Source organism: Duganella sp. S19_KUP01_CR8, assembly GCF_036688705.1.
Classification (GTDB): domain Bacteria; phylum Pseudomonadota; class Gammaproteobacteria; order Burkholderiales; family Burkholderiaceae_D; genus Rugamonas.
This window is the reverse complement of record NZ_JAQQPR010000019.1, coordinates 57,207-112,780: the sequence shown is the minus strand read 5'-3', so window position 1 is coordinate 112,780 and position 55,574 is coordinate 57,207. Positions and strand designations below refer to the sequence as shown.

Sequence of the window (55,574 nt, the reverse complement as noted above, 5' to 3'; positions counted from 1 at the left end):
ATGCGCGCGGCGTCCGGCTTGCTGGCGTCGATCAGGTACAGGTTGCCGGCGATCGGCACCAGCAGCTGCTTGCCGTCCGGCGACCAGCTGTAGCTGAGGATGCCCTTCAGGCTGGCGGTGCGCTCGCGCTCGCGGCGGGCCTTCTCGGCGTCCGACAGGTTCTCTTCCGGCACCAGGATCTTGGAGTCGACCAGGCGGTGCGTGGTCTTGTCCTTCAGGTTGTATTCCCACAGGTCGAGCTGGAACTGGTTGTCGTCGCGGCCGCGCAGGAAGGTCACGCGGGCGCCGTCCGGCGACACCTTCAGGCTGCGCACGCCGGGGCCGCTCAGCGACGGGTCGGAATGCAGGCGGTCCAGGGTCAGTTTTTCGGCCGAGGCTTGGGAGCCGGCCAGCAGGGCGAGGAAGCAGAGGATGAAGCGCATGGAGTGAGTGTCTCTTGGTTATCAGAACCCAAGACGATACCAGACCGGCCGGTTTGTGGCGAGACGGCAATGTTCTGAATCCGCGCAGGAAAACCGTTTTTCCTTCGGCGTCGGTAACAGAGTGTATGGCCTCAGCCGGCCCGCGTCTCGGCCACCTGCCCCTCGGCCACCCGCGCCAGCGACAGCCGCTGCAGCGCCCAGCTCAGCAGCACGGCCGCCACCGTCAGCCCCAGCACCAGCCCGATCCAGAAGCCGGCCGCCGCCATCGGCTGCGCCGGCGCCCACGGCAGCCACTGCGGCGCCAGCCCCAGCCAGCAGCCCAGCGGCAGCGCGAAGCCCCAGAACGCCAGCAGCTGGATCTGCATCGGCTGGCGCGTGACCTTGTAGCCGCGGATCGCGCACGAGGTCGCCACTTGGGTGGCGTCCGACAGCTGGAACAGCGCGGCAAACAGCAGCAGCTGCACGCACAGCGCCTGCACCGCCGGGTCGGAGGTGTAGGCCTCGGCGATCTGCTGGCGGAACACCACGATGAACAGCGCCGACAGCACGGCAAACGCCAGCGACATCCACACCCCGGTCCAGGCCACGAAGCGGGCCCGCACCGGATTGCCTTCGCCCACCGCCTGGCCGACGCGGGTGATCAGCGCGATGCCAAAGCTGAGCGGCACCATGAACACCAGCGAGGAAAAGTTCAGCGCGATCTGGTGGGCGGAAATCTGCACCACGCCGTAGCGCGCGATCAACAGGCTGACCGCGCCGAACGCGCTGACCTCGGCGAAATAGGTGACGCCGATCGGCAGCCCCAGCCGCAGCATCGAGCGGATCTCCGGCCAGTGCGGCCATTCCCAGTGGGTGAACGGATAGGTGGCGCGGTAGGCCGGCGCCACGCGCATCCAGCCCAGCATGGCGGCCAGCATCAGCCACATGCACAGGCCGGTGGCGACCGCGCAGCCGACCCCGCCCAGCTTGGGCAAGCCCCAGTGGCCGAAGATCAGCAGCCAGTTGACCAGCACGTTGAATGCCAGGCCCAGCAGCGCGATCAGCATCACCGGCTTGGTCTCGTTGATGCTGGTGCTGTAGCCGTACAGCGCGCGGTAGGCGGCGAACGGCGGCAGGCCGATGCTGATCACGTGCACGAACAACTCGGCCTGGCGCTGCACATACGGGGTCAGGTACAGGTGGTCGAATAGCAGCGTCGCCAGGTTGGCCAGCAGCATGGCCGCCACGCCCACGCCCAGCGCCTTCCACAGCGATTGCCGCACCGCGTGCGGAATGCGCCCCAGCTCGCCGGCGCCGACGTCGTGCGCCACCACGCTGTTAATCGCCATCATGGTGCCGCTGACGGTGACCAGGATGATCGACCAGATCGAGGCCCCCAGCGACACCGCGCCCAGCTCGTCGGCGCTGGCGTGGCCGGTCATCGCCACGTCGGCCACGCCCATGCCGACCGTGGCCAGCTGGCCGATCAGCATCGGCCAGGCCAGGCGCCACAGGGCGGCGGTTTCACGGCGGAGATTGGGCAGGGTGAAGGCGTGGGGCATGCGCGGCGGTCAAAATAGGGCGGGCGACAATTCTAACCCGGTCCGCTTCAGTCCGCCGCGCTGTATCATTACATTTTCTTGCAATTTAGCCATATTGACTTGTCGGCCGAAGCGCTAGCATACGCGTTGTTAGTGCATGGCACTGGCTGATTAACTTTTTACCTGAGCGAGCTTCATCATGAAACCATTCCTGCACCGTCTGACCTGCGCCGCCGTTCTTCTGGCCGCGACCGCTGTTACCGCCCACGCGGGCGAGCTGACGCTGTACACCGATTCCAACTTCTCCGGTCAGCCGCTTACGCTGCGTGGCAACACGCCCGACCTGGCGCCGCTCGGCTTCAACGACCGCACCTCGTCGCTGATCGTGCGTTCCGGCACCTGGCAGCTGTGCGAGCACGCCAATTTCCAGGGCCGCTGCATGACGTTCGAACGCGGCGAGTACCGGCAGATGGACGGCTTCAACGACGCCGTCTCCTCGGTGCGCGAAGTCAGCGGCGGCGGCGGCCGCGATGGCCGTGACGAGCGCGACGACCGCGGCGGCCGCCGTGGCGACCGCGACGACGACCGTGGCTACGGCCACCGCCGCGACCCCATCGTGCTGTTTTCCAAGTCGCGCTTCAACGGCGCCAGGCTGGAGCTGCACAACAACGAGGTGCGCACCCTGGACCGCTATGACTTCAACGACCAGGCCGGCTCCGTCATCGTCAACGAAGGCCGCTGGGAACTGTGCGAGCACGCCGACTTCGGCGGCCGCTGCATCGTGCTGGATCCGGGCCGCTACGAGCGCCTGGAGGATATGAACAACCAGATCTCCTCGCTGCGCCGGGTGCGCTGACCGGCATGCGCTATCATGCAGGCCACCGCCCCGAACTGGAGACCAGGCCATGAACCGATTTCTGTGCGCCACCCTGCTGGGCGCCGCCGCGGCGGCGCAGGCGGGCGACATCACGTTGTACACGCGCGAGCATTTCGGCGGCCCGGCCTTGCAACTGCACGGCTCGGAGCCCGACCTCGACAAGCTGGGCTTCAACGACAAGACCTCCAGCGTGATCGTGCAGAACGGCACCTGGGAGGTCTGCGAGAACAAGCACTACAAGGGTAAATGCCTGGTGCTGGAAAAGGGCGAGTACGCCGAACTGAAAAATTTCAACGACATGATGTCGTCGGTGCGCGAAATCGACGCCAAGCCGGCCGCCAGCGACAAGCGCGAACATAAGTGACGAGGCGGACGGCGCCGGCGCCCGATAGGCGCTAGACTGTGGCATATGCATAGCGGGAGCGCGCAACGTGGAATACAAGGACTACTACCAGACCCTCGGCGTGGCCAAGACGGCCAGCGAGGATGACATCAAGAAAGCCTACCGCAAGCTGGTCCGGAAATACCATCCGGACGTCAGCAAGGAGGCCGATGCGCAGCACAAGACCCAGGAACTCAACGAAGCCTACGGCGTGCTGGGCGACGCCGAAAAGCGCGCCGCCTACGACGAGCTCGGGCGCGGCCACCAATACCGCGCCGGCCAGGAATTCCGTCCGCCGCCGGACTGGGGCCGTGGCTTCGGCAACGGCGGCGCCGGTGCCGGCGGCTTCGGCGGCGACCCGATGGGCAGCGACTTCTTTGCCGACCTGTTCGCCAACCTGGGCGGCGGCGGCCGTCGTCGCCAGGCGCCGCCCAGGCGCGGCGAGGACAGCCACGCCAGCATCACCATCGACCTGGCCGACAGCTACCACGGCGCCACCCGCACCATCGGCCTGACCGTGGCCGAGCGCGACGCCCAGGACCGCATCGTCACGCGCGAGCGCAACCTCAGCGTCAACATCCCCAAGGGCGTGACGGCCGGCCAGCAATTGCGGCTGTCGGGCCAGGGCCAGCCGGGCGCGGCCGGACCGGGCGACCTGTACCTGGAAATCCAGTTCCGCCCCAACGCCCGCTACCGCATCGACGGCCGCGACGTCTACGAAACGGTGCCGGTGGCGCCGTGGGAGCTGGCGCTGGGCGGCGAGATCGACGTCGCCACGCCGTCCGGCAAGGTCACCGTCACGGTGCCGGCCGGCTCGCAGACCGGCCGCAAGCTGCGCCTGCGCGGGCGCGGCATCCCCGGCAAGGACACCGGCGATCTCTACCTGTTGCTGGAGGTGGTGCTGCCGCCGGCCAGCAGCGACAAGGCACGCGAACTGTATCAAACGATGGCGCGCGAACTGGCGTTCAACCCGCGCGCGGGAGGATGAGCGATGGGACAGGCTATTTTGAATCCGGTGCTGGTCGATGAGGCCGCACTGACGGTGGAAGAACTGGCGCAAGCCTGCGCCGTCGAGCCGGACTGGGTGTTACAGCGGGTGCGCACCGGCATCCTGCTCGACGGCGCCGACGGCGACTACGTGGCCTGGCGTTTCACCAGCGCCGACCTGGTGCGCGCGCGCCGGCTGTGCCAGGTCGAGCGCGACTTCGACGCCAACGACGACGTCGCCGCGCTGGTGGTCGATCTGTCGGAAGAAATCCGCCGCCTGCGCGGCAAGCTCAGCGCCGCCGGAGTGAAATAGGCGAGGGCGCCGTCAAGCCGGGCGGGACGTCGGCCGTCGGCGGCGCGTGTTTCGTCTTGCCTTTCGGCTCGCCGTTCGGCTCGCCCTTGGGCTTGGCTGCCCCGGACTGATCGCTGAGGCGGTGGTACATATGGCTGACGCCCGGATCGCCGGCCACCGGCACCGGCCGCATATCGTGGTTGGGCAGCGGCGCGCCGGGCTGTTCCAGCTCCAGGAATTGCTGCATCAGCCAGCGCGTGGCCGGCCCCGGCTCCTCGTCGCCGCGCCGTATCACGTACAGAGGGAAGCTGAACGCGCTGCCCTCGCTGATGTGCAGCTGCACCAGTCGTCCCGCATCCAGGTCCCACTGCACGAACTCGACCGGCATATTGCCCCAGCCGATGCCGCTGCGCAGCAGCGCGTGCTTGGAGCTGAGGTCGCCCAGGCGCCAGTCGCGCAGGGCCAGCACGCCGAAGTCCTGGCCCTTGGTCAACGTACTGCGGTCGGTCAACACCAGCTGGGTGTGCTCGCGCAGCACCGTGCTGGGGATGATGCCCTCGATCTGCGCCAGCGGATGCTCGGGCGCGGCCACCGGCACCATGGTGACGAAGCCGCAGCTCTGGCGCTCGATGGTGTCCGGCGTGCCCGGCATCCAGCCGCTGATGCCGATGTGGCACTCCTGCTCCAGCACCAGCTGGGTGACGGCGCCCAGCGCCTCGGTGCGCAGGCGCATCGCCACGGTCGGGAATTCCTTCTGGAAGGCGTGCAGGATGCGCACCAGCTTGCAGGTCGAGAACATCACGTCGACCACCACCGACACCTCCGCCTCCAGCCCGGCCGACAGCGCCTTGGCGCGGGCTCGCATGCCGTCCACCTTGAGCGACACCGCGCGGGCATCGGCCAGCAGCGCCTTGCCGGCCTCGGTCAGCACCGGCTTGCGCTTGCTGCGGTCCAGCAGCTCGATGTTGAGCTGCTCCTCCAGGTTGGCGATGGTGTAGCTGATCACCGACTGCGTGCGGTGCAGCGCGCGCGCCGCGTGGGCGAAACCGCCATGGTCGATGACGGCGATGAACACACGCAGCTGGTCGAGGGAGGGAAGGCCGGGATCGCGCATATTGCACCTTGTTGAGAGTTTTATATCTAATATATCGATAGGTAGGATTTAAATTTACCCAGTTTCATCGATATTAAACTCGTTCTATGATGAATGCAATCCCTCCCACCCGAAAGGAAACAGCATCATGGCAACCGTACTCCACATCAACAGCAGTGTTCGTCAAACCGGCTCCCTGTCGCGCCAGCTCGGCGGCGAGTTCGTAGCAAAATGGCAAGCGGCCAACCCGTCCGGCACCGTCGTCACCCGCGACCTGGCCTCCAGCCCGGTGCCGCACCTGACCGAGCAGATGATGGGCGCCTACTTCACCCCGGCCGAGCAGCGCAACGCCGACCAGGCCCACACCATCAAGACCTCGGACACCTTGGTCGACGAACTGCTGGCCGCCGACACCATCGTCATCGGCGCGCCGATGTACAACTTCTCGGTGACCTCCGGCCTGAAAGCCTGGATCGACCACGTAGCGCGCGCCGGCCGCACCTTCAAGTACGGCGCCAACGGCCCTGAAGGCCTGGTCCACGGCAAGAAAGTTATCGTATTTGTCGCCAGTGGCGGCGTCTACAGCGAAGGCCCTGCGGCCGCCTACGACCACGTCACTACCTACCTGCGTTCGGTGCTGGGCTTCCTGGGCATGACCGACGTCACCTTCGTGGTCGCCGAAGGCGTGGCCATGGGCGAAGAAGCGGTGGCCGCCGCCGTCGCCAAGGGCCGCTCGAAGATCGAAGCGATCGCCGCTTAAGCGCAGTCCCCTCAATGAAAAACTCCCTGACGGCGGTTGCCGGCAGGGAGTTTTTTTGCGTCCGGGGCGCGCCCGTCAGCCGGGCACGTAGAAGCGGTACAGCGCCTTGTACGGCACCCGCGCTTCCTTGCCCAGTTCGGTCGTACTGCAGCCGCCGGCCGGCGCCTTGCCCGCTTCGGTCGCCAGCCTTTGCACGTAGCTGACGCGGCCGAAGGTGCCGTCGCCGCTGGCCGACTTGGCCGCCAGCAGCAGCCTCGGGATCGCCTGGCCGGCCGGATCGTCCTGTTTGGCCTTGACCTCGCCGACCACCTTGCTGCCGTCCAGGCCCTCCCAGGTCGGGCCGGCGTAGTGCTTGCCGAGGCTGGCGCCGGCGGCGTCGAACAGCGCCGCCTCGGGCGCCTTGAACACCCATTCCGTCTGGGCCGGAACGGCCTTGGCGGCGCTGCAGACATAGATCTGCACGCCGCTGGCGTTGGCCGCCAGCGACAGCCGGTGGCCGGCGGGCGCTTGCAGCGCGTCGGGCACCGTCACCGGCGGAAAACCGGTGCTGGCGCAACCGGACAGTGCGGCCGCCAGCGCGGCGGCGGAGAGCAGACGAGTGTTCATATGGTTTCCTCCATCTTGTTGAAAATGCATTTTACGCAAATTCGTGCGGCTTGGCCGATAATCCTCACCGTCGGCCCGCGCTATCGGGCAAAATCATATACAGTTAAGCAAGCATCGGAGCTCACATGAAACGCAACCTGCATCTGCTGATCATCGATCCGCAAAACGATTTTTGCGATCTGCCGGACAGCCACCTGCCGCTCGACCCGGCCACCCGCGCGCCGCACGCGCCGGCCTTGCCGGTGCTCGGCGCCCACCAGGATATGTTGCGCCTGGCCGGCCTGATCAACCGCGGCCGCGCCGGCCTGACCGCCATCAGCATCACGCTGGACTCGCACCATCGCTTCGACATCGCCCACCCGACCTTCTGGATCGCCCGCGACGGCGCGCCGGTGGCGCCGTTCACGCAGATCAGCGCGGCCGACGTGCGCGCCGAAAAATTCCTGCCGCGCCATGCCGGCGCCTTGCCGCTGGCGCTGAACTACCTCGACAAACTGGAGGCGGCGGGCCGCTACCGGCTGATGGTGTGGCCGGTGCATTGCGAGATCGGCACCTGGGGCCACAACGTCCACGATCATGTGCGTGCCGCCTACGGCGCCTGGGAGGAAGCTTCGCTGGGCATCGTCGCCAAGCTGGCCAAGGGCTCGAACCCGTGGACCGAGCACTATTCCGCCGTGATGGCCGAGGTGCCGGACGCCGACGACCCGGACACCCAGCTCAACACCAAGTTCATCGCCTCGCTGGCCGAGGCCGACCAGGTCTACATCGCCGGCGAGGCCGGCAGCCACTGCGTCAAGGCCACGGTCGAGCACATCGTCGAGCACTTCGGCGGGCAGCCCTTGTCCAAGCTGGTCCTGCTGACCGACTGCATCAGCCCCGTGACCGGCTTCGAGCCGCAATACCAGGCCTTCCTGCAAGCGATGCAGGCGCGCGGCGTGCAGCTGCGGCAGGCGGCCGACGTGCTGCCCGAACTGCTGGCCAACGCCAGCCGCGCGCTGGGAACGGACCCCGCATGAACCAACCCATCGTCCGCAGCCTGCTGGAGACCGATTTATACAAGTTCACCATGTGGCAGGCGCTGTTGCACGGCCATCCGAACTCGCACACCGAGTACGAGTTTGTCTGCCGCAACGCCACCGCCTATCCGCTGACCGAGCTGCTGCCCGACATCGAACGCGAGCTCGACCACCTGTGCTCGATGAGCTTCCGCGACGAGGAGCTGAACTACCTGCGCTCGCTGCGTTACATCAAGAGCGATTTCGTCGACTTCCTCACCGTGTTCCGTTTCCAGCGCAAGTTCATCGAGGTGCGCGCCGACGGCGCCACGCTGGTGATCCACGCCAGCGGCCCACAGGTGCACGTGATGGGCTTTGAGATCTATGTGCTCTACATCGTCAACGAGCTGTACTTCCGCCGCTTCGACGGCGCCGCCGCGCTGGAGGAGGGCCGCGCGCGCCTGAGCGCCAAGATCGCCGCCCTGAAGGCCTTCGGCGCCGAGCCGGCCAGGCGCCACCCCTTCGAATTCTCCGACTTCGGCACCCGCCGCCGCTACTCGGCCGCCTGGCACGACGAAGTGGTGCAGCGGCTGGCGCGCGAAGTGCCGCAATACTTCAAGGGCACTTCCAACGTCTACCAGGCGATGAAGTTCGGCCTGGTGCCGATCGGCACCATGGCGCACGAATACATGCAGTCGTTCCAGGCCTTCGGCGTGCGCCTGCGCGATTTCCAGAAAGCCTCGCTGGAAGCCTGGGTGCAGGAATACCGGGGCGACCTCGGCGTCGCCCTGACCGACGTGGTCGGCATGGACGCCTTCCTCGACGACTTCGACCTGTACTTCGCCAAGCTGTTCGACGGCCTGCGCCACGATTCCGGCGACCCGGTGGTGTGGGGCGAAAAAGCGCTGGCCCACTACGCCGCGCTGCGGGTCGACGCCAACACCAAGCGCCTGGTGTTCTCCGACGGCCTGAAGCTGGAGACCGCGTTCGCGCTGTACCGCCACTTCGCCGACCGCATCATGACCGGCTTCGGCATCGGCACCCACCTGACCAACGACGTCGGCCTGACGCCGCTGAACATCGTCATGAAGCTGGTGTGCTGCAACGGCCAGTCGGTGGCCAAGCTGTCCGACTCGCCCGGCAAGACGCTATGCAAGGACGAGACCTTCCTGGCCTATCTGCGGCAAGTGTTCAACCACCCGGCGGCCTGACATGGACAGCATGCGCTACCTGTACCTGCTCAACGCCGCCATGTACGCCGTCATCGGCGCGGCGCTGCTGCTGGTATGGCGACGCCACCGCAACCAGGCCTTCGCCCACCACATGGGTTGCTCGACGCTGTTCGCCGCGCTGATCCCGCTGGCCTACCTGATCCATACCACCGCGCCGGCGCCGTTCGACCGCCTGGGCATGCCGCTGGTGCTGGTCGGCGCCATCTCCAACCTGCTGTTCCTCGGCTCCGGCGTGATGCAGCTGGCCGGCCGCCGCCTGCCGCGCGGCGTCGCCATCGCCATCGGTGTGGCCGCCGCCGCCGCGCTGGTGGCGCCGGACGTCGCCGGCAAGCTGTTCTACTGGCCGCTGTGCAATATGCTGGTGCTGTGCGGACTGGGCGCGCTGGCCACCCGCTGGCTGTGGTCCACCCACGCGCTGGAGCGCCTGGTCGGTCCCTTGCTGATCCTGCTGGGCCTGAACCAGCTGCTGCTGGTGCTGTACGGCGAGCAGGGCATTGCCGCCAACATCGTGTTCGGCACCGTGCTGCGCGCCGCGATCGGCACCGTCTTCATGCTGAGCGCGCTGGACGGTGCGCTGCGCGACGCCGGCAAGCTAGCCGCCCGCTTCCAGTTGCTGACCGAGCACTCGGTGCAGGGCGTGGTGGTCACCGACGGCCAGCGCATCCTGTACGCCAATCCGGCGGTGCGCGGCATCTACGGCATGCCGCTGGGGCAGGGCAACTACACGGTGTTTGCCGACCTGCCGCCGGAGAGCTTCAGCGACGAGCAATTGCAGCGCCAGCACCGCCTGCTGCAGGAAGGCAAGCTCGACATCGCCAGCTGGGAAGGCCGGCGCGAAGTGGCCGGCGGCCGCGAACTGGAGCTGCGCTTCGAAGCGTGGCGGGTCGAATGGGACGGCGTCGGCGCCACCCAGATCCTGATCACCGACGACACCGAGCGCAACGCCAGCGCCCGCGCGCTGGTGCACCAGGCCACGCACGACAAGCTGACCGGCCTGCCCAACCGCGCCGTGCTGATGCAGCGCCTGCGGGAGTACTGCTACCTGGCCGACGGCTCCTTGCACTGCACGCTGGTGGTGCTGAATATCGACCGCTTCAAACTGTTCAACCAGAGCCAGGGCCATGTGACGGGCGACCACGTGCTCAAGGCCTTCGCCGCCAAGCTCAAGGACGCGCTCGGCGCGCGCGCCGAATTGATACGGCTGGGCGGCGACGAATTCGCCATCGTCGACCCCGACGAAGGCAATGCGCGAGACATCGCCGAGCGCTTGAAAAACGCCTGCGTGCAGGCGCTCACCGTGCCGGGCGGCGAATACTTCATCGACGCCTCGATGGGCATGGCGGTCTTCCCCGACAACGCCGGCAACGCCGAAGCGCTGCTGCGCGCCGCCAACGCCGCCATGTACCAGGCCAAGCGCACCCCGGGCACCGCGCTGGCCATGGCCGAACAGCGCTTCGAGCAGATGTCGAGCCAGACGCTGGACAACGAGCAGGCGCTGCGCAAAGGCATCAAGAACCACGAGATCTATCTGGACTACCAGCCCAAGATCGACGCCGTGACCGGCAAGCTGCTGGGCTTTGAGGCGCTGGCGCGCTGGGTGCGGCCGGGCATTGGCTGGGTCAGTCCGGTGGAATTCATCGCCATCGCCGAGCGCACCGGCTTGATCCCGGAGCTGGGCGCCATGCTGCTGGGGCAAGCCTGCCGCCAGATCGCCGTCTGGTGCGCCGAGCTGGGCGATTGCGTGCCGGTGGCGGTCAACGTCTCGCCGATGCAGCTGCTCAATCGCGGTTTCCTGCAGATCGTCGAGCAGACGCTGAGCGAGACCGCCATCCCGCCGCGTTGCCTGACCTTGGAGATCACCGAAAGCGCCGCGGTCGACAACCTCGACGACACCCGGCTGCAGTTGCAACACCTGAGCACCTTGGGCATCGACGTCGCGATGGATGATTTCGGCACCGGCTTCTCGTCGCTGAGCATGCTGCGCCAGCTGCCGTTGAGTACGGTGAAAATCGACCGCGGCCTGATCGACCCGCTGCCGGCGCCGGACGCGGTGGCGGTGGTCAAGGCGATCTGCCAGCTGGCCGCCGCGCTCGACCTGCAGGTGGTGGCCGAAGGCATAGAAACGCTGGAGCAAGCGGTGGCCGCGCGCGACGCCGGCTGCCACGCCTTGCAGGGTTTCTTCTACGCGCGAGCGCTGACCGTGGCCGACGCCGGCGAATGGATGCGGCGCCAGCAGGCCGAAGCGGCCGGCCTGCTGTCCACCTGATTGTTGGACTGCTAGGCCCCGGTGGCGCCGAAGCCGCCCATGATGCTGTCCGCCTTGGCGCCCTCGTCCTCGTCGTAGATATCGATGGTCAGCATGGCGCCGCTGCGCTGGCGCGCGTGGGCGGCTGCGGCCGGGCCGCCCGGCGTCAGCGAGTCCAGCAGGTTGCCGACCATGCTGGTCGAGACGCTGGGCGGCAGCGTCGTATGCTTGGTCAGCTTGACGCAGGACGGCGGGAAGCCGCTCGACAGCAGCGCGCTGCGGGCGCTTTCGGCGTCCGTCACCTGGTCGAAATTGCGATGGATGGTACGTGTCATGATGAGCCTCCGTCTTGAGACTGGACAGCGATGGGCGGCTTAAAAGCCGGGGACCACGGTTTCGAAATGTTCCACTTTCGGCGGCAGGGCGAAATAGCTGCCCACCAGCCCACGCCAGACCAGGAAGCCCTGGCTGGCGCGAAAATCGACCAGATGGTTGTCCAGCGTTTCCCAGCCCACTACCAGATGATACGTGTCCGGCACTTCGATGTCGCGGTCCAGGCGCATCGACAGGCAGCCGGTGGCGGCCCGGAACACAGGCACAGCCTCGGCTACCGCGGCCTGGAAGGCGGCGTGGGATTCGGGTTTGATGTACAACTCGGCGATTTCATAGATCATAGGGCATTCCTTTCAAGATACGCCTCTATTGTGCCTCAAGCGCGGCCGGCGTGCGCAAGATGAACAGCATTGCCTGCTGGGCCAGTTGCTGGACGTCGACGCCGCTGCCGGGTTTGTACCATTGCACCGTCCAGTTCAGCGCGCCGAAGATCAGCAGGCGGTCGAATTGCGAGGGCATGGCCCAGTCGCCGGAGCGGTGCAGCGCGGCGATGGCGTGGTCCCACACCGCCTCGTAGCGGTCCTTGAGGGCGACGATGCGGGCGCGCGAGGATTCGTCCAGCGAGCGCCATTCGTACAGCAGCACGGCGATGAAATGGTGGTCGGGCGCCAGCAAGGTATGCAGATGGGCCTCGACCAGCTGGCGCAGCAGGTCGCAGGGCGGCAGCGGCTGGCGGGCGATGGCTTCGATCTCGGCCAGCGAACGGGCCAGGCCTTGTTCCATGATGGCGGCCAGGATGTCCTGCTTGGTCTTGAAATGATAGAACCAGCTGCCGGCCTGGATGCCGGCGGCGGCCGCGATCTCGCGCACGGTGGTGTTGTCGTAGCCCTTGGTGCGGAACAGCTGGGCCGATTTCTCCAGCAATTCGGCGCGCAGGCCGCCGCCTTTCCCCTTGTGGGGCCGCCCGCGTTTCTTGGGGCTGGGAGCGGCGAGGACGGCGGCATCGGGCATGGCGAGGCTCAGGCGCGGGAAGTGTGGCTTTCATTTTAATGCAGAGTGTCGCTTGCACCCGAAAAAGCATGCAGAAATCCTATTTTATGCTGCGTCGCAACAACGCTGCGCAAGGATGGCCTTGAGGCAGATCAGAGATGTGGCGTGGAGCCGGGATTAAGCTGGCTGGATAGGGTAGGGGCCGTTCCATGCATGCGAAAAATAACGCGTTAGCTCAGCTTGACAACGGCCACAGTGGTGCCGAGGATGAGGATATGAGCCCGGACATGGAAATATTAAGGCAGGAGATGGGTGCCGGCTTCAAGGAGGTCAACGCCCGGATCGATGAACTGCGTCACGAGACCACGGCGCGGATAGATGAACTGCGTCACGAGACCATGGCGCGGATAGATGAGACGCGTCGCGAAGTCACCGCGCGGATAGACGATTTGCGTAAGGAAACCGCAGACAACTTCAAGGCGGTCGATGCCAGGATAGAGCAGGTTCGGCAGGAGACTGCAGAGAACTTCAAACTGGTCGATGTCAAGATAGAGCAGGTTCGGCAGGAGACTGCGGCCCATTTCTTGGCGATGAATACTCAAAATTACGAATTGCAAAGAGACACGTCAAGTCGCTTAGACGGCATGCACAGGGAAATTAGTGGTCGCATCGACAATTTGCACCGTGAAACCACCATCCGCATCGACACAGTGATACATGAAAGTCAGAAGCGGATGGATCGCAGTGACGCCCAGTTTCGTTGGCTGGTCGCGCTGATGATCTCTGGTTTTCTCGGGATTTTGGGGCTGGTGGCCAAAGCTGGGCAGATGCTGTAACGAGCGGAGAATGTTGGTGCCGGTATATTTCCCGACCGCCGGCGCCGGTAGTAGCCGCCTCTGGGAGGCGCTAAATGGTCGTTCTGTGTGAGAACTGCGATCATCATAACGGTCAAATATGACGGGCGTTTGACGTGCGCTTCAGGGGAGGATGCGAAGGCGGGCAAAGTGCGGTAGAATGGAGTTCTGTGGGGACGACCTGGTTTCGACGTGGGTTGCAAAGCAGCGCAGGGCATACCGAGGGCGGGCTACCTCGTAAATACAACCTGAAAAAACTTAACTGCAAACGATAACTCGTACGCACTGGCAGCTTAATTGCTGTTAGCTCCACAACACCTCGTCCCTGGGGTGGGCCGTTAAAAGCTGTGGAGTCATTTACAGGGACTCGCGCTGTGAGGGGTCACTTCAATCCGCGCTAAATCTAAGGTGAATCGCTAGTCCAAAACGTGCACATCCGTGTTGTACTGGTTAAATTAAATGATAGTGCTAAGTATGTAGAACTGTCTGTAGAGTGCTTGCGGACGCGGGTTCGATTCCCGCCGTCTCCACCACTGGATTAAAAAGAAAGCCCCGCCAGGCGAAAGCCTGGTGGGGCTTTCTTTTTAATCCTATTGCTGGCGCTGGCGTCATCTATAAAAAAAATCGCCGCAGGCACCGCCAAGCCCAGTCAGCGATTCGGCCGCCGGCATTCATCCGGCCGGCGCCGGTTTCCTCCCCGATTTGCGGTCATTCGTCGCATGGGCGAAAACACGCGCACCCGAGCCGCTAGAATGGCGGGACAAGCTCAACTCGAGGAATTTAATGAGTTCTCCCGCATTTCTGCCATTCAACGCTCCTCCCGTACCGGAGGTCAGGCACGACCGCCGCCTGGTGCGCCGCTACCTGCTGCAATCGGCGCTGCGCTTCAACGCCGGTTCGCTGCTGTTCCTGTCGCTGGCGATCGCGCTGCTGCCGCTCTGGCTGAACGTCGGCACGGCTGCGCCGGGCGAATTCGAGGCCCGCAAGTTGAATCCGTACATGGTCGGCGGCGGTGTGCTGGCGGTGATGGCCTGGTTCGCGCTGATGTCGAACGGGATCGCCCGCGGCTTTCTTGCCCGGCTGGTCGACGAGGGCAAGGCGCTGTGTGCCGAGGCGATGGCCTCCTCGGTGACGCGCCGCATCGATGCGCCGTTTAATCCCTATACCACCTTTGACCTGTGCACCGAATCCTTGTCGGGACTCGCGCTCGGCACGGCGCTCGGCTACTCCGGCCCGCCGGCGTTCTTCCACGACCCGTTCAAGGGCCGGATCGTGCTGGGCCGCTGGCGTCCGCTGGCGCTGGGGCGCCATGTCGAGGTGAGGGTATCGTCCGATTTGGGTCCCAGCTGCCACATCGAGCTGCACTGCCGCCCGGGCCTGGCCTGGTTCGCGATCCAGCAGGGCGAGTCGCTGAAGGCCGCAGAAATGGTGTGCGCCCAGCTGCGCCAGCACCTCGCGCGCCATGCCAACGCACTGGATGCGGCTCGGCGTGAACGCGAGCTGGAACGCACCTCGCTGCAGGCGCGCCTGTCGGCCTTGCAGGCCCAGGTCGAGCCGCACTTCCTGTTCAACACCCTGGCCAATCTGAAGTATCTGATCCGCACCAACCAGCAGGCCGCGCAGGAGATGCTCGACCACCTGGTCGGCTACCTGCAGAACGCGCTGCCGGATATGCGCTCGGTGTCCTCGACTCTCGGACGAGAAATGGATCTTGTGAGCGACTACCTGGCGCTGATGCGCATCCGCATGGGCGCGCGCCTGCGCTTCGCGGTCGAGGTGGAAGAGGGATTGCGCCGCCTGCCGTTTCCGCCGGCGATGCTGATCTCGCTTGTGGAAAACGCCGTCAAACACGGGTTGGAGCGGGCCAGCCGGCCGGGCCTGATCACCGTCAGCGCAAGGTGCGAGAGCAAGAGAGAGGGCAAGCTGCTGAGCGTGTCCGTGGTCGACGACGGCGTCGGCTTGACCGAACAGGCCGGGCAGGGCACGGGGCTGGCGAATATCGCAGAGCGCCTGTTGCTGCTGTACGGGCGCGAGGCCAGCCTGTTCGTGGAGCCCGGCGACGGACAAGGCGTGCGCGCCGTGCTGGCGGTGCCTGTGGCAGGGAGCCACGCCTGATGCCCAGCGCCCTGATCGTCGAAGACGAGCCTCTGCTGCGGGCGGAACTGACGGACCAGCTGCGCGTCCTGTGGCCCGAGCTGCAGATCGCCGGCCAAGTCGAAAACGGCATCGACGCGGTGACGGCCATCGATGCGCTGAAACCGGACATCGTGTTCCTGGACATCCAGATGCCCGGCCTGAACGGCATGGAGGTGGCGCGCCATATTCCCGAGTCCTGCCAGGTGGTGTTCGTTACGGCCTACGCGGACTATGCGCTGGCCGCTTTCGATGCCGGCGCGGCCGACTACCTGGTCAAGCCGTTGACGACCGCGCGTCTGCTGCAGACGATCCGCCGCCTGAAGTCGCGCGCGGCCGCAAGCCCGCCGCCGGCCGTGTGGGAAAGGCTGTTCGAGCAGGAGAGCGCGCCGGTGTACCTCAAGTGGATCAAGGCTTCGAGCGGCAATACGGTGCGGCTGGTGATGGTGAGCGAAGTGCTGTACTTCCAGTCGGACGAGAAGTACACACGGGTGGTGACGGACAGAGGCGATGCGCTGATTCGGCTGCCCATCAAGTCCCTGCTCGAGCAGCTGGACCCGCAGCTGTTCGCGCAAATCCACCGCAGCGCCATCGTCAACCTCCAGGCCGTCGACCGGATCGAACGCAGTGAACAGGGCGCGCGCGGCGGCGCCGGCCTGGAGGTGATCCTGAAAGGCCGGACCGAACGCTTGTCCGTTAGTGAGGGGTTTACCAGGCAGTTCCGCCAGATGTAGTCGGCCGCCCTCGTGCCGACGGCGCGCAATTAATCGTTTCCACATAATGATGTGAAAGGAAAATAATGAAAAAGAAATGGATGGTCACACTGTCTTTGTTATTGCTGGCCGAGACAGGAGCAATTGCCGGCACGCCCCCGGCGCCGCCGACAGTGGAGGTCGATCGGGCGGCCCGTTTGGAGGTCATCGATACGCTGGTTGCCAAGCTGAATGCCAACTACGTTTTTCCAGACAAAGCCCAACAAGCCGAGGTCGTCTTGCGCCAGCACCAGCGCGAGGGCAAGTACGATGGGATCACGGACGGTAAACAACTGGCCAAACAGCTGTTGGATGACATTAATGGCGTTGTTCACGACAAGCATCTGTTAGTAGATGTCAGTGCCCGCCCGGTGTCGCCCGATGATGCCATGCCGCCGCCACCCCAGACGCGGGCGGAGTGGGAAAAACAGGTGCCGCCTGCCGTGCTTGCAAGGGTCCTCGCATCAAACCTTGGCGTGGAAAAGGTTGATCACCTTAGCCCCAATATTGGCTACCTGCAGATTTCCTCTTTCGGGCCGGTTTTCCTCGTATCCGACAAGTTCGCCGCAGCGATGAATGAACTCGCTGACACCGATGGCCTCATCATCGATCTACGCAACAACGGCGGTGGCGGGGGAGACGCAGTGGCGCTACTGATCAGCTATCTGGTTGACGAGCGCACCCGCCTCGACGACAGCTGGGAACGTGCGACCGGCATCACCACGCAGTATTGGACGCGGGATAAGCTTGACGGCAAGCGCTATGGCGGCAAGAAGCCGGTCCTCATCCTGGCGGGCCCCGATACCAAGTCCGCCGCCGAATCATTCGCGTACCAAATGCAGGCGCTGAAACGCGCCACGGTGATCGGCGAACGCACCTGGGGCGGCGCTAACGCTTCGCGCCCATATCGTCTCAGTGAGCATTTTTTTGCCTTTATCCCAAGCAAGCGCTCGATCAGCCCCATCACCCATACAAACTGGGAGGGCGTGGGCGTCACCCCGGATGTTGCGGCAAAGGTGGACGATGCGCTCGCGGCGGCCAAAGATCTGATGCAGCGACAACTGAATGGCGGCGCATCACTTCAACATCTTTAGTATGGCGCGGGGCGTGCACGATGGATTACGAACATAAGTGGGATGGCGCACGGTACGTTCTTTCTGAGCGGGGGATGATGTACGACGTCGACCCAGTAAATACGGAGCTGCTATGGCGCGCATTGCCAGTTTGTGTCCGCAAAAGAAGTCTTACGCGATGAATAGAATGATCATCGCGCTTGGCCGCGCAATTGCCACGCAATCGATACCTCTGAAAGATCGAGCGTCACGTTGGGTTGCCGCGTGGGGGCTTCTGGCCGGTATCGAAACGCAAGGCGTTCGTCTGCGCCGTTCGTCCTTGCCACCGAACGTGCCTTACGAACGGCGTAAATCGGCGCGTTAGGTGGCAACTGCAGGGCACGCACTTCAGCTTTATTGATAATTGAGCAAACCACTCGCAAGCTCATCGCCTATATGACGCCTGAAGATCATCAACAGCGTGCCGTCATTGCGCATCGACTCGATCGCCTTGGCCATGCGCTCAGCGGTTGCCGCTGGAATACGTTCGCGCGAGATGATCAGTCCATGGGCGATATTTTCCCTGGGAACCCAGTCCATCACACGGACCGACTCGCTCAAGCCCTCCTGCTTCAGGACGGGCACCCAAACGACCGGCACGGCCAGGACCGCCTGTACGCGGCCTATCTTCAATAGCCGCACCACCGAGGGGAAGTCGGCGGCTTCATACACCCGTCCCTGCGCCCGCAATTTGTCCAGCCACAGATCGTACCCAGCCCCATGCTTGTAACTCTTGACGACCGCGACTTTATACCCCTGAGCGGCCAGGAAACCTTCCGCCGTGGTGGCCGACGCCGGCAAGCTCTGGTCCAGCAGCACGTAGTTGCGCGCGGCGAAGTAGGGGATGAAACGGGCGAATTTTTCCCGCTCCGGGGTCGGAATGCCGGATACCGACATGTCCAGCTTGCCGCCAGCCAGCATGGTCCAGATGCGCACCCGCGATTCCAGGGTGGCCTGAAAATGGCATCCCGTGCGTTTAGCCAGCTCATCGACGACATCCTTGTCGATGCCGGTCCAGGCGCCGTCCGGCCCGCGATAATACAAGGCGCCGACGTTGTGAAACGCCAGCTTGATGTCCCCGCATTCGACAGAGCCGGCCTGCGCTGATCCGCCCAGGCATAACAGCAGCCAGCAAGCCAGCATCCGCATGAGCATGGAGCCTCCCCAGGAAAAGTTCACGACTCTAATCCGCTTTTTGCACACAGTTGCGGCCGGCGCGCTTGGCGGCATACAGCGCCGCGTCGGCGCGCGACAACAGATCGGTCATCGATTCGCCGATCCGATGCTCGGCCACCCCGACGCTGATCGATAGCCTGAGCTCGGACAGCTCGCCATCCAGCCGGGTTGCGCACACGGCCTCGCGAAAGCGCTCGGCAAACGCCAGGCATTCCATGTCGCCGACACCCGATTGAAAAACGGCAAATTCGTCGCCACCAAAACGTACCGCGACATCGGACCGGCGCGAGTGCTGCTTGAGCAGGAGCGCGATATGGCGCAGCACCGTATCGCCACCGAGATGCCCGTGTGCATCATTTATGTCTTTGAAGCGATCGACATCGAACACCAGCAAGGCCAAGCGCGTGGCTTCGTCGCGCTCATGCAGTTCGATCAGGCGCGCCGCCGCGTCTTCCATGTAGTAGCGGGTGAACAAGCCGGTCAGTGGATCGCGCACCGCCAGTTGGTAGTAGCGGCGCCGGTCCTCTTCCATCGCGGCGTAGCTGATCTGGGCCAGCCGCAGATCGTCATAGGCAACCTGAAGCTCCTTGTTGGCGGCCAGCAGATGCTGCGCATGCTGATGCTCGCGCGTGACATCCTGATAGATCGTGACGAAACCGATCGCCTGCCCACCCGGGTCATGGATCACCCGGCCGGTGATGTCGAGGACGGTGCCGTCGGCGCGGGTGCGGGTGAACTGATGCGGTTGAAACATCATGCTCAGCCGAATGCGCTCCTGGGCCTGGTCGTCGGGATCGCCGGGGCCATAGTCGCCGCGCTTGGCGTTAAACAGGAACAATTCCTGCAACGTCACGCCCGCATGCATGATCTCTTGCGGGAAATCCAGCAGGCGGCAGAACGCGTCGTTCCAGAATCGCATCTGCAGGCTGCGATCGATAATGGTCACGCCCACGGGCATGCACTGCATCGCTTCGACCAACTCGATAGTGCTGAGTTGCGAGATGTTGTTCGCCGGTTGATAGGTCATTTTTGAGGTCGCTACAAGTTGAGGACTGACGTCTGAAGTTTGTCGCAGTTTTATGGTATCACCGGGCGTCGCCGCGCTGGTAGAATCATCCTCCCCAGTTTCGTCGTCCAGGCCACACCCATGCTCAAATTTGCCCAACCCCAACTTGATGAAGACACCATCCAGGCCGTAGCCGCCGTACTGCATTCCAATTGGATAGCCACCGGCCCCAATGTCACTGAGCTGGAGCGTGCGCTATCGGAGAGTTTCGGTGCGCGTCCCACACGGGTGCTGACGTCAGCCACGGGCGCGATGGAGATCGCGCTGCAAGTGTGCGGCATCGGCCCCGGCGACGAGGTGATCACCTCCGCCCAAACCTTCTTCTCCGCGATGAACATGATCGTCAAGGTCGGCGCCACGCCGGTGTTCGTCGATTGCGAGCTGCACACCCGCGCCATCGACCTGGCGCAAGTGGAGGCGGCCATCACGCCGCGCACCAAGGCCATCATGCCGACCCATTTCCCCGGCGCGCTGGGCGACATCGACGCCTTGTACGCGCTGGCCAAGCGCCACCAGCTGCGCGTGATTGAAGACGCCGCGCTGGTACAAGGTTCGTATTGGAAGGACCAGCCGGTGGGCGGCTTCGGCGACATCGCCGTCTTCAGCTTCCACCCGAATAAAAACATGACCACCATCGAAGGCGGCGCCATCGTCGTCGCCAGCGAGGACGAAGCCAAACTGGTGGACGTGCTGCGCTTCCACGGCATCAAGCGCCTGCCGGACGACACGCGCGACGTCGCCATCGCCGCCGGAAAATTCAATATGTCCGACGTGTCGGCGGTGATCGGCGTCCATCAACTGAAGCAGCTGCCGCGCTTCCTGGCGCAGCGCGCCACGCTGGTCGAGCGCTACTTTGAAAAATTCCCGCCGATGCCGGGCGTGGTGCTGCCGCCGCAAGGCGTGCCGCGCCAGAGCTGGAACATGTTCAATGTGCTGATCCCGTACGAACAGTTCGGCCACACGCGGCAGAGCTTCCGCGCCGCCTTGCAGGAGCAGGGCGTCGGTACCGGAATGTCGTATGAAGCCTGCCACCTGACCACCGTCGGTCGCGGCTACGGCTACACCGACGGCCAGTTCCCCAACGCCGAACGCATCGCGCGCGAAACCGTCACCCTGCCGCTGCACGCGGCGATGACGCTGGAAGATGTCGACCACGTCTGCGCCGTGGTCGCACAAGTCCTCAAACGCTGACCTTACATGCCAGGCGCCGGTACTTCCGGAATCTGGTTGCGCAGGCTGGCGTTGATGGTGTTCCAACCCTTGATCACGGCGATGGTGTAGCTGATCTCGGCGATTTCGTTATCGGTGAAATGCTGCTGGAGCAGGGCGAAATCGTCGTCGCTCGGATGCTGGTGCGGGATCGCGTTGACCGCCTCGGCCCAGTTCAGCGCTGCCCGTTCGCGGTCGCTGAAGAACGGTGCTTCGCGCCAGCCGGCGATGGCGTTCAGGTGGCGCGGATTGGCTTCCTGCTTGATCAGGTCACGCCAGTGCATGTCGATGCACACGCCGCAGCCGTTGATCTGCGACACGCGCAGATTGATCAGCTCCACCAGGCGCGCGCCCAGCGAACTTTTCTTGACGGAGCCGGACAACGCGATCATCGCGTGCAGCTGGGGTTGTGCCAGTTGGAAGAAGGGGATGCGTGCGGAGTGGTTCATGATGGCGCCTTTTCAGTCAGTGAGGGCACACCATTGCGCCCTTCATACCTGTAAGACGCCCCGGCTTCGCGTTCTGTGACAGCTTTTTTAAATTTTTTTTAAATAAATTGCGGCAATCCGGTCAGCTTGTCCGGATTGCGCACGATGAAGATCGCCGCGATGCGGCCATCCTCCACCTGGAAGGACTGCGCCGACTCCAGTTTGCCGTCCACATAGCGCACCAGCCCCGGCACGCCGTTGACGCGCGCCTGCCGGTAGGCGACCCGGTTCGGATTCTGGTGTTCCAGCGACCAGTACACGCCCGCCACCCGTCCCGCGCCGTGCAGGATGTGCAGGAAGGAGTTGACCTTGCCGCCGCCGTCGGCCACCAGCTGTACGTCGCCAGCCATCATCGCCTTCATGGCCGCGCGGTCGCCGACCTTGGCCGCCTCCATGAACTTGACCAGCAAATCGCGATGCTGCTCCTTCGGCACGTCGAAGCGCGGCTTCTGCTGCTGCACGCGCTCCTGCGCGCGATGCACCATCTGCCGGCAGGTCGATTCGCTCTTGCCCAGCATGCCCGCGATATCGGCGTAATCCTGGTCGAACACCTGCCGCATCAGGAAGGCCGCGCGCTCCTCCGGCGACAAGCGCTCCAGCACCCACAGGAAGGCCATCGACACCTCGCTCGCCAGCTCCGCGCTGCTCTCCGGCGTGCGCTCGTCCAGCTCCACGATCGGCTCCGGCAGCCACCAGCCGACATAGGACTCGCGCTCCGCCATGCGCGAGCGCAGGCGGTCGATGGCGAGGCGGGTGGTGATGGTCACCAGCCAGGCCTCGGCCGATTGCACCGCCTGTTGTTCGCTGCCGTGCCAGCGCAGCCAGGCATCCTGCACTACGTCCTCGGCGTCGGCGCGGGTGCCGAGCATGCGATAGGCGATGGAGAACAGCCGTGGGCGCAGCGCGGCGAAGGTGGTCAGTTCGGCGGAGGAGGTGGTCTCGGTCATGGCAAGTAAAAGTAGTGGTCGTCGAGCTTAGACGCGCCGGCGTCCGGTTTTGTGACAGATGTTGGTCGGCTGTTGATGAACTGTTGATTTCACAGCACCCCGCGGTGCAGCAAAAAATACAACACCCTGCGCAAAATTATTTTACGTTCTTCCCGCAAGCCGCGCCAGTCCACACAAGGGGTGTGGTGTCTTTATCCAGAATGTGAATTTAGATGTACGTAATGATTCGTGTGCGACGCAATAAATTCGCCTTACGCTGACTTGACTCCTCAACAATAACAGGAACCGCCGTGGACAAACTACTTACCTTCCCCGACCAGTCCGGGATGACCCTGTCGATCCGCGCCAAGGCCATGCTGTTTCAAGATCCGCGCTCGTCGGAGCTGTTGCAGCAAGTGGAGCGCATCGCGCGCAGCGACGCCACCACGCTGATCATCGGCGAGACCGGCACCGGCAAGGAGCTGATCGCGCGCCACATCCATACGCAGAGCGGACGACGCGGCCCCTTCGTCGCGGTCAACTGCGGCGCCTTCAGCGAATCGCTGATCGATGCGGAGCTGTTCGGCCACGAGGCGGGCGCCTTCACCGGCGCTACGCAGGCGCGTTCCGGCTGGTTTGAAGCGGCCAACGGCGGCACCCTGTTTCTCGACGAGATCGGCGACCTGTCGCTGGCGCTGCAAGTGAAGCTGCTGCGGGTGCTGCAGGAGCGGCAGGTGGTGCGCCTCGGCGCGCGCCAGCCGATACCGCTGAACGTGCGGCTGGTGGCGGCCACCAACGTCGACCTGCACAAGGCGATTGCGGCCGACCGCTTCCGCTCGGACCTGTACTACCGCCTCGGCGTGGCGACCGTGCACCTGCCGCCGCTGAGCGAGCGCACCGGCGACATCCTGCCGCTGGCGCGCCACTTCATCGATGTCTACAGCGGCAAGCTGAATCTGGAGAACGTCACGCTGGCGGCGGACGCCAGGGCGGCGCTGCTGTCCTACGAATGGCCGGGCAATATCCGCGAGCTGGAAAACGTCATCCACTTCGCGCTGATCGTCTGCCGCGACAACCAGATCGCGGCCGAAGACCTGAAGCTGACCGGCATCTCGCACCGCCATCACAGCCATCACGCGCGGCAGGCGCCGTCGGCGCCGCCGCGTCCCAGCGCGGAGACGTTCCAGCAGCAGCTGTCAGCGCTGGTCAACAGCATGATCGACAGTGACCAGCCGGACCTGTTCGACCGCTTCGAGGAAGGCCTGGTGCGCACCGCCTTCGACACCTGCCATCGCAACCAGGTGCAGACGGCGAGGGTGCTGGGCATCAGCCGCAACATCCTGCGCACGCACTTGAAGCGCTTTGGCCTGATCGGCTTCGAGACGGCGGGTGAGCTGGGCGCGGTCGGTGGCGCGACCGGCCACGGCGAACTGCTGCAGCACTGATGGGGGCCACGACCATGCGTCTGCAGGCGCACCGGCTGGCGTGCGCGCGCGGCGAGCGGCAGTTGTTCAGCGATCTGAATTTCGAGCTGCAAAGCGGCGAAGCCTTGTGGCTCAAGGGTGGCAACGGCAGCGGCAAAACCAGCCTGCTGCGATTGCTGTGCGGTCTGGGACGGCCGCTGGCGGGGGAGGTGCGCTGGAACGGCCATCCCATCCAGCAACTGCGCGAGGACTATCACCGCCAACTGATCTACTGCGGCCATGCGAGCGCGGTCAAGGACGACCTGTCGGCATGGGAGAACGTGGCGACCGCCAGCACGCTGTCCGGCACCGCGTGCAGCCGGGAGCAGGCCGTGGTGGCGCTGGTCAGCGTGGGCCTGGGCGGCTTGGCGGATCTGCCGGCGCGCGCGCTGTCGCAGGGGCAGCGGCGCCGGGTGGCGCTGGCGCGGCTGGCGATCGATCCGCTACCGCCCTTGCTGCTGCTGGACGAGCCGTTTGTCGCGCTGGACCAGGCGGCGGTGCAAACCTTGTGCCGAACGCTGAACCGGCACCTGGCAAGCGGCGGCATGCTGGTCTACACCACGCACCAGGCGCAGGCCCTGCAAGCGCGGCGCCTGGAGCAGTTCGACCTGGACCGGCTGCTGCCATGCTGAACGCGCTGGCCCATGTGATACGGCGCGATCTGCTGCTGGCGTTCCGCCGCCGCACCGATATTTTGAGCACGCTGACGTTCTTCGTCATCGTCTGCACCTTGTTCCCTTTAGGCGTGGGGCCGGAACCGGAACTGCTGCGGACACTGGGCCCCGGCGTGCTGTGGGTGGCTGCGCTGCTGGCCAGCACGCTGGCGTTGAACCGCCTGTTCGGCCTCGATCACGCCGACGGCACGCTGGAGCAGATGCTGCTGTCGTCCGAGCCGCTGGTGCTGATCGTGGCCGGCAAGGTGGTCGCGCACTGGCTGGTCAGCGGCCTGCCGCTGGTGCTGCTGACGCCTGTACTGGCCTTGCAGTTCGGCTTGAGCGGAGAGGCGACGACGGCGCTGGCCCTCAGCCTGTTGGTGGGCACGCCGGCACTGAGCCTGGTGGGGGCCATCGGCGCCGCGCTCACGCTGGATGTGCGCGGCGGCGGCGTGCTGGTGGCCCTGCTGGTGCTGCCCTTGTATGCGCCGGTGCTGATCTTCGGCGCCGGCGCCGCCGTGGCCGATGCCGGCAGCAGCACGGCCGAAGCCAATCTGCTGCTGTTGGGCGGACTGCTGGCAGGCGCCGCGGCGCTGGCGCCGTGGGCCACCGCATCGGCGCTGCGTATTTCGTTGGAATGACTAAAGAAGGAACACCATTGTGCTGAGCATCCGAACCTCCTATACCGCCGGCGCCGAACATCCGCGCGCCGCCAACTGGCTGCGCTACGCCGCGCCGCATGCCTTCTTCCGGCTGGCCGGACGCCTGATACCGTGGTTGCTGGCCGCCGCGCTGCTGCTGTCGGCGATCGGACTGTATATCGGCCTGTTCGCCGCGCCGACCGATTTCCAGCAGGGCGACTCCTATCGCATCATCTTCGTCCACGTTCCTGCGGCGTGGCTGTCGATGCTGATTTACCTGGCGATGGCTTTCTGGGCCGCCGTCGGGCTGGTGCTGAACACGCGGCTGTCGTCGATGATGGCCAGCGCGCTGGCGCCCACCGGCGCCTTGTTCACCTTCCTGGCGCTGTGGACCGGCGCCTTGTGGGGCAAGCCGACATGGGGCGCGTGGTGGGTGTGGGATGCGCGGCTGACGTCGGAGCTGATCCTGCTGTTCCTCTACATCGGCTTCATGGCGCTGCAAGCGGCGATATCCGATACGCGCCGCGCCGACCGCGCCGGCGCCGTGCTGGCGCTGGTGGGTGTGGTCAACGTACCGGTGATTTATTTTTCCGTCCAGTGGTGGAACACGCTGCATCAAGGCTCGTCGGTATCGCTGCGCAGCGCGCCGACCATGGCAACGCTGATGCTGCAAGGGATGCTGATCATGACGCTGGCGCTGTGGGCCTATGCCATCGCCGCCACGCTGCAAAGACTGCGCGCCATCGTGTTGGAACGCGAGCGGAACGCGGAATGGGTACAACGTTACATCACGGAGCAACAATGATTTGGGATAGCTGGAGCGATTTGATCGCGATGGGTGGGTATGCGAAGTACGTATGGGGTTCGTTCGCCGTCGTTGCGGCGGCGCTGGCGGGTGAACAGGCCGCGTTGGCATTGCGCCGCCGCGCCGCGCTCAAGGCCGCGCGCGCCGCCGGGGGGCGATCATGACGCGCCGTCAACAGCGCCTGGCGTTGCTGGCTGCGGCATTGAGCGCGTTGCTGGTGGCGGCGTGGCTGATACTGTCGGCTTTCCAGAAAAACCTGGTCTTCTTCTTCACCCCCAGCCAGGTTCTGGCCGGCGAAGCACCGCACAACAAGAGCTTCCGCATGGGCGGCATGGTCGAACCGAACAGCCTGAAACGCGAGGCGGATGGCATCACCATCAGCTTCATCGTCACCGACACCGTGCAACGCCTGCCGGTGCATTATCGCGGCATCCTGCCCGACCTGTTCAAGGAAGGCAAGGGCGTGGTCGCGCAAGGAAAACTGGGCGACGACCACCGCTTCGTGGCTGACGAAGTCCTGGCCAAGCACGATGAAAACTACATGCCGCCGGACGCCGCCTACGCGTTGAAAAAAGGCCGACAAACCGCCAAGGTGGACAAATGATCGCCGAACTCGGTAACTTCGCGCTGATGTTGGCCCTGTGCCTGGCGCTGGTGCAAGGCAGCCTGCCGCTGCTCGGCGCCTGGCGCGGCAACCAGCGCTGGATCGCGCTGGCGCGGCCTGCGGCGGCTGGCCAGTTCGTGTTTGTCAGCTTCGCCTTCGGCTGCCTGCTGGCGGCGTTTGTCGGCAACGATTTCTCGGTCGCCTATGTGGCATCCAATTCCAATTCCACGCTGCCGGTTCACTTTCGCGTGGCGGCCGTGTGGGGTGGCCATGAGGGATCGCTGCTGTTGTGGGTGCTGATCCTGGCCGTGTGGACCGCTGCGGTGGCGGTATTCAGCCGCCGCCTGCCTGCCGCGATGACCGCGCGCGTGCTGGGCGTGATGGCGTGGATCAGCGTCGGCTTCCTGCTGTTCATGCTGTTCACTTCCAATCCGTTCGATCGCCTGCTGCCTGCCGCCCGCGATGGCCGCGACCTCAATCCGTTGTTGCAGGATTTCGGCATGATCATCCATCCGCCCTTGCTGTACATGGGCTACGTCGGCTTCTCGGTGGCGTTCGCGTTCGCCATCGCGGCGCTGCTGAGCGGCCAGCTGGATGCGGCGTGGGCGCGCTGGTCGCGGCCGTGGACGCTGGTGGCGTGGGCCTTCCTCACGCTGGGCATCTTCATGGGCAGCTTCTGGGCCTACTATGAACTGGGTTGGGGCGGCTGGTGGTTCTGGGACGCGGTGGAAAACGCCTCCTTCATGCCATGGCTGGTCGGCACGGCGCTGATCCACTCGCTGGCGGTGACGGAAAAGCGCGGCAGCTTCAAGAACTGGACGGTATTGCTGGCGATCGTCGCGTTCTCGCTGTCGCTGCTGGGAACCTTTCTGGTGCGCTCGGGCGTGCTGACGTCGGTGCATGCGTTTGCGACCGATCCGCGCCGCGGCCTGTTCATCCTGATCTTCCTGGCGATCGTCATCGGCGGCTCGCTGGCGCTGTACGCGTGGCGCGCGCCGTCGGTCGGGCTGGGCGGACGATTCGCGCTGTTCTCGCGCGAATCGCTGCTGTTGCTGAATAACGTGCTGCTGCTGACGGCTGCGGCCACGGTCTTGCTGGGCACCTTGTATCCCTTGTTCCTGGACGCGCTGGACCTGGGCAAGATATCGGTGGGCGCGCCGTACTTCGAGTCGGTGTTTGTGCCGCTGATGCTGCCGGTGCTGGTGTTGATGGCGGCCGCGCCTTTCGTCGCATGGAAGTCGGCGCCGCTGCGGCCGTTGCTGGCGCGGCTGTCACGCATCGCGCAGACGTCGCTGCTGTTTGGCCTGGCGGCCTGGCTGGCCTGGAAGATGACGCCGGCCGTGGCGGGTGGTTTGATGCTGTCGGTGTGGATCTTTCTCGGCACGGCGCTGCATCTGTACCAACGCGTTGCGGCGCCGGGGCAGGGCGTATCGCTCGGCCACCATCTGGGCAAGCAGCCCTTGAGCTACTGGGGCATGCTGGCCGCGCACGCGGGCGTGGCGGTGTTCGTGGCCGGCGTCACGCTGGTCAAGGGAGGAGAAGTCTCCGAGGACGCCAGCATGCGCGTCGGCGACAGCATCGTCAGCGGCGGCTGGCGCTACAGCTTTACCACGCTGGAGAAAGTCGATGGCCCGAACTATATCGCCGCCCGCGCAAGCTTCGAGGTGCGCGCCGGCGATGGCCAGGTACTGACGCTACATCCGGAAAAGCGCTACTACACCGTGCAGCAGATGCCGATGACGGAGGCGGCCATCGATCGCGGCTTCACGCGTGACATTTACCTGTCGCTGGGCGAACCATCCAGTGACGGCGCCTGGGCGGTGCGCATGCAGCGCAAGCCGTTTGTCGGCTGGATCTGGGCAGGATGCCTGATTATCGCCGGCGGCGGCTTGCTGGCCGCATCCGACAAGCGTTACCGGCTGGCGCGGCAGGCGACTGCCTTGCCGACCACCACAGCGATTCCCATTTGACCCGGAGTGACGATGAAACGATACATACTGCCGTTGGGCGGCTTCTTGATACTGCTGATTTTCCTGGGCATAGGCCTGCGCCTCAAACCCCAGGAGGTACCGTCGCCTCTGATCGGCAAGCACGTGCCGGTGTTCTCGCTGCCACAGGTCGAGGATGCGGGGCGCAATTTCAATTCGAAGGACATGGAGGGCAAGGTGTGGGTGCTGAACGTCTGGGCATCCTGGTGCGCGCCATGCCGCGCCGAGCATCCCGCGTTGCTGGAGTTTTGCCGGCTGGCGGCGGCGCCGGTCGTGGGACTGAACTACAACGACGCGCGCGGCGACAGCCAGAAGTGGTTGAAGGAGTTCGGCAATCCCTATCAGGTATCCGCCTTTGACGGCGATGGCAAGACCGGCATCGAGTTCGGCGTCTACGGCGTGCCGGAGACCTTCGTCATCGACAAACAAGGGCAGATACGGCTGAAGCTTACCGGACCGCTGACGTCGGAGCTGATACGCGAGAAGCTGCTGCCCATCATAAAGGAGCTCAATCGTGCCTGATCTGCGCCGCCTGTTGGCATGCCTCGCCGCGGCGTGGTCGCTGCTCGCGCAGGCCGCGCCTTCCGCCGCCGATGCGGCGCTGGAGCTGCGCGTCCAGCATGTCGCCGAGCAGCTGCGGTGCCTGGTCTGCCAGAACCAGACCATCGCCGACTCGCACGCGCAGCTGGCAATGGATCTGAAGAAGGAAGCGCGCGCCCAATTGGCGAAAGGCCGTTCGGAGCAGGATGTGGTTGAGTTCATGGTGCAGCGCTATGGCGACTTTGTGTTGTACCGGCCACCGTTCAAGGCCGCTACCTGGCTGCTATGGGTAGGACCCTTCGCGCTGCTTGCCGCCGGCTTGCTGGCGCTGCTGTATCAATTGCGACAACGCGGTCTTGCCGAAGGCGAGCTCGCAACAGAGGAATTCGAATGACACGTTTTATCCCGATCGCCGGCGCCATGCTGGTTTGCAGTTTGCTGTTTGTATTGCCGCCGTTGTGGCGCCGTGAAGCGGGAGGCAGCGCGCGCGCAGCCGCGCCGCGCCAACGATGGCCTGTGATCTTGGTGGCGCTGCTGGTGCCGCTGCTGGCGGCGTCCCTGTACGCGGCGTTGGGCAGTCCCAAGGGGCTGGAGCCGCCGCCCGAGATCGCGCTGGCTGCGGAGGGCGTGGTTGGCCCTGAGCAGATCGAGGGCATGGTCGCCCGCCTGACCCAACGCCTCGCAAAAGAGCCGAACGATGCCGATGGATGGCGCATGCTGGCGCGCTCCAACGAAACACTGCGCCGCTTCGACCAGGCCGCCGACGCATACCGCCATTTGCTCGCGCTGGTGCCGGAAAATCCCGAACTGCTGGTGGATTATGCGGTAGTGTTGGGCATGACTCTGAACACTACGCTGGTCGGCGAACCGGAGGCACTGATCGCCCGCGCGTTGGCGATCGATCCGAATCATATTCAAGCGCTGGCATTGTCGGGTAGCGCGGCGCTGGAACGCGGCGACTACACCGCCGCCGTTAAACCGTGGAAGAAAATACTGGCGCTGGTGCCGGCGGATTCGGAGATGGGGAAATCGATTTCGGCAAACATCGCCAAAGCGGAAGCACAGGCGCAGCAGCGATAACGCTGCGCCTGTGCCGGGCGGCTGTCAGGCCGCTTCCTCATGGTGATGGTGGTCGTCGTGCGCTGAAGGCGGCAGGGGGATGGTGTAGATGCCTGCATCGGTCGTCAGTAGCAAACCGGCGATGGAAGCGGCGTTTTGCAGCGCCGCTCGCGTTACCTTGACCGGATCCAGCACACCCAGTTCGATCAGGTCGCCGTAGCTTCCATCGCCCGCGTCGTAGCCGAAATTGCCGCTGCCTTCCAGCACCCGCGCCAGCACCGAAGCGGGATGGCCGCCGGCATTCGTCACGATCTGGCGCAGCGGCTCCTCCAGCGCGCGGCGCACGATGGCGATGCCGGCATCCTGGTCGGTGCTGTCGCCGTGCAGTTGCTGGATTGCCGCTCTCGCGCGCAGCAGCGCCACGCCGCCGCCCGGCACCACACCTTCGGCGACGGCCGCACGGGTCGCGTGCAGGGCATCTTCCAGCCGCGCCTTTTTCTCCGACATTTCCGCCTCGGTGGCGACGCCCAGCCGTATCACGGCAACGCCACCGGCCAACCCTGCCAGGCGCTCCTGCAATTTGTCGCGATCATAGCCGGCGGACGTCGCGGCGATCAATGCCTTGATCTGCTGCGCGCGCAATCCTGTCCGCTCCGCCGTGCCTCCGCCATCGATGACGATGGTGTGTTCCTTGCCCACCTCGACTCGCCGCGCCTCGCCCAGGTCCGCAAGTGTGACCGCCGCCAGCGTCAGGCCGCTATCATTGGACAAAACACGCGCACCGGTCAGCGCCGCCAGGTCCTCCAGGCTGTCGCGGCGACGCTCGCCAAAGCCAGGTGCCTTGACGGCGACGGACTTCAGCAGCCCGCGCGCGTGATTGACCACCAGGCCGGCCAGCGCCTCGCCCTCCACATCCTCCGCCACGATCAATAGCGGCCGGCCGGTCTGGGCGACCAGCTCCAGCAGCGGCAGCAGCTCGCGCACGTTGGCGATTTTTTGATCGGCCAGCAGTATCAGCGGCCGTTCAAGCTCGGCCACCTGCCGCTCGGCGTCGCTGATGAAGTAGGGCGACAGATAGCCGCGCTTGAATTGCGTACCCTCCGCAACGACAAGTTCATCCCGCAACGACGGCCCATCCTCCACAGTAATCACGCCATCCTTTCCGACCTGCTCGAAGGCCTGCGCGATGATGTCGCCTATCGCCGCGTCGCCGTTGGCGGACACCGTCGCCACCTGCGCAATCTCCTGGTTGTTTGAAACCGGACGCGCGATAGCCGCCAGTTCACCAACGACGGCAGTCACCGCCTTGTCTATTCCGCGCTTCAGCTCTATCGGGCTGAAACCGGCCGTGACGTACTTGAGGCCTTCGCGCACGATGGCTTGCGCCAGCACGGTGGCGGTGGTGGTGCCGTCGCCAGCGTCATTGCCGGTGCGCGCCGCCACCTCCCTGAGCAGCTGTGCGCCCATGTTCCGCAACGGATCTTCGAAGTCGATCTCGCGCGCCACGGTCACGCCGTCCTTGGTCAGTGCCGGTGCGGCATGGCCTCGTTCCAGCACCACGTTGCGGCCCTTCGGCCCCAGCGTCAACCTGACCGCATCGGCCAGGATGTCGACGCCGGAAGCCAGGCGCCTGCGGGCGCTATCCCCGAATACGATGTCCTTTGCCGACATCAGTTGGCGGCGAAGCAGTAGAGCAGGCCGGCGCCGCCGGTGGCCACCAGGTTAGGCTGGCCACAACCGCGGCTTGGATGCGCCGCATTCCAGGACGAATTGCCACCACCGGTGCGGTCGAAGTGGCCCAGTTGCGCGGAGCCGTCGGCGGCGCTGCTGGTGTAGTTTTTGCACGTATGGTCGGCTGCATCGGCATAGGCGCGGCCGTCCGGCTGCGAGCCGGTGATGATGTCATGCTCGTTCGGCTTGTCGCCTGCGCCCTTCACTGGCTCGTTCTTTTCGGTGAAGACTGTGGTGCGCGTCAGGTTGTTGCCGAGACGGGCGGCATCCAGCGTGTCGCCATGCAGGTGCGCCACGTCGCGCGCCACCACGGCGCCACGTGTGTTGAACCATGGCCCGTTGCCGATGCGGTCGCGCGCATTGACCGCCGGCTTGCCGTCGGCCGCCTGAGTGCTCAGATACGCGCGCCAGGTCTGCTTGCCGGCGCCGACCGACTCCGCCAGCTTCTGACAGTGCGCATCGGCGCCGGCCAGGCCGCCAAGGTCCGCGCCTTTGCCCGAACCTTCGCTGGTGACGAAGAAACTCAGCGGCTTGGCCGGATCGGTGGAGCGCGCGGTGTTCGGCTGCGCTGGCGCAGGCGTTTGCGCCAACGCGGCATGGGACAGGCACAGCGCCGCGATGGCGCCGCATATCAAGGTTGATTTATGAATGGTCATGTTCAGTCTTTGGATTTGAAATCGTCGTGGCAGGATTTGCAGGTACGTTGCAGCTTGCCGAATTGGGCCTTGATCGCGGCGACATCACCGCCGTTGGCCACGGTCGCCAGCTCGGTGGCCTCCTTGCCGAAGTTGGCGCTGAGTTCAGCGAAATGCTTGCCGTCCTTGAACAGCTCCGGCTTGGCGCTGGTGTCGTGCCAGCCCTTGCCTTGCTCGGTACCCGCTGCGAACAAGCCGCCCAGGCCCGAGTTGGCGATGGCGGCGATGGTGTTGGCCGCGCGCTGCACTTCGTCCTTGTTGTACTGGCCCTCAACCGAGGCCTTGATGCGGCCGGTGTTCCAGGCCACCACCTGGAACGCCGACTGGCGCCACTTGATCAGGTTCTCCGGCTTCGGCGCCTGCTGCGCCAGCACGCTGGCGGAACCGGCGAGCAGGGCGAGCGCCAGCGTGGATATGAGCGTTTTCTTGAGTGCTTGTTTCATCTGTTTTCCGTCGTCAGGTTGAGAAGTCTTCACTTGGCGCGTCCGCCGTAGCCCTCTGCCAGCAGGGCGATTTTGTATGCCGCGCCGCGTCCGACCACATACAGGGTTTTCTTGCCCGGTCCCGCGAAGGCCAGGTTCTGCGGCGCTTTCGGCAGCGCGATCACGCCCAGGGCCTCGCCCTTGTTGGAGAAGACCTGGATGCCTGCGGTGGAGGCCACATACAGCCTGCCGCTGCCGTCCACCGCCAGGCCGTCGGCGCCGCTGCTGGCGCCGGTGTCGGTTTTGCGCCAGCCTTCCAACTTTGCGAAGTTGCGGCGTGCGCCGATGCTGCCGTCGGCGGCGATGTCGTAGGCCAGCACGTGCTCGCCGGCGGTATTGGCGACATACAGCACCTTCTCGTCCGGACTAAGCTGGATACCGTTCGGACGCTCGATATCGGCCGCGATGCGTTGCAGCTCGCCGGACGGCGTGATGTGATACACGGCCGGCTTGGCCACAATCGGCTGCTCAGCCGGTGCAGGCGTGCCCTCCGGACGTGGTGGCGCGCCGGAATCGGTGAAGTAGACGCCGCCCTTGCGGTCCACCACCAGGTCGTTGGGGCGGCCGAACGGCTTGCCGTCGAACTGGTCGGCCAGCGTGCGCGCATGCGAAGGCGGGTAGACGATGCCGACGCGCGGCTTCAGCACCTGCACCGCGTACAGGTCACCGTTGGCGGTGAAGCCCAGGCCATTCGAGCCGTTGCTGTTGTCGAGGAAGGTGGAGGTGCTGCCGTCGGCGGCGATGCGGGTGATGCGGTTTGCTGTGGTCTCGGTGAAGATCAGGCTACCGTCGGGCAGCACCACCGGGCCTTCGGTGCCGGTGAAGCCTTCGCGTATCAGTTCTATCGGCGTGCCCGCCGCCACCACGCCCGCAATTGCCGGCGTGGTGCTCGGGCCAGGAACGGTTTGCGCGTGGGCGGTGAGGTCCAGTGCCACCAGCGCCAGGCCAGTGGCGACGATGGTGGCCAGGTGCGGGCGCCAGGTTGTGTAGAGATCTTTCATGTCCCGGCTCCTCAGGATTTCTTGGCCGGCCGCTGGGCCAGTTGCTGTACCGCCGCCAGCGCCTTCTCGACATTGGCCTCCGGCGTCAGGCCACCCACGGTGGCGGCGATCCTGCCGTCCGGCGTGATCACGAAGGTGGTGCGCTCGGCTGCTGCGTGGTCGATCTCGACGCCGCGCGTGTCCTTCTTGCCGGCGGCGATGTCGCGGATCGCCAGCGCGTAGGATTTGGCGATGTCGCCGTCGACATCGGCGGCCACCGGGAACTTGCCGGCGCAGTAGTTTGGATCGGCGGAGAATTCGTTCAGCCGCGCGATGCTGTCGAGCGAAACGCCGACCACGGTGGCGCCGGCGGCGCTGAACTTGTCGTGATTGACGGCGAAACTATGCGCCTGGATATTGCAGCCGCCGGTGAAGGCGGATGGGTAGAAGTACACCACCACTGGACCTTTCTTCAGCGCGTCCTTGAGCGAGAAGGAGAAGGCCTTGCCGGCCTGCGAAGCTTGCGCCTTGAAGGCCGGCGCCGCGTCGCCTTCCTTGAGTGCGGCGGTGGCGGGCAGGGCGACAACAGCCGCCAGCAGCGAAGCGATGAACATGTGTTTCATTGATACTCCTGTTTGGTTAGTGGACTACATCTCGGATACATAGCGCGCCAGCGCTTCGATTTCCGCGTCGCTGAGCGGCGCTGCCAGTTGGTTCATGACGCCGCCGGCGCTGTTGTTGCGGCTTCCGTTGCGCCAGTCGTGCAGCTGCTGCTCCAGATAGCGTTGGCCCTGGCCTCCGATGACCGGGCCGACACCCGCCGTGCCCTTGCCGCCTTCGCCGTGGCAGGTGGCGCAGGCGGGCAGCCTGCGCGCCGGATCGCCCTGCACATAGAGCTGTTGTGCCGCAGTGTGCTGCGGCGCGGGCCTGGCCGGCGCGGTGGCCGGCATCGGCGGCAGCGTGGCGAAGTAGGCGGCGATGTCTGCCAGGTCGGCGTCGCTGATCCCGGTTGCCATCATCTTCATGAATTCATGCTTGCGTTTACCGCTGCGAAAATCCTGTATCTGCTTGATGATGTACTCCGGGTATTGACCGCCCAACTTGGCGAACTTGCCGTCCGTGCCGACGCTGAAACCCTGGCCTTCGCCGCTGCCGCCGTGGCATTCCAGGCAGCGTTCGGTGTCGGCCTTTTCCCTGCCGGCCACCGGATCGCCCGGCGGCTTGGCGGAGGCGGGCAGCAGAATCAGCACCGGCGCCAGCAACGACACCAGCGCGGCCGCTTGCAATGCTCTGTAAATACGCTACTCCTTCTTGTAGAACGTATGGCAGGTACGGCAGGTACGTGAGAGCGTGGTGGCTGCCGTGGTGGCCGATTCAAAGTTATTGGCCGCCACGAAGCCGACGATTTCGGTCGACAGGTCCTTGCTCTGCTTCGCCAGGTCCACCGCATTCTTCGCATCGCCCTTGTGGTCGAAGAAGGTTTCGACCTGCGCAAACATCTGCGTCAGTTCCTTCGCATCCGCCGTGGCGGCCTGCTTGTTACTGAGGGCGATATTCGAAGACAGGCTTTTGTTGGTGTCCTCGATCGACTGCATCAGGTCCACGCTCAACTCCTCCGCCGACCGGACCCCGGCCGACAGCGCCATCGAGACTGCAAATAACAAAATGACTTTACGCATGGAGACCTTAGGCCAGCAGTTCTTTGATCACTTTGCCGTAGACGACAGTCGGGCGTTCCGAACGGCCGTTGTTGAGGAAAGTGGTTTTCAGGTGGTCGAGGCCCAGCAGTTGCAGCACCGTCGCATGCAAGTCGTAGGTGTCGACCGCCTTGTCCTTGTCCGCAACCTGCAGGCCGATTTCGTCGGTCGCGCCGTAGGTGGTGCCGGCCTTGATGCCGCCGCCCGCCACCCATTGCGTGTAGCCCCATGGATTGTGGTCGCGGCCATTGCCGCTTTGGCCGTAGGAGGTGCGGCCGAATTCCGAGGTCCACACCACCAGCGTCGATTCGAGCAGGCCGCGCGAGGCCAGGTCCGCCAGCAGGCCGGCGATCGGTTTGTCGATCATGCGGGCGTTGACGCTGTGGTTCTTTTCCAGCTCGCTGTGCGCATCCCAGCTGGTGATCTCGGTCTGGCCGTCCGGCGCGCCGGACACCACTTGTATGAAGCGCACGCCGCGCTCCACCAGACGGCGCGCGCGCAGCAGCGTGGTGCCGTAGCTTGCGCTGGTTTCGTCGTTCAGGCCATACAGTTCCTTGGTGGCGTCGCTTTCCTTGCCCAGGTCCACGGCTTCCGGCGCGGCGACCTGCATGCGGTCGGCCAGTTCATAGGAGCGCACGCGGGCTTTCAGTTCGGTGTCGGCCGAGTAGCGCGCCGCGCCGTCGTTGTTGAGGCGCTTGAGCAGGTCCAGCGAGGCGCGCTGCTGCGACGCGGTGCGCAGTTCCGGGCGCTCCAGGTACAGGATCGGCGACGCACCGGGACGGAAGGCCGTGCCCTGGTACACCGCCGGCAGGAATCCGGAGTTCCAGTTGACCGAGCCGGCGCTAGGCTCGCTCTTGCCGTTGTAGAGCACCACGTAAGGCGGCAGGTCGGGATTGGCGGAACCCAGCGCGTAGCTGACCCACGCGCCCAGCGATGGACGGCCGGGACTCAGGTCGCCGGTGTTCAGCTTCAGGATCGAGATGTCGTGGGTGGCGCCGACCGTCACGCTGGATTTGATGAAGGCGATCTTGTCGGACTGGGTGGCGATGTTGGGCACCAGGTCCGAGAACCACGAGCCGCTGTCGCCATGCTGCGCCCAGGTGCGCTTGGAGGCGTACAGCTTGCCGACGCCGCCCTGGGTACTGGTCTTGATCCCTTTCAGGAAGGAGGCCGGCACGTCCTGGCCCGCCAGCTTGATCAGGTCCGGCTTGTAGTCGAACAGGTCCAGCGTGCTCGGTGCGCCGTTCATGTGCAGCCAGATGACGGATTTGACCTTGGCAGGGAAGTTCGGCTGTTTCGGCGCCAGTGGGTCCGCGAGTTCGGCCGCACTGGCCGCGTGCAGCAGGCCTCCGCCCGGCAACAGGCCGGTGAGGGCGCCGGCGCTCAGACCGAGGCCGGATTTAAGCAGGAAGTCGCGACGTGTATTGATGCTCATGGTGCTGTCCTTTTAGTAGTTTTAGAAGCGGTATGCAAAGTCGTTGGAGTTGGAAACCGCGTGCACCAGGTCGACGAATGCCGCCGCCCGCACTGGGTTCAGTTGCTGTTTCTCGTTTAGGCCGGACGGCACGGCGATTTCAAACTTGCCCTCCGCGTTCTTGGCCAGGATGATTTTTTCTTCCTTGTCGAGGAAGTCCTTCAGCGCCGCCTTCTCCGACTTGTTCGGCGCGCGGGAAAACAGGATTTCGTACAGGCGGTTCAGCTGCGCCGATTCGTCCTTGCCCGCCTCGCGGATCACGCGGCCGGCCAATGCCTGCGACCAGCCGAACACCACGTCGCTGTTGAACAGCGTCAGCGCCTGCAACGGCGTGGTGGTGACATCGCGTTTGTGGTGGGCGTGTGAAGGATCGGCCAGGTCGAAACTCTGCATCAGCGGATACGGCACGCTGCGGCGCACGAACACATAGACGCTGCGGCGGTTCTGCTCAGCCGGATCGGTGGACGGCGTCCACAGGTTGCCGGCGTTGAAGTTGGCCGGCACCGGCGGGAACACCGCAGGGCCGCCGATCTTGTCTTCCAGCTTGCCCGAAGCGGCCAGCAGGGAGTCGCGGATCTCTTCGGCTTCCAGGCGCTTGCGTGGATAGACCGCCAGCAGCTTGTTGTCCGGATCGACCTTCAGCACATCGTCGCGCTGGCCGGAGGACTGGCGGTAGACGCTCGACAGCAGGATCTGGCGGTGCAGCTTCTTGACGCTCCAGCCCTGCTTGACGAAGTCGGTGGCCAGGTAGTCCAGCAGTTCTGGATGCGTAGGCTTCTGGCCTGCGCGGCCGAAATCCGCCACCGTGCTGACGATACCGTTGGAGAAGTACTGGCTCCACACGCGATTGACGAACACGCGCGCCGTCAGCGGATTCTCGGGACTGGCCAGCCAGTTGGCCAGCGCGGTGCGGCGGCCCGACGAAGTGGCGGTGGCCTTGATCTCCACCTTGGCATTGGCGCCGGCCCACAGCGCCGGCAGCGCCGGTTGCACTTCATCGGTCGGACGCTCATGCACGCCGCCGAAACGCACGAACGTGGCCGGCGCATCGGCGTGACCCAGTTCGGTCGCAGTGGTCAGCGTCAGGCTGCCTTTTTCAGGTTTCAGCTTGTCGAACTTTTTCAGGTCGGCGGTCAGCTTCTGGTACTGCTTCCACTTGTCGACGTTGGCCGGGGTGAAGTCGGCGCTGTCCTTGTCCTCGGCGGTCAGCTTCAGGTAGGCCACCACATCCTGTTCCGTGCTGACGGACTTCAGGCGGAAGTTGACCCAGCGGTCCATCGCCGTCCATTCGGCTTCCGGCTTGAAGATCGCCTCGCGGCTGTCGGTCAGGTAGCGCTCCTTGTGATACTTGACGGCCACCGTGCGGATGGTGTCGAGGATGGCCTTCTGCTGCGCACGGATATCCTTGGTCGCTTCACGGTAGGAGGCTTGCTGCTTCTCGTATGCCAGCTCGGCTTCGCCTTTGATGGCGGGCGCCTTCTCGTCGAAGCTGGTGTTGGCGAAGAAGGCCTGCAGCTGGAAGTACTCCTTCTGCGTGACCTTGTCCGCCTTGTGGTTGTGGCAGCGCGCGCAGCCGACGGTGGCGGCCAGGAAGGTTTCGCCCACCAGGTCCGTCATGTCGGTGGCGATCTGGTATTTGCGTTGCACCAGGTCGCGCGAGTTCGAGTTGTCCGGATAGCCGGCCAGGAAGCCGGTGGCGATCTTCGCTTCCTGGCTGTCCGGCCAGAGCTCGTCGCCCGCCAGCTGCTCCTTGATGAAGCGGTCGAACGGCTTGTCGGCGTTGAAGCCGTTGATGACGTAGTCGCGATAACGGTAGTTGTTAGGACGGGTGTTATCGTTCTGGAAGCCGGCGCTGTCGGCGTAGCGCGCCAGGTCCAGCCAGCGGCGCGCCTGGCGTTCGCCATAGTGCGGCGACGACAGCAGGCGGTCCGCCAGCTTCTCGTAGGCGTCCGGCGACTTGTCGTTGACGAAGGCGCGCACTTCTTCCGGCGTCGGGATCAGGCCCCAGGTGTCGAGCGTGGCGCGGCGGATGAAGGTGGCGCGGTCCGCGTCCGGCGACGGCTTCAGGTTCTTTTCTTCCAGCTTGGCCAGCACGAAGGCGTCGACCGGCGTGCGCACCCAGCTTTTCAGTTTGACGATGGGTGCGGACGGCTGCTGCGGCGTGGTGTATGCCCAGGCCTTGCTGGCGGCTGGCGCCGCGGGCTTGTTGGTGTCGTCTGGCGCTGCCGACAGCACTGCGGAAAAGCACAGCAGCACGGCGATCGATAGCGTCTTTATGGCGGGCTTGTTCACTGACTTGCTCCTTCTGTATGCGTGGACGAGATAAGGTGTTACTGCTTTAGATAGCAACTATCGGACCAGCAGTCGCTTTGCATCCATGTGGTTGATTTGATTGGGATTTGCGTCGCAGGCGGGAAGGGTGCCTGCTGCGGCGCGGTCAGTTGTCGCGGCCTGCTGTTGAATAAACAGCAGGCCGCTGCTGCGATTACAGCTTGCCGCTGAAGGTCAGGCCAAACCAGCGCGGATACGGATTCGGCGCGTAGCTGGTCCATGCCGGTTCGTGCGCGCGGTTGTCGGTGGCGTTCTTCACGACCAGGCTGACGTCGAAGCCGGTCTTGAAAGTCAGCCCCATCGACACGTCGGTGACCGCGTTGCCCGGCACGTAGCCGTAGTCCGACAGCGTGTCCGTGTTGTTATAGCGGCTGGTGAAGGACGTGGTGAAGCTGGTGTGGAACTGCTTGTCGCCCCACACCGGCAGGCGGTACTCGGCGCCGACGTTGCCGGTCCACTTGGCTACGCCCGGCAGCGTCAGGCCACTCTGGTCGACATATGGCGCCGTCAGGTAGGCCAGTTCGTCCGGCTTGGCCGCCAGCGGGAAGCTGACGTAGCGCGCGTCCGTGTAGGCGCCTGCCACGCGGATGCTGAGGTTCTGGATGCCGGAATAGACCGCATCCAGTTCCAGTCCGCGCCCCCGCACCTTGGGCACGTTGCCCTGCGCCGTCACGTACGCGGTTGGATTGGCCTGGCCGTTGGCGATATTGGTCTGGGTGGTGAAGTCGTCCACCACCCGTACCGTCGACTGGTAGTCGCGGATATTCATCTGGAACAGGTCGGCGTTGAGTATCAGCGTGTTTTTCAGCAGGCTGGATTTCAGGCCGACTTCGAAGGCGTTGGTCTTCTCCGGCCGCACGTTGGCCGACAGGCCGTTGACGTTGAGCGCGGAGCCGGACTTTTCGCCGTACTGCCACGACGTGTAGCCGGTGACGTTGTCGTTGAAGCGATAGCTCGGGCTCAGGGTGGCGGTGACCAGGTTGTCGTCGTAATGGCTGGTGATGCCGCTGATGAGTTGTCCGATCTGGCCTGCGCGCAGCGCCTTGGCGGCGGCCACCTGCGCCAGCTGCGCGGAGCTCAGCGCGCCATACGAGGCGGCGCCGAAGTAGCGGCTGGCCACCGCATCGGCCAGCGCCACCTGCGCGGCGCTGTTGCCGGCGGCGAGCGTGCCGCTGGCGGTGGAGTTGAAGCCGCCCAGCTGCACGCCGCGCACCGCGACCGGATTGAGCGCGGCGCCCGCGCCGTTGGCGGTGACCACGCGGGTATCGGTGGTGCTGCGGTTCTCGTGCGTCAGCCGCAGGCCGCCGTTAAGACTGATCGCGTCGGTGGCGTGCCAGGTGCCGTTGCCGTAGATGGCGGTGCTCTTGGTGTCGACGACGGTGTCGCCCTTGACCAGGGTGTCGGCCAGCGCGTCCCTCAGCAGCGCCAGGCCGGCACCCCGGTTGACGCCAGCCAGCCGGTCCAGCGTGTTGTATTGCGCGGTGGTGGCGAACCATGCGCCGGCGTCCGAGCCCCAGCCGGATTTCGAGGCGATGTCGTCTTCCGTCTTCAGGTAGAACAGGCCGGCCACGTAGTCGAACGCGCCGCCCGGCTTGGACTTGAGCTTGAGCTCCTGGCTGAATTGCTGGTAATCGACGCCGCCGCCGCCGTTGCGGCTGATGTCGAACGGCGTGCCTTCGTCGTTGTGGGCGTCGAAGCTGTATTTGCGGGTGGCCGTGATGGAGGTCAGCGTGTGGTTGGCCAGGTTCCAGGTCAGGTCGACTTGGCCGCCCTTGTTGTGGACCGTCTGGCCCTGGTTCTCGTTGAAGTTCAGGTTATTGTCGCCGATGTAGTTGTTGGCGTAGGTGTAGGGCGTGCCGTTGAAATCGCGGCCGGCGAACCATGCGCGGCCCGGCGTGTAGGCGCCGCTGGCGTTGGTGTAGCCGGTCAGCTTGGCGCGCGTGGTGGTGCCGCTTGGGTCGGTCAGCGAGCCGTCGGCGAAACGGTCCGGTTGATTCTTGTAGAAGGTCAGGCCGTTCTGCACTTGCGGCGCGTGCGGCTCCAGGTCGAAGCTGATGCGGGCGTTGAAATCGGCGCTGGGCGTGAACAGGAATTGCGTGCGGCCGCTGACGCGGTTCTTGTTATACAGGCTGTAGTTGCTGTCGAAGTTGTTGGTGTAGTAGCCCCGGCTACGGTCGACCAGGAAGGAGCCGCGCCAGGCCAGCAGGTCGTCGATGATCGGGCCGCCCAGGTTGGCCTTGGCCATTACCGTGTCGCGCTGGCCGTAGGTGATCTGGTAGTCGGCGCTCGGGTAGAACGATGGCCGTTTGGTGTTGATGCTGACCACGCCGGAGCTGGCGCCTTTGCCGCCCAGCGTGCCTTGCGGGCCGCGTGTGACGTCGACCGAATCGACGTCGTAGAAATCGAAGTTGGCCAGCTGCGACAGGCCGTAGCTGACGCCGTCGACCACCATGCCAACGCTGGGGTCCTGCGTTTCTGTGAAGGAGCGCTTGCCCAGGCCGCGTATCGACAGCGAGGCGCCGCGCGTGTTGTTCTGGTTGAACTGGATGCCGGCGCTGCGCTTGGTGATGGCGCTCAGGTCCTGCGCCAGTTCGCGGTCCAGCTCCGCGCCGGTGACCACGGAGACCGACAACGGCACGTCTTTCAATAGTTCGATCTTGCGCTTGGCGCGCACGGTGACGGCGCCCAGCGCTTGCGGCTCGTCCTCGGCGGCGGCAAGCGCTGGGGCGGAGGCGGGGGTGGCTTCGGGCGCCGGCTGCGCGGCTTGCGTTGCGGCGCCTTCCTTTGCGGCCAACGCCTGCTTGAGCCGAGCGATTTCGGCTTGCAGTTCGGCGATGGTTGCCGGTTCGGCGGCGTGCAGGGCGCCCGACGACAGCAACCCAAGTGCGGCAACGACTGCGGCAGCCAGCGGCGCCGCTCGGAAGTGTTTAGGTAAGGCGTTATGCGTTTTGCTCATTGTTTTGCTCTCCTGGTGATGGCGTTGGTATTGACCACCATTCCGCAAGTAGCGTGCCATCTTGGAGAAATCGTTTATACGATTAACGCATATGGTTAAGCATCAGTATCTGACTGGAATTTCGTCTCCGCGCTTTGCAACGGCGGTGCAGGGAGCGGTTTGATGGGGTGTTGAATTTGCAGCAGCGCTGTTTCGGTTTCTGGTGGCCTGACAGCACCATGGCTTGGGCTGAAAATCCCACAAAGCCCGTCAATACAGGCTTTGCGCCGCATTGGCGTGTTTGGCACGATAGTTGCAGAAGTGGCTGGGGAGGCATCCCGTTCAATCACTTTGAAAGCATCGACACCATGAAAAAAATCCGACTCGCCGCAATCGTCCTGGCGCTGAGCGCCACCGTATCCGCCTGGGCGCAGCAAGCGCCGCAGCCGTGGACCTACAAGACCAAGCAGCTGGAGCGCGCCGAAGTCGATGCGCTGCTGGCCAAACCGGAAAAACTGGTGGTGCTCGACGTGCGCCGCCCGGACGAGGTGACCGCCAAGGGCAGCTTCCCGGTGTTCCTGAATATCCAGGCCAAGGATGTCGAGAGCCAGCTGGCCTATATACCGAAGGACCGCGTCATCGTCACCGTCTCCAATCACGCGCACCGCGCCGGCGCGGTCGGTGACCTGTTGACGGCCAAGGGCTACAAGGTCGCCGGCGCCGCCGGCTCCGAAGACTACGAGGCGCAGGGCGGCAAGATCGTTCGCATCGCCCCGCCGGCCAAGCAGGTCGCGGCAGCCGCGCCTAACTGAGTCGCATCATGAACAAGCGCGCCACCTATGAGGAACTGCTGCCGGTTGTTGCGGCGAAAAAGCGCATCCTGGTATGGGACCTGCCGACGCGCGTGTTCCACTGGTCGCTGGTGTTGGCGGTGACGGTTGCCGTCGTCAGCGGCGAAGTCGGTGGCGACTGGATGGAAGTGCATGGGAAAGCCGGGCTGGCGATTCTTGGCCTGGTGGCGTTCCGGTTGGCGTGGGGCTTTGCCGGATCCACCCATGCACGCTTCCTCAGTTTCGTGCCGACCGCCACCAAGCTGCGCGCCTATCTGCGCGGCCGCTGGAAAGGACAAGGCCATAACCCGCTTGGCGCGCTGTCGGTGTTCGCCTTGCTTGGCTTGCTGGGCACGCAAGCGGCGACGGGCCTGTTCGGCAATGACGAAATCTCCTTCACCGGGCCGCTGTTCGCCCTGGTGGAGGAGGGGCTGGCGAACCGTCTCACCGGCCTGCACAAGCAGCTGGCCTATGTGCTGCTGGCGGTGATGGCGGTGCATATCGTGGCGATCCTGGTCTACCTGTTGATCAAGAAGGACAACCTGGTCAAGCCGATGGTCACCGGTTGGAAGGAGGTGAGGGCAAGCGCCGGCGCCTCGGCGACCAAGGGCAGCTGGCCCGCACTGTTGCTGTCGATCGCGTTTGCCGTCGCGGTGGTGGCTTGCGCCAGCGGGGCTGTTCGATGGTGAGCAGCGTTATCAATGAATTCAGTCACACAATCGAGAGGGCCTCTTCATGACCGCACTGACTTTTGAGAGTATCAATTATTCGCCGCGCCGCGCAGCAGTTCGCCGCCAGGCGCGGCCTGCGCCGGTGGTGGTTCCTGCATTGCCGGTCAGCGTGGCGATTCCGCAGGCCGGCACGATCGCCGCCAAAGGCAACAAGCGTGGCTTGACGGCGCTGGTCGGAGTGGCGGTGCTGCTGCATGCCGGCGTGATTATCGCGCTGCAGCAGGGCGGCCAGATCGATCCGCTGCCGCCGAAACTGGCCGAGCCGCTGGCGATCGAGTTCGCACCGCCGCCACCGCCGCCGCCCGAGCCGCCGAAGGTGCAGCCGCAAGTAGCCAAGGTGGCGCCCGCGCCAGCCAAGGCGCCGCCGCAAGTGCCTGTGGTGGCGCAGGCGCCGGTGGACGATGGTCCGCCTAGCGCCAACACCGTGCAGGTGGCGACGCCTGCGCCGCCGGCTCCCGTCGTCGCCGCACCGGCGCCACCAGCGCCGGAACCTGTGACCGAGCCGCGCGGCTACGCCGGCTACCGCAGCAACCCGGCGCCCGACTATCCGGCGCTGGCGCAGGACCGCGGCCTGCAAGGGCAGGTGGTGCTGAAGGTGCACGTACTCGCTTCCGGCAAGCCGGATAACGTCGCCATCGACAAATCCAGCGGCCACAAGATCCTCGACGACGCTGCGGTCAAGGCGGTGCTGGCGTGGTCCTTCGACCCGGCCAAACGCGGCCAGACGCCGATCGACGGCTGGGTCAAGGTTCCACTGAATTTCAAACTTTCCTGATTTTTTTAAACTGAGAGCGCTATCCATGTCTACCTACTACTTAGATCTTATTGTTCAAGGCGCCCTTTACGCACTGGTGCTGTTCTCCGTCATTACCTGGGTGCTGATACTGGCCAAGGGTGTGCAGCACTACCGCCTCGGGAAACGGGATAAACAATTTACCAAGCAGTTCTGGAGCGCCAGCACGCTGGATGCCGCCAGCGCGCTGGCCAGCGACGCCAGTCCGAAATCGCGCCTGGCCAATGTCGGTTTCGCGGCGCTGCATGTGAGCGAATCGGGCGACGCCAGCAGCGACCTGGAACATAGCTGGGACAGGCAGGAGCTGCTGGAACGCCACCTGCGCCAGCAAATCCAGAAGGAGTACCAGTCGCTGGAAAGCGGGCTGGCGGTGCTGGCGTCGATCGGCAGCACGGCGCCGTTCGTTGGCTTGTTCGGCACCGTGTTCGGCATCATTCATGCGCTGGGCGCGATCGGCAAGAGCGGCTCCGCCAGCATCGACGTGGTGGCCGGCCCGATCGGCGAGGCGCTGATCGCCACCGGCGTCGGCATCGCGGTGGCGGTGCCTGCGGTCCTGGCGTTCAACTTCTATGTGCGCCGCCTGAAGGTGACGGCCGCCGAGCTGGATAACTACGCCACCGACTTCGTCAACCTGGCGCAGAAGAACGGCTTCCGCGTCACGCGGCCCGCGTCCAAGGCCACGCCGCAGACGGCCCGTCCGGCAAGCGCGCCGCAACAGGGAGCATACGCATAATGGCCTTCTCGACTGGTAGGGATAGTAGCGACGTGGTCAGCGAGATCAACATCACTCCGTTGGTGGATGTGATGCTGGTGCTGCTGGTGACTTTTATCCTGACCGCACCGCTGCTCAATAATGCGGTGCGCATCAACCTGCCCAAGACCTCGACCACCACGCCGGACCATCCGTCGAAGTCGGTGACAGTCAGCATCGACGGCAGCAACAAGATCTTCATCGACAAGCGCGAGGTGGAGCCGGCGGCGCTGGAGCCGGAACTGAAAGAGCTGGTGACCAAGGACCCTGAGCTGGCACTGAGCCTGCAAGCCGACCAGGGCGTGCCGTATCGCGCCGTGGCCAAGGTGATCGCCAATATCCAGCGTTCCGGCGTGGCCAAGCTGTCGGTGCTGACGGAGCCGGGAGGTTGAAGGCGAAGCCTGTGAACGTGGTGCTGGCGGCCGTCGCGGCGCTGGCGTCGCTGACGGCGATCGGCTATGTCGCGCTGGGCCGCCCGCAATTGGCGTTGGCCGATACCGGGACGCCGGCAGCATCGGCGCCATCGGCGGCCGGCAAGGTCGCGGCGCCGGCCGCTCCGGCGCGCGGCGGCGTGCCGATGGTGCGGCTGGCGCCCGCCCAGCGGCGCGACGTGCCGATCGAGCTGGAGGCCAATGGCACCGTGGTGCCGCTGAATACCGTGGAGATCCGCCCGCATGTCACGCGCCTGCTGACGCAGGTGCACGTGAAGGAAGGACAATTCGTCGCCGCCGGCGCTTTGCTGTTCGCGTTGGACGACCGCAGCGAACGCGCGGCGCTGGATCGCGCCCAGGCGCAACTGGTGCGCGACCACGCCACGCTGGCCGACCTGGAACGCCAGTTCAAGCGCAGCCAGGAACTGGCGGCCCAGCACTTCATCTCCGTCAGTGCGGCAGACAGTCTGCAAACCCAGGTCGAAAGCCAGCGCGCCTTGCTGCAGGCCGACCAGGCCGCGCTGCGCTCGGCGCAAGTGGACCTGAGCTACACCGCCATCCGCGCGCCGTCGGCGGGCAGGGTAGGGGCGGTCAATGTGTTTGCCGGCAGCCTGGTACAGGCCAATGCGGCGCTGGCCACGGTCACGCAGATCAACCCCATCGCCGTCAGCTTCACCGTGCCGGAGAGCGGCCTGGCCGGCCTGCTGAACGGCCAGAAGGCCGGCGCGGTCGCCGTCAGCGCGCAGCTGGCGGAGGTCACGCTGAAGGGCAAGCTTAGTTTTATCGACAGCGCGGTCGATCCGACGGCCGGCACCATCCGCGTCAAGGCTCAATTCGACAATGCCGATACGCGGCTGTGGCCGGGCCAATACGTGCATGCCCGCATCACGCTGGAGACCATGCGCGACGCTGTCGTCGTTCCGCTGGCGGCCATCGTCACGCGGCCGGACGGCGCGCTGGTGTACTCGGTCGGCGCCGACCAGCTGGCGCAGCCGCGCAAGGTGCGCGTGCTGCACGCCTTCGGCAAGCTGGCCGTCGTCTCCGGCCTTGAAGGCGGCGAGCGCATCATCGTCGAAGGCAAGCAGAATCTGAAACCCGGCGCCAAGGTCCGCATCAACCAGGATAACCAGGATCGGCTGGTGGCCGACGCCGGCGGGAGCACGCAATGAACATTTCCGAATTATGCATACGCCGTCCGGCGCTGGTGATCGTGCTGTCGCTGTCGCTGATCGCGGCCGGTATCCTGGCCTGCCTGCGGCTGCCGGTGGCCGCGCTGCCCAGCTATAACACGCCGGTCATCAACGTCAACGCCGACCTGCCCGGCGCCAGCCCGGAGACCATGGCGTCGTCGGTGGCGCTGCCGCTGGAGAAGCAGTTCGCCACCATCGGCGGCCTGAATCTGATCACCTCCAGCAGCTCGTCCGGCACCACTACGCTGACGCTGGAGTTCGACCCCAGCATCGACATCAACGTCGCCGCGCTGGACGTGCAGGCGGCGCTGCTGCGCGCCCAGCGCGCACTGCCGCCCGAAGTGACGGAGCTGCCGTCCTATCGCAAGACCAATCCGGCCGACGGCCCGACCTTGTTCATCGTCCTGAACTCGCCGTCGCTGGGCCTGACCGAATTGAACGACTACGCCGAAAACCTGATCGCGCCCAGCCTCGCCACGTTGGACGGGGTAGCCCAGGTCAACGTCAACGGCCAGAAGCGCTTTGCGGTGCGGGTGCGCGCCAATCTCGAACGCCTCAACGCCCGCAACATCACGCTGGACGAACTGGCCAACGCCGTCAAGGCGGCCAATTCCAACTCACCGCTGGGCATCATCGAAGGCCCGGACCAGACGCTGACCATCCAGGCCGACGCCCGCCTGATGAAGGCCGCGCAGTTCGGCGAACTGATTATCGCCAACCGCAACGGCCTGCCGATCCGATTGAAGGAAGTGGCATCGCTGGCGGACAGCTATCAATCCGTGCGCACCAGCGCCAACTACAACGGCGCCAGCTCGGTGGTGCTGCAGGTGCAGCGCCAACCCAACGCCAATACGGTGAAAGTGGTGGACGCGGTGCGCAAGCTGCTGCCGCAGTTGCAGGCGCAGTTGCCGGCGTCGATCGCCGTCACGCTCAGCGGCGACAGTTCGCTGTCGATCCGCGACGCCATCCACGACGTCAACCTCACGCTGGCGTTGACGGTGGTGCTGGTGGTGCTGGTGATCTTCCTGTTCCTGCGCCGCCTGTCGGCCACGCTGATCCCGGCGGTCACGCTGCCGATCTCCCTGCTCGGCGCGATGGTGCTGTTCTACTGGGCCGGCTATAGCCTGGACAACGTCTCGCTGCTGGGCATCACGCTGGCGGTCGGACTGGTGGTGGACGACGCCATCGTCGTGCTGGAAAATATCGTGCGCCACATCGAGCAGGGCGAGCCGCCGCTGAAGGCCGCGCTCAACGGCTCGAAAGAGATGGGCTTCACCATCGTCTCGATCTCGGTCTCGCTGGTGGCGGTGTTCATTCCGATCTTCTTCATGCCCGGGGTGATCGGCCTGCTGTTCCATGAATTCGCGGTGGTGGTGTCGCTGGCGGTGCTGGTGTCGGCGGTGGTGTCGCTGACGCTGGTGCCGATGCTGGCCAGCCGCCTGCTGACGCACGAAGACGCCGCGCACACTCGCGGCAACGCCGTCACCAACGCCTTCGAAGCCGGCTTCGCGCGCTTGAGCCGGGGCTACGAACGCTCGCTGGACTGGGGCCTGCGGCACCGCAACGTGGTGCTGCTGACGGCGCTGGCCAGCCTGGTGCTGACGGTGGTGCTGTACCAGACCATCCCCAAAGGCTTCTTCCCGGAGGAAGACCTGGGCCGCATCCGCGTCATCACCGAAGCGTCGGAGGACGTCTCGATGCCGGCGCTGATGGCGCTGCAGGCGCAGGTGGCGCAGGCGATGCAGGCCGATCCCAATGTGCAGGGCGTGCTGTCGTTCACCGGCGCCGGCGGCCCGGGCGGCGGCAACAGCAGCTCCAGCGGGCGCCTGATCCTGACGCTGAAACCCAAGGGCGAGCGCGCCAACCTGGCCGATACGCTCGATTCGCTGCGGCGCGCGGCGCGCACCGTGCCCGGCATCGCGGTCTACCTGAGTCCCATGCAGAACCTGCAGCTGGGCGGGCGCACCAGCAAGAGCCGCTATCAGTACACGCTGCAAAGCGTGGCGCCGGACGCGCTCGAGGGCTGGGCCGACAAGGTGCTGCTGGCGATGCGCGCCGATCCGCTGTTCCGCGACGTCACCAGCGACACCCAGAACAAGGGCTTGCAGGCCAGGCTGGACATCGACCGCGACAAGGCCAATGGCCTCGGCGTGCAGATGGCGGGCTTGCGCAGCGCGCTGTACCTGGGCTTCGGCGACCGCCAGATCTCCACCATCTACGCGCCCAGCGCCAGCTACCAGGTGATCATGGAGGCGGCCGACCGCCAGTTCGACCAGTCGCTCAACCAGGTCAGCGTGCGCGGCACGGGCGGCGCGCTGGTGCAGCTGTCCAGCTTTGCCAGCGTGGTGCGGGCGGTCGGGCCGACCGCGGTCAATCACCAGGGCCAGCTGCAGGCGGTGACCTTGTCGTTCAACCTGGCGCCGGGCGTGGCGCTGGGCGACGCCACCGGCCGCATCGCGGCGATCGGCAGGGAGGTGCAGCTGCCGGCGTCCATCGTCACCAGGTACGGCGGCGAGGCGGCGGTGTTCCAGGACACCCAGTCGAGCCAACTGGTGCTGATCGCGATCGCGGTGCTGGTGATCTATGTGCTGCTGGTGGTGCTGTACGAAAGCTATATCCATCCGCTGACCATACTGGCCGGGCTGCCGTCGGCGGCGGTGGGGGCGCTGATCACGCTGCGGCTGTTCGACATGGAGTTGACCCTGATCGCCACCATCGGCATCCTGATGCTGATCGGGATCGTCAAGAAGAACGCCATCATGATGATCGACTTCGCGCTGGACGCGCAGCGCGCGCATGGCGTGGCGGCGGCCGAGGCGATCCGCGCCGCCTGCATCCAGCGCTTCCGTCCCATCATGATGACCACGCTGGCGGCGTTGATGGGCGCCTTGCCGCTGGCATTCGGCTGGGGCGCCGGCGCCGAGTTGCGCCAGCCGCTAGGCTTGGCGGTGGTGGGGGGCTTGCTGTTTTCGCAGGTGATCACGCTGTACATCACGCCGGTGATCTACCTGCTGCTGGACCGCTACAGCGGCAGCGGTCCGATGACCGACCAGCAGATGGCCGAACGCGGCGCCAGCGTCACGCTGGTGCGGCCGCAGCCGGCTGCAGCCTAAGGCTTGACCTTTTCCTGCACGCGCGTGACCAGCACGTCGCCGTCGACGATGGTGCAGTCGAGGATGTGGTTGCGCGACACCGGCGCGTGCTTGGAAAACAGGTCGTGGTACTTGCCCGGATCGTCCAGCCGCAGGTCGATGCGGAAGATATCCAGCTTGTTGGTTTCCTTGATCTGGCGCACGCGCTGCTTGCGGATGTCGGCTTCCTTGTCGCTGCGGCCGTGCATCTCCGGGCCTTCGAAGTAGCGTATCAGCGCGCATTCGATGACGTCGATGCGGTCCTTCATCAGTACATCGGCCGCCACCGGGTTGTCGTTGGCGGGCAGCTCGGCCGGGTCGCCGTCGTCGGAGATCACTTCCACGTTCATGCGCTGGATCAGCAGCAGCATGTCGTTGTCCTCGTTGTGCTGCTGGTGGATGCGCTGCACCGCCGGCAGGCGCGCGCGCGCCAGGCGGCCGAGCGGATCCTTGGTCTGGCCGACGTATTGCACCTTGCTCTGGAAGGCCAGCGAATTCTCGTAGTGCTGCAGCACGTCGTGGATCGACAGCGCCTCGATCAGGCCGCCCCAGTTAAGGGTGATGAAGCGCTCGGTGACCACCACGCTCGGTTTCTTCAGCGTGGCGGCGAACGGCACTTCCAGGTCCAGCGTGACGCTGTCGCGCTTTTCCTCGGCGCCCACCAGGATGGGCACCGTCAGCTTGAGCGAGAAGAAGCCCCAGCTGGTGCTGCGGCTGGTGTCGAAGCGTACGCGCGGACGGTTGATGGCGAAGAAGATCAGCCGTTTCTCCATCGTCGCTTCCAGGTCGAACTGCATGCGGCGCAGGTGGCGGCCGACCGGGTCGCGGATGTCGGGAATCTCGGGGAAGCCGGCCACCAGGTCGTACCAGTGGAATTTGGCGTCGGCCACGGTCACCGCCCAGGTTTGCGGCGCGTTGGTGCGCTGCGGCGTCAAGGGCAGCAGCTCGCCGATCTGCTCGGCCGGCGCGGTGGCCATCAAGTCATGGAACGGCTCCGGCGCCTCGGCGAACAATGCGCCCACGCCCAACTCGTCCGGGGACGGATCGGGATAGTCGTCATCAGCGATTATGGCTTTGTAATCGCTCGTCATGGCGTGCGCTCCAGGGTCTCAAGTATTGGTTGCCCACAGTATAGTACGTCCCTGCAGATATTTCCATATTGCAAGTAAGCACGATGTGAATTCTCTCCACAATGTAACACTGCGGAGGCCGGCGCGCACGCGCGCGCCGGCAAGCGGACTCAGGACTTGGCGTGTTTCGCCGCCGGCGGCAGCGGCATGGGCGCGGCCATGGCCTGGCCGTTGGCGATGTGGCAGCTCAGCAGGTGGCGCTTGGCGCTGGCCGCGCGCTCGGAGCACAGGTATTTGTAGCGCCCGGTATCCTCGTATTGCAGGTCGATGGTGAACTGGACAAGGTTGTGCTCGGCCTGGACTTCGGTCAGGCGGGCGGCGCGCATCAGGCGCTGCTCCTGGTTGCGGGTAGTGGCGTTGGCGCCCTCGAAATAGCTCGACAGCGTCGCCTCGATCACGTCCATGCGTTCGGCCAGCAAGGTGTCGGCCGCCAGCGGGTGGGCGTTGTGCGGCGCTTCGGCCGGATCGCCGTCGGCGCAGCTCACTTGCACGTCCAGCTGCTGCACCAGCAGCAGCATGTCGAAATGCTCGTTGTGCTGCGCATGCAGCTTTTGCAGCGCCGGCAGGCGCCCCTTGCCGAGGCGGGCCTCGTCGTCGCGGGTCTGGCCGACATACACCACCTTGCTCGGGATCTTCAGCGTGTGGGCGTAGGTTTGCAGGATGTCGTGGATGGAGAGCGCTTCGATCAGGCCGCCCCAGTTCAGGGTGACGAAGTTCGGCGTCAGCGTCACGGTCGGCTTTTTCATGGTGGCTGCGAACGGCACCTTGAGCTCGATGGTGATGCTCTCCCTGGCCTCGTCCGCGCCCAGCAGCAGCGGCAGCGTCAGCTTGAGCGAGAAGAAGCCCCACTGGATCGTGCCCTTGATGTCGAAGCGCACGCGTGGGCGGACGACAGCGAAGAACAGGTGGCGCTGGGCCGCGGCCGCCTCCAGCTCGAACTGCATGCGGCGCTGGTAGCGGCCGATCGGGTCGCGGATGTCCGGGGCTTGCTGGAAGCCGGCCACCAGGTCATACCAGTGGAATTTGGCGTTGGCCACGCTGACCATCCAGCTTTGCGGCGCGCCCGGTTCGGACAGGGGAGAGGCTAAGACAGCGAACTGCTCAGAGTGAGGCTGCGAGGTCGTGGCAGCCAGCTCAGGATAAGTCATAAAACTCCTGATTGGAAAGTTGAGATAGTGTGGTGACTGTCTCCCTTCCCATTCAGCGAGTGTGTGGCTTGCAGGAAATAAGTAATACTACGCAGTCGGTGCCGATTATTGCGTAGTTAAACTCCTTGAACAACTGATTAGTGTGCCTCTTCAAATGGCAGCGATACCAATGACTCGTCTATACAACGGTTAGCGTTATCAAATGCAAGATCGCCAATATTATGCGGCCAGTTCGGATCTTCCGGATAACGACTCTTGCAAGAGTACCAATAGTTGCGAAGGACTATCAAACAGATAGTCGGCCTGCCAGCCTTGCGGCTCCACCGGGCCGCAGTAGCCCCAGCCGCAGGCGATGGTCGGCATGGCGGCGGCCTTGCCGGCCTGGATGTCGCGCAGGTCGTCGCCCACGTACCAGCATTGCTCCGGCGCCAGGCCGAGGCGGGCGGCCGCTTCGAACAGCGGCGCCGGGTGCGGCTTGGCGTGCGCCGTGGTGTCGCCCGAGACCACGCAGGCCGCGTGCGCCAGGCCGATCTGCGGCAGCAGCGGATCGGTGAAGCGGGCCGGCTTGTTGGTGACGATGCCCCATTGCAGCCCGGCCTGCTCGATGCCGGCCAGCAGCTCGACGATGCCGGGGAACAGCGAGCTGTGCACCGCCATCGCCGCCTGGTAGTTGGCGAAGAAGCCGTCGCGCAGCGGGATGAAGCCGTCGTCCTCCGGCTTCAGGCCGAAGGCCGCGCCTATCATGCCGCGCGCGCCGGCCGAAGCGGTCGGGCGCAGCAGTTCGTAGGCGGTCGGTTCCAGGCCGCGCTCGGTGCGCAGCAGGTTGACGGCGGCCGCCAGGTCGGGGGCGGTGTCGGCCAGCGTGCCGTCGAGGTCGAACAGGATGGCGCGCGGAGGATTGATCTGGTTCATGGGTACTTTACAGCGGACGGGTGGTGGCGACCAGGTAGTTGACGCTGGTGTCTTCGTTCAGGGAATAGATCTTGGTCAGCGGGTTGTAGCCCATGCCCTTGAAACCCTGCACGTCGAGACCGGCGCTGCGGATGTATTGCGACAGCTCGGACGGCGTGATGAACTTGTCGTAGTCGTGGGTGCCCTTGGGCAGCATGCGCAGCAGGTATTCGGCGCCCAGGATGGCGAACAGATAGGCCTTGGGGTTGCGGTTCAGCGTAGAGAAGAACACGTGGCCGCCCGGCTTGACCAGGGTGGCGGCGGCGCGCACGATGGCGCTCGGATCGGGCACGTGCTCCAGCATCTCCATGCAGGTGACGACGTCGTACTGGCCCGCCTCCTGGGCCGCCATCTCTTCGGCGGCGATCAGCTTGTAGCGCACCGCCACGCCCGATTCCAGGCTGTGCAGGTCGGCCACCTTGAGCGCTTTTTCCGACAGGTCGATGCCGGTCACCTTGGCGCCCTTGCGCGCCATCGATTCGCTCAGGATGCCGCCGCCGCAGCCGATGTCGATCACGTTCTTGCCGGCCAGCGGCGCGCGCGCGTTGATCCATTCCAGGCGCAGCGGGTTGATTTCGTGCAGCGGACGGAACTCGGAGGTCGGATCCCACCAGCGATGGGCGAGGTCGGAGAATTTTTGCAGCTCTAAGGGATCGGCGTTCATAGACAGTGTTGGTGTGGGCATGCCGCTATTCTAAAGCAGCGGCCACAAAAATACTCCCGCCGCGACGTTTGCGCAGCCAATAAAAATGCCGCCGGGCTGGCGCCGGGCGGCATCGGATACGGCGCACTGATGGCGTCAGGCGGCGGCGCGGGCGCGGCGGCGCGCGATGGCGCCGACCATGGCCAGGCCGGCCAGCATCATTGCATAGGTTTCAGGTTCCGGCACGGCCATGACGTTGCGCACTTCCAGGTGCGACGGATTGATGCCGTCTTGATCGTTGGCCACGCCAAACGTCACCACGCCGGAATACGGCGTGCCCAGCGTGTAGGTCTGCCAGCCGGTGGTGCCGAAGTCGCCGACCGCGGCGACATTCGACAGGTAGACGGTGCCGCTGGCGGTGGTGATGAAGAACGAGTAGTCGTTATACGGCATGTAGTCGCCGGCGGTGAAATTCCAGTCGAACGAAGTCATGCCCGTTACGGCGCCGCTGACCGACGAGGTGCCGGAGACTGATGCGTAGTTGGTGCTGGTCACGCCGCTGCCGGACACGGCGAAGGTCGACAGATCAACCGAGCTCGCTTGTGCGGACGCGGCTGCCATTGCTGCGGTGATGCAGAAAGCTGCGATAACTGATTTCATTTTATGATCCCCTAGGGTTGTGTATCAGTAACACATTTGATTATGTGTCATCACTAGGATAGCAAAATATATTACCAATAGGATAATTTAGTTTTGTTTTTTACACTTATATTCTTGAATTGATGCGCGCCCGCCACAACTATTGTTGATTTTTGGGAAGGGTTGGCGAAAAAAAATGCCGTTCAGGCATGACCTGAACGGCATTGCACGGCCCGCCGTGGCGGGCCGGAAAGTGCGGCGGCTTACTTGCTGGTGCCGACGACTTCGATTTCTACGCGACGGTTCTTGGCGCGGCCTTCAGCAGTTTTGTTGTCTGCTACAGGTTGCTTCTCGCCTTTGCCTTCGGTGTACACGCGGTTGGCTTCAACGCCTTTGGAGATGATGTAGGCTTTGACGGCTTCAGCGCGGCGTACCGACAGCTTCTGGTTGTATTCATCGCTACCAACGGAGTCGGTGTGGCCGACGGCGATGATGACTTCCAGGTTGATCGAACCCAGTTTCGAGGTCACGTCGTCCAGTTTCGCCTTGCCTTCTGGTTTCAGAACGGCTTTGTCGAAGTCGAAGAACGCGTCGGCTGCGAAGCTGACTTTTTGTGCGGTAGGCACGGCGACGACTGGCTTAGGTGCCGGTGCCGGCGCTGGTGCTGCTGGAGCTGGT

General features: G+C 64.9%; 56 protein-coding genes, 1 other RNA gene and 1 pseudogene (2 of these 58 cut by a window edge). 31 read left to right on the top strand and 27 right to left on the bottom strand.

Going from position 1 to position 55,574, the window contains the following annotated elements:
• Both V6M89_RS19735 and V6M89_RS19730 read right to left on the bottom strand, forming a co-directional pair.
• Positions 1–422, bottom strand: partial view of a S9 family peptidase gene (locus V6M89_RS19735; RefSeq protein WP_332854768.1) — the start only. Its footprint begins 1,795 nt before the window's first position; 422 of the gene's 2,217 nt are visible here — the first part of the coding sequence; it begins with the start codon at positions 420–422; its stop codon lies off the left edge, out of view.
• 131 nt (positions 423–553) lie between these two features.
• Entirely contained in the window at positions 554–1,963 is a 1,410-nt protein-coding gene (locus V6M89_RS19730) for an MATE family efflux transporter (RefSeq protein WP_332854767.1), read from the bottom strand.
• A 178-nt stretch (positions 1,964–2,141) separates the two neighbouring features.
• Between V6M89_RS19730 and V6M89_RS19725 the strand changes: the two genes are divergently transcribed.
• From V6M89_RS19725 to V6M89_RS19710, 4 genes are all read left to right on the top strand, one after another.
• On the top strand, positions 2,142–2,798 hold the full coding sequence (locus tag V6M89_RS19725) for a beta/gamma crystallin-related protein (protein WP_332854766.1): 657 nt from the start codon (positions 2,142–2,144) through the stop codon (positions 2,796–2,798).
• A 49-nt stretch (positions 2,799–2,847) separates the two neighbouring features.
• Positions 2,848–3,183: a beta/gamma crystallin-related protein gene (locus V6M89_RS19720; RefSeq protein ID WP_332854765.1), complete on the top strand. Its 336-nt coding sequence runs from the start codon at positions 2,848–2,850 to the stop codon at positions 3,181–3,183.
• Between the two features lie 67 nt (positions 3,184–3,250).
• Positions 3,251–4,189: a DnaJ C-terminal domain-containing protein gene (locus V6M89_RS19715; RefSeq protein ID WP_332854764.1), complete on the top strand. Its 939-nt coding sequence runs from the start codon at positions 3,251–3,253 to the stop codon at positions 4,187–4,189.
• A gap of 3 nt (positions 4,190–4,192) precedes the next feature.
• Entirely contained in the window at positions 4,193–4,501 is a 309-nt protein-coding gene (locus V6M89_RS19710) for a MerR family transcriptional regulator (RefSeq protein ID WP_332854763.1), read from the top strand.
• Here the strand turns inward: V6M89_RS19710 and V6M89_RS19705 are convergent.
• Positions 4,479–5,594, bottom strand: coding sequence for a LysR family transcriptional regulator (locus V6M89_RS19705; RefSeq protein WP_332854762.1), 1,116 nt, complete (start codon positions 5,592–5,594; stop codon positions 4,479–4,481). The two genes, V6M89_RS19710 and V6M89_RS19705, sit on opposite strands and share 23 nt — an antisense overlap.
• Positions 5,595–5,721: 127 nt before the next feature.
• Between V6M89_RS19705 and V6M89_RS19700 the strand changes: the two genes are divergently transcribed.
• On the top strand, positions 5,722–6,333 hold the full coding sequence (locus V6M89_RS19700; RefSeq protein ID WP_332854761.1) for an FMN-dependent NADH-azoreductase: 612 nt from the start codon (positions 5,722–5,724) through the stop codon (positions 6,331–6,333).
• A 75-nt stretch (positions 6,334–6,408) separates the two neighbouring features.
• Here the strand turns inward: V6M89_RS19700 and V6M89_RS19695 are convergent, their stop codons facing one another.
• Positions 6,409–6,939, bottom strand: a complete 531-nt coding sequence (locus tag V6M89_RS19695; RefSeq protein ID WP_332854760.1) for a DUF3455 domain-containing protein — start codon at positions 6,937–6,939, stop codon at positions 6,409–6,411.
• Positions 6,940–7,064: 125 nt separating this feature from the next.
• Here V6M89_RS19695 and V6M89_RS19690 point away from each other — a divergent pair, with 125 nt between their 5' ends.
• From V6M89_RS19690 to V6M89_RS19680, 3 genes are read left to right on the top strand one after another with little or no spacing between them, the layout of a single operon-like run.
• Positions 7,065–7,955: a cysteine hydrolase gene (locus V6M89_RS19690; RefSeq protein WP_332854759.1), complete on the top strand. Its 891-nt coding sequence runs from the start codon at positions 7,065–7,067 to the stop codon at positions 7,953–7,955.
• Positions 7,952–9,145, top strand: coding sequence for a nicotinate phosphoribosyltransferase (pncB, locus tag V6M89_RS19685; RefSeq protein WP_332854758.1), 1,194 nt, complete (start codon positions 7,952–7,954; stop codon positions 9,143–9,145). Before V6M89_RS19690 ends, pncB begins: the two co-directional genes overlap by 4 nt.
• A 1-nt stretch (position 9,146) precedes the next feature.
• Positions 9,147–11,432 (top strand): putative bifunctional diguanylate cyclase/phosphodiesterase, encoded by a 2,286-nt coding sequence (locus tag V6M89_RS19680; RefSeq protein WP_332854757.1) that lies wholly within the window; start codon positions 9,147–9,149, stop codon positions 11,430–11,432.
• Positions 11,433–11,443: 11 nt separating this feature from the next.
• Here V6M89_RS19680 and V6M89_RS19675 read toward each other — a convergent pair whose 3' ends face one another.
• Genes V6M89_RS19675 through V6M89_RS19665 form a run of 3 tightly spaced genes read right to left on the bottom strand, consistent with a single transcriptional unit; the run spans position 11,444 to position 12,755 of the window.
• A complete protein-coding gene (locus tag V6M89_RS19675) occupies positions 11,444–11,746 on the bottom strand; it encodes a hypothetical protein (RefSeq protein WP_332854756.1) in 303 nt (100 codons plus the stop codon).
• Between the two features lie 39 nt (positions 11,747–11,785).
• On the bottom strand, positions 11,786–12,085 hold the full coding sequence (locus tag V6M89_RS19670) for an antibiotic biosynthesis monooxygenase family protein (RefSeq protein ID WP_332854755.1): 300 nt from the start codon (positions 12,083–12,085) through the stop codon (positions 11,786–11,788).
• 25 nt (positions 12,086–12,110) lie between these two features.
• Complete coding sequence (locus V6M89_RS19665) at positions 12,111–12,755, bottom strand: TetR family transcriptional regulator (RefSeq protein WP_332854754.1); 645 nt, start codon at positions 12,753–12,755, stop codon at positions 12,111–12,113.
• A 188-nt stretch (positions 12,756–12,943) separates the two neighbouring features.
• Between V6M89_RS19665 and V6M89_RS19660 the strand changes: the two genes are divergently transcribed.
• From V6M89_RS19660 to V6M89_RS19640, 5 genes are all read left to right on the top strand, one after another.
• Complete coding sequence (locus tag V6M89_RS19660; RefSeq protein ID WP_332854753.1) at positions 12,944–13,570, top strand: hypothetical protein; 627 nt, start codon at positions 12,944–12,946, stop codon at positions 13,568–13,570.
• 190 nt (positions 13,571–13,760) lie between these two features.
• Positions 13,761–14,121, top strand: a transfer-messenger RNA (tmRNA) gene (gene ssrA, locus V6M89_RS19655).
• A 250-nt stretch (positions 14,122–14,371) separates the two neighbouring features.
• Positions 14,372–15,703, top strand: coding sequence for a sensor histidine kinase (locus tag V6M89_RS19650; protein ID WP_332854752.1), 1,332 nt, complete (start codon positions 14,372–14,374; stop codon positions 15,701–15,703).
• Complete coding sequence (locus tag V6M89_RS19645; protein WP_332854751.1) at positions 15,703–16,455, top strand: LytR/AlgR family response regulator transcription factor; 753 nt, start codon at positions 15,703–15,705, stop codon at positions 16,453–16,455. The genes V6M89_RS19650 and V6M89_RS19645 overlap by 1 nt, the downstream gene beginning before the upstream one ends.
• Positions 16,456–16,520: 65 nt before the next feature.
• Positions 16,521–17,567: a S41 family peptidase gene (locus tag V6M89_RS19640; protein ID WP_332854750.1), complete on the top strand. Its 1,047-nt coding sequence runs from the start codon at positions 16,521–16,523 to the stop codon at positions 17,565–17,567.
• A gap of 372 nt (positions 17,568–17,939) precedes the next feature.
• On the opposite strand, the gene V6M89_RS19635 is transcribed toward V6M89_RS19640, so the two are convergent.
• A complete protein-coding gene (locus V6M89_RS19635) occupies positions 17,940–18,740 on the bottom strand; it encodes a substrate-binding periplasmic protein (RefSeq protein WP_332854749.1) in 801 nt (266 codons plus the stop codon).
• Positions 18,741–18,768: 28 nt separating this feature from the next.
• Positions 18,769–19,788 (bottom strand): sensor domain-containing diguanylate cyclase, encoded by a 1,020-nt coding sequence (locus V6M89_RS19630; protein WP_332854748.1) that lies wholly within the window; start codon positions 19,786–19,788, stop codon positions 18,769–18,771.
• 120 nt (positions 19,789–19,908) lie between these two features.
• Between V6M89_RS19630 and V6M89_RS19625 the strand changes: the two genes are divergently transcribed.
• Positions 19,909–21,018: a DegT/DnrJ/EryC1/StrS family aminotransferase gene (locus V6M89_RS19625; protein ID WP_332854747.1), complete on the top strand. Its 1,110-nt coding sequence runs from the start codon at positions 19,909–19,911 to the stop codon at positions 21,016–21,018.
• A 2-nt stretch (positions 21,019–21,020) separates the two neighbouring features.
• Here the strand turns inward: V6M89_RS19625 and V6M89_RS19620 are convergent, their stop codons facing one another.
• Both V6M89_RS19620 and V6M89_RS19615 read right to left on the bottom strand, forming a co-directional pair.
• Positions 21,021–21,485: a carboxymuconolactone decarboxylase family protein gene (locus V6M89_RS19620; protein ID WP_332854746.1), complete on the bottom strand. Its 465-nt coding sequence runs from the start codon at positions 21,483–21,485 to the stop codon at positions 21,021–21,023.
• Between the two features lie 98 nt (positions 21,486–21,583).
• Positions 21,584–22,471 carry an RNA polymerase sigma-70 factor gene (locus V6M89_RS19615; RefSeq protein ID WP_332854745.1) on the bottom strand — a complete coding sequence of 296 codons (888 nt, stop codon included), beginning with the start codon at positions 22,469–22,471 and terminating at the stop codon, positions 21,584–21,586.
• A 290-nt stretch (positions 22,472–22,761) separates the two neighbouring features.
• Between V6M89_RS19615 and V6M89_RS19610 the strand changes: the two genes are divergently transcribed.
• Genes V6M89_RS19610 through V6M89_RS19565 form a run of 10 tightly spaced genes read left to right on the top strand, consistent with a single transcriptional unit; the run spans position 22,762 to position 30,224 of the window.
• Positions 22,762–23,895 carry a sigma-54 interaction domain-containing protein gene (locus V6M89_RS19610; RefSeq protein WP_332854744.1) on the top strand — a complete coding sequence of 378 codons (1,134 nt, stop codon included), beginning with the start codon at positions 22,762–22,764 and terminating at the stop codon, positions 23,893–23,895.
• Positions 23,895–24,545 carry a cytochrome c biogenesis heme-transporting ATPase CcmA gene (gene ccmA, locus V6M89_RS19605; RefSeq protein WP_332854743.1) on the top strand — a complete coding sequence of 217 codons (651 nt, stop codon included), beginning with the start codon at positions 23,895–23,897 and terminating at the stop codon, positions 24,543–24,545. Before V6M89_RS19610 ends, ccmA begins: the two co-directional genes overlap by 1 nt.
• Complete coding sequence (gene ccmB, locus V6M89_RS19600; protein WP_332854742.1) at positions 24,539–25,207, top strand: heme exporter protein CcmB; 669 nt, start codon at positions 24,539–24,541, stop codon at positions 25,205–25,207. Before ccmA ends, ccmB begins: the two co-directional genes overlap by 7 nt.
• Before the next feature lie 19 nt (positions 25,208–25,226).
• A complete protein-coding gene (gene ccmC, locus V6M89_RS19595; RefSeq protein WP_332854741.1) occupies positions 25,227–26,012 on the top strand; it encodes a heme ABC transporter permease CcmC in 786 nt (261 codons plus the stop codon).
• On the top strand, positions 26,009–26,176 hold the full coding sequence (gene ccmD / locus V6M89_RS19590; protein ID WP_332854740.1) for a heme exporter protein CcmD: 168 nt from the start codon (positions 26,009–26,011) through the stop codon (positions 26,174–26,176). Before ccmC ends, ccmD begins: the two co-directional genes overlap by 4 nt.
• Complete coding sequence (gene ccmE, locus V6M89_RS19585) at positions 26,173–26,616, top strand: cytochrome c maturation protein CcmE (RefSeq protein WP_332854739.1); 444 nt, start codon at positions 26,173–26,175, stop codon at positions 26,614–26,616. The genes ccmD and ccmE overlap by 4 nt, the downstream gene beginning before the upstream one ends.
• Positions 26,613–28,586, top strand: coding sequence for a heme lyase CcmF/NrfE family subunit (locus V6M89_RS19580; protein WP_332854738.1), 1,974 nt, complete (start codon positions 26,613–26,615; stop codon positions 28,584–28,586). Before ccmE ends, V6M89_RS19580 begins: the two co-directional genes overlap by 4 nt.
• Before the next feature lie 12 nt (positions 28,587–28,598).
• Positions 28,599–29,126: a DsbE family thiol:disulfide interchange protein gene (locus V6M89_RS19575; RefSeq protein WP_332854737.1), complete on the top strand. Its 528-nt coding sequence runs from the start codon at positions 28,599–28,601 to the stop codon at positions 29,124–29,126.
• Complete coding sequence (locus V6M89_RS19570; RefSeq protein WP_332854736.1) at positions 29,119–29,538, top strand: cytochrome c-type biogenesis protein; 420 nt, start codon at positions 29,119–29,121, stop codon at positions 29,536–29,538. The genes V6M89_RS19575 and V6M89_RS19570 overlap by 8 nt, the downstream gene beginning before the upstream one ends.
• A complete protein-coding gene (locus tag V6M89_RS19565; protein ID WP_332854735.1) occupies positions 29,535–30,224 on the top strand; it encodes a tetratricopeptide repeat protein in 690 nt (229 codons plus the stop codon). The genes V6M89_RS19570 and V6M89_RS19565 overlap by 4 nt, the downstream gene beginning before the upstream one ends.
• A gap of 24 nt (positions 30,225–30,248) precedes the next feature.
• Here the strand turns inward: V6M89_RS19565 and groL are convergent, their stop codons facing one another.
• The 10 genes from groL to V6M89_RS19515 form a co-directional block, all read right to left on the bottom strand.
• Complete coding sequence (gene groL / locus V6M89_RS19560) at positions 30,249–31,874, bottom strand: chaperonin GroEL (protein WP_332854734.1); 1,626 nt, start codon at positions 31,872–31,874, stop codon at positions 30,249–30,251.
• Positions 31,874–32,590 (bottom strand): lectin, encoded by a 717-nt coding sequence (locus V6M89_RS19555; RefSeq protein WP_332854733.1) that lies wholly within the window; start codon positions 32,588–32,590, stop codon positions 31,874–31,876. The genes groL and V6M89_RS19555 overlap by 1 nt, the downstream gene beginning before the upstream one ends.
• A 2-nt stretch (positions 32,591–32,592) precedes the next feature.
• A complete protein-coding gene (locus V6M89_RS19550) occupies positions 32,593–33,072 on the bottom strand; it encodes a c-type cytochrome (RefSeq protein ID WP_332854732.1) in 480 nt (159 codons plus the stop codon).
• A 29-nt stretch (positions 33,073–33,101) separates the two neighbouring features.
• The gene (locus V6M89_RS19545; RefSeq protein ID WP_332854731.1) at positions 33,102–34,112 is read right to left on the bottom strand and encodes an SMP-30/gluconolactonase/LRE family protein; all 1,011 of its coding nucleotides are present in this window, start codon (positions 34,110–34,112) and stop codon (positions 33,102–33,104) included.
• An 11-nt stretch (positions 34,113–34,123) separates the two neighbouring features.
• Complete coding sequence (locus tag V6M89_RS19540; RefSeq protein ID WP_332854730.1) at positions 34,124–34,714, bottom strand: peroxiredoxin; 591 nt, start codon at positions 34,712–34,714, stop codon at positions 34,124–34,126.
• Positions 34,715–34,738: 24 nt separating this feature from the next.
• Positions 34,739–35,377, bottom strand: coding sequence for a c-type cytochrome (locus V6M89_RS19535; RefSeq protein WP_332854729.1), 639 nt, complete (start codon positions 35,375–35,377; stop codon positions 34,739–34,741).
• A gap of 15 nt (positions 35,378–35,392) precedes the next feature.
• Entirely contained in the window at positions 35,393–35,770 is a 378-nt protein-coding gene (locus V6M89_RS19530; protein WP_332854728.1) for a hypothetical protein, read from the bottom strand.
• 7 nt (positions 35,771–35,777) lie between these two features.
• Entirely contained in the window at positions 35,778–37,223 is a 1,446-nt protein-coding gene (locus V6M89_RS19525) for a DUF1501 domain-containing protein (RefSeq protein WP_332854727.1), read from the bottom strand.
• A gap of 21 nt (positions 37,224–37,244) precedes the next feature.
• The gene (locus V6M89_RS19520) at positions 37,245–39,554 is read right to left on the bottom strand and encodes a DUF1549 and DUF1553 domain-containing protein (RefSeq protein ID WP_332854726.1); all 2,310 of its coding nucleotides are present in this window, start codon (positions 39,552–39,554) and stop codon (positions 37,245–37,247) included.
• A gap of 193 nt (positions 39,555–39,747) precedes the next feature.
• Entirely contained in the window at positions 39,748–42,549 is a 2,802-nt protein-coding gene (locus tag V6M89_RS19515) for a TonB-dependent receptor domain-containing protein (RefSeq protein WP_332854725.1), read from the bottom strand.
• A gap of 347 nt (positions 42,550–42,896) precedes the next feature.
• Between V6M89_RS19515 and V6M89_RS19510 the strand changes: the two genes are divergently transcribed.
• The 7 genes from V6M89_RS19510 to V6M89_RS19480 are packed head-to-tail and all read left to right on the top strand — an operon-like array spanning position 42,897 to position 50,367.
• The gene (locus V6M89_RS19510) at positions 42,897–43,340 is read left to right on the top strand and encodes a rhodanese-like domain-containing protein (protein ID WP_116992857.1); all 444 of its coding nucleotides are present in this window, start codon (positions 42,897–42,899) and stop codon (positions 43,338–43,340) included.
• 8 nt (positions 43,341–43,348) lie between these two features.
• On the top strand, positions 43,349–44,047 hold the full coding sequence (locus tag V6M89_RS19505; protein ID WP_332854724.1) for a cytochrome b/b6 domain-containing protein: 699 nt from the start codon (positions 43,349–43,351) through the stop codon (positions 44,045–44,047).
• A gap of 46 nt (positions 44,048–44,093) precedes the next feature.
• Entirely contained in the window at positions 44,094–44,864 is a 771-nt protein-coding gene (locus tag V6M89_RS19500) for an energy transducer TonB (protein WP_332854723.1), read from the top strand.
• Between the two features lie 25 nt (positions 44,865–44,889).
• A complete protein-coding gene (locus V6M89_RS19495) occupies positions 44,890–45,615 on the top strand; it encodes a MotA/TolQ/ExbB proton channel family protein (protein ID WP_332854722.1) in 726 nt (241 codons plus the stop codon).
• Positions 45,615–46,025, top strand: coding sequence for an ExbD/TolR family protein (locus V6M89_RS19490; protein WP_332854721.1), 411 nt, complete (start codon positions 45,615–45,617; stop codon positions 46,023–46,025). Before V6M89_RS19495 ends, V6M89_RS19490 begins: the two co-directional genes overlap by 1 nt.
• Positions 46,022–47,233, top strand: coding sequence for an efflux RND transporter periplasmic adaptor subunit (locus V6M89_RS19485; protein ID WP_332854720.1), 1,212 nt, complete (start codon positions 46,022–46,024; stop codon positions 47,231–47,233). The genes V6M89_RS19490 and V6M89_RS19485 overlap by 4 nt, the downstream gene beginning before the upstream one ends.
• Positions 47,230–50,367, top strand: coding sequence for an efflux RND transporter permease subunit (locus tag V6M89_RS19480; protein WP_332854719.1), 3,138 nt, complete (start codon positions 47,230–47,232; stop codon positions 50,365–50,367). The genes V6M89_RS19485 and V6M89_RS19480 overlap by 4 nt, the downstream gene beginning before the upstream one ends.
• On the opposite strand, the gene V6M89_RS19475 is transcribed toward V6M89_RS19480, so the two are convergent.
• The 6 genes and pseudogenes from V6M89_RS19475 to ompA all read right to left on the bottom strand — a co-directional run.
• Positions 50,364–51,476, bottom strand: coding sequence for a hypothetical protein (locus V6M89_RS19475; RefSeq protein WP_332854718.1), 1,113 nt, complete (start codon positions 51,474–51,476; stop codon positions 50,364–50,366). The two genes, V6M89_RS19480 and V6M89_RS19475, sit on opposite strands and share 4 nt — an antisense overlap.
• 149 nt (positions 51,477–51,625) lie before the next feature.
• Complete coding sequence (locus V6M89_RS19470; RefSeq protein WP_332854717.1) at positions 51,626–52,663, bottom strand: hypothetical protein; 1,038 nt, start codon at positions 52,661–52,663, stop codon at positions 51,626–51,628.
• A 219-nt stretch (positions 52,664–52,882) separates the two neighbouring features.
• Entirely contained in the window at positions 52,883–53,575 is a 693-nt protein-coding gene (locus V6M89_RS19465) for an HAD-IA family hydrolase (RefSeq protein ID WP_332854716.1), read from the bottom strand.
• A gap of 7 nt (positions 53,576–53,582) precedes the next feature.
• Entirely contained in the window at positions 53,583–54,278 is a 696-nt protein-coding gene (ubiG, locus tag V6M89_RS19460) for a bifunctional 2-polyprenyl-6-hydroxyphenol methylase/3-demethylubiquinol 3-O-methyltransferase UbiG (RefSeq protein WP_116992863.1), read from the bottom strand.
• Between the two features lie 135 nt (positions 54,279–54,413).
• Positions 54,414–54,512 (bottom strand): annotated as a pseudogene (locus V6M89_RS30430) (PEPxxWA-CTERM sorting domain-containing protein); the annotation flags it as partial.
• A 647-nt stretch (positions 54,513–55,159) separates the two neighbouring features.
• Positions 55,160–55,574, bottom strand: the 3' portion of a protein-coding gene (gene ompA, locus V6M89_RS19450; RefSeq protein ID WP_332854714.1) for an outer membrane protein OmpA. The gene runs 299 nt beyond the window's last position; the window shows 415 of its 714 coding nt (coding positions 300–714); the start codon falls outside the window, past its right edge; it ends in the stop codon at positions 55,160–55,162.

Coding starts and splice junctions, on each gene's coding strand:
- ccmA (WP_332854743.1), top strand. CDS start 23,895: ATGGGGGCCACGACCATGCGTCTGCAGGCGCACCGGCTGGCGTGCGCG.
- V6M89_RS19725 (WP_332854766.1), top strand. CDS start 2,142: ATGAAACCATTCCTGCACCGTCTGACCTGCGCCGCCGTTCTTCTGGCC.
- V6M89_RS19500 (WP_332854723.1), top strand. CDS start 44,094: ATGACCGCACTGACTTTTGAGAGTATCAATTATTCGCCGCGCCGCGCA.
- pncB (WP_332854758.1), top strand. CDS start 7,952: ATGAACCAACCCATCGTCCGCAGCCTGCTGGAGACCGATTTATACAAG.
- V6M89_RS19490 (WP_332854721.1), top strand. CDS start 45,615: ATGGCCTTCTCGACTGGTAGGGATAGTAGCGACGTGGTCAGCGAGATC.
- ccmB (WP_332854742.1), top strand. CDS start 24,539: ATGCTGAACGCGCTGGCCCATGTGATACGGCGCGATCTGCTGCTGGCG.
- V6M89_RS19525 (WP_332854727.1), bottom strand. CDS start 37,223: ATGAGCATCAATACACGTCGCGACTTCCTGCTTAAATCCGGCCTCGGT.
- V6M89_RS19700 (WP_332854761.1), top strand. CDS start 5,722: ATGGCAACCGTACTCCACATCAACAGCAGTGTTCGTCAAACCGGCTCC.
- V6M89_RS19695 (WP_332854760.1), bottom strand. CDS start 6,939: ATGAACACTCGTCTGCTCTCCGCCGCCGCGCTGGCGGCCGCACTGTCC.
- V6M89_RS19555 (WP_332854733.1), bottom strand. CDS start 32,590: ATGACCATTCATAAATCAACCTTGATATGCGGCGCCATCGCGGCGCTG.
- V6M89_RS19680 (WP_332854757.1), top strand. CDS start 9,147: ATGGACAGCATGCGCTACCTGTACCTGCTCAACGCCGCCATGTACGCC.
- V6M89_RS19630 (WP_332854748.1), bottom strand. CDS start 19,788: ATGACCTATCAACCGGCGAACAACATCTCGCAACTCAGCACTATCGAG.
- V6M89_RS19545 (WP_332854731.1), bottom strand. CDS start 34,112: ATGAAAGATCTCTACACAACCTGGCGCCCGCACCTGGCCACCATCGTC.
- V6M89_RS19675 (WP_332854756.1), bottom strand. CDS start 11,746: ATGACACGTACCATCCATCGCAATTTCGACCAGGTGACGGACGCCGAA.
- groL (WP_332854734.1), bottom strand. CDS start 31,874: ATGTCGGCAAAGGACATCGTATTCGGGGATAGCGCCCGCAGGCGCCTG.
- V6M89_RS19705 (WP_332854762.1), bottom strand. CDS start 5,594: ATGCGCGATCCCGGCCTTCCCTCCCTCGACCAGCTGCGTGTGTTCATC.
- V6M89_RS19575 (WP_332854737.1), top strand. CDS start 28,599: ATGAAACGATACATACTGCCGTTGGGCGGCTTCTTGATACTGCTGATT.
- V6M89_RS19665 (WP_332854754.1), bottom strand. CDS start 12,755: ATGCCCGATGCCGCCGTCCTCGCCGCTCCCAGCCCCAAGAAACGCGGG.
- V6M89_RS19580 (WP_332854738.1), top strand. CDS start 26,613: ATGATCGCCGAACTCGGTAACTTCGCGCTGATGTTGGCCCTGTGCCTG.
- V6M89_RS19720 (WP_332854765.1), top strand. CDS start 2,848: ATGAACCGATTTCTGTGCGCCACCCTGCTGGGCGCCGCCGCGGCGGCG.
- V6M89_RS19620 (WP_332854746.1), bottom strand. CDS start 21,485: ATGAACCACTCCGCACGCATCCCCTTCTTCCAACTGGCACAACCCCAG.
- V6M89_RS19710 (WP_332854763.1), top strand. CDS start 4,193: ATGGGACAGGCTATTTTGAATCCGGTGCTGGTCGATGAGGCCGCACTG.
- V6M89_RS19505 (WP_332854724.1), top strand. CDS start 43,349: ATGAACAAGCGCGCCACCTATGAGGAACTGCTGCCGGTTGTTGCGGCG.
- V6M89_RS19475 (WP_332854718.1), bottom strand. CDS start 51,476: ATGACGAGCGATTACAAAGCCATAATCGCTGATGACGACTATCCCGAT.
- V6M89_RS19625 (WP_332854747.1), top strand. CDS start 19,909: ATGCTCAAATTTGCCCAACCCCAACTTGATGAAGACACCATCCAGGCC.
- V6M89_RS19635 (WP_332854749.1), bottom strand. CDS start 18,740: ATGCTCATGCGGATGCTGGCTTGCTGGCTGCTGTTATGCCTGGGCGGA.
- ubiG (WP_116992863.1), bottom strand. CDS start 54,278: ATGAACGCCGATCCCTTAGAGCTGCAAAAATTCTCCGACCTCGCCCAT.
- V6M89_RS19470 (WP_332854717.1), bottom strand. CDS start 52,663: ATGACTTATCCTGAGCTGGCTGCCACGACCTCGCAGCCTCACTCTGAG.
- V6M89_RS19480 (WP_332854719.1), top strand. CDS start 47,230: ATGAACATTTCCGAATTATGCATACGCCGTCCGGCGCTGGTGATCGTG.
- V6M89_RS19510 (WP_116992857.1), top strand. CDS start 42,897: ATGAAAAAAATCCGACTCGCCGCAATCGTCCTGGCGCTGAGCGCCACC.
- ccmE (WP_332854739.1), top strand. CDS start 26,173: ATGACGCGCCGTCAACAGCGCCTGGCGTTGCTGGCTGCGGCATTGAGC.
- V6M89_RS19515 (WP_332854725.1), bottom strand. CDS start 42,549: ATGAGCAAAACGCATAACGCCTTACCTAAACACTTCCGAGCGGCGCCG.
- V6M89_RS19550 (WP_332854732.1), bottom strand. CDS start 33,072: ATGAAACAAGCACTCAAGAAAACGCTCATATCCACGCTGGCGCTCGCC.
- V6M89_RS19615 (WP_332854745.1), bottom strand. CDS start 22,471: ATGACCGAGACCACCTCCTCCGCCGAACTGACCACCTTCGCCGCGCTG.
- V6M89_RS19465 (WP_332854716.1), bottom strand. CDS start 53,575: ATGAACCAGATCAATCCTCCGCGCGCCATCCTGTTCGACCTCGACGGC.
- V6M89_RS19670 (WP_332854755.1), bottom strand. CDS start 12,085: ATGATCTATGAAATCGCCGAGTTGTACATCAAACCCGAATCCCACGCC.
- ccmD (WP_332854740.1), top strand. CDS start 26,009: ATGATTTGGGATAGCTGGAGCGATTTGATCGCGATGGGTGGGTATGCG.
- V6M89_RS19540 (WP_332854730.1), bottom strand. CDS start 34,714: ATGAAACACATGTTCATCGCTTCGCTGCTGGCGGCTGTTGTCGCCCTG.
- V6M89_RS19650 (WP_332854752.1), top strand. CDS start 14,372: ATGAGTTCTCCCGCATTTCTGCCATTCAACGCTCCTCCCGTACCGGAG.
- V6M89_RS19565 (WP_332854735.1), top strand. CDS start 29,535: ATGACACGTTTTATCCCGATCGCCGGCGCCATGCTGGTTTGCAGTTTG.
- V6M89_RS19645 (WP_332854751.1), top strand. CDS start 15,703: ATGCCCAGCGCCCTGATCGTCGAAGACGAGCCTCTGCTGCGGGCGGAA.
- V6M89_RS19495 (WP_332854722.1), top strand. CDS start 44,890: ATGTCTACCTACTACTTAGATCTTATTGTTCAAGGCGCCCTTTACGCA.
- V6M89_RS19640 (WP_332854750.1), top strand. CDS start 16,521: ATGAAAAAGAAATGGATGGTCACACTGTCTTTGTTATTGCTGGCCGAG.
- V6M89_RS19730 (WP_332854767.1), bottom strand. CDS start 1,963: ATGCCCCACGCCTTCACCCTGCCCAATCTCCGCCGTGAAACCGCCGCC.
- V6M89_RS19530 (WP_332854728.1), bottom strand. CDS start 35,770: ATGCGTAAAGTCATTTTGTTATTTGCAGTCTCGATGGCGCTGTCGGCC.
- V6M89_RS19690 (WP_332854759.1), top strand. CDS start 7,065: ATGAAACGCAACCTGCATCTGCTGATCATCGATCCGCAAAACGATTTT.
- V6M89_RS19660 (WP_332854753.1), top strand. CDS start 12,944: ATGCATGCGAAAAATAACGCGTTAGCTCAGCTTGACAACGGCCACAGT.